Consider the following 57,671-nt stretch of genomic DNA (forward strand, 5'->3'; position numbering starts at 1 on the left):
GTATTTCATACAACGCAGGCGGGCGCAAAAATAGTCCCAGCCCTTCGGGTTGTGACTGAAAAAGCCCCTCTTATGTCCACGGATGGACGGTATGCCGGCGCGCCAGGGAGGCGCGCGCCGGTCTGCGCTCCTGGTGCCTTGATTGGTGCTTTTTCAGCTCACAACAGAGGCGGAGATGAAAGATAAACACGCCCTAAAGCTGTTCATAAAACAAGCTGTTATATTGCTGGGTAAAAGGATTGTGATGACCACTGATCAAATCATTATTTTCGCGGTACTGGCAGCAACGCTCGGCTTGTTTATCTGGGACAGGTTGCGTTATGACGTGGTTGCTGTATTGGCATTATTAGCCGTCGCTTTAACCGGTTTGATTCCGGCCGATGAGGTGTTTTCCGGTTTGGGACATCCTGCAGTAATTACCGTGGCGGCGGTATTGATTCTCGGACAAGCACTGGTGAATGCCGGAGTGGTTGACGCTATCGCCAGACAACTCACCCGTGTTGGCAATCATCCCACCCTGCAGATGGCTGCCCTGACTATTACTGTGGCAATCTGTTCTGGGTTTATGAACAACGTGGGTGCATTGGCGTTATTAATGCCTGTGGCAATCTGGATGTCCCGTCAAAGTGGTCATTCACCGTCGATGTTTTTGATGCCGTTGGCATTTGGGTCGTTACTGGGCGGGTGCCTGACGCTAATTGGTACGCCACCTAACATCATCATTGCCAGTTATCGTATTCAAACAGATTCCCCTGCGTTTGGCATGTTCGATTTTTTACCCGTGGGTATAGCGATAACCGTTGTCGGCGTTATTTTCCTGATACTCCTGGGACGCTTTCTTACCCCGCAGCGACAGGTCAATAATAATGAAGAAGAGTTATTTGAAATCAGCAGCTACCTCACAGAATTAACGGTGCCTGAAAAATGTGAATACAGTGGACGAAGTTTGATGGATCTGGTTACCTCTGTTGAAGATGAAGCTGACATAACTGTAGTGGCATTGCTCCGTCAAGATGAGCGGTTCAGCACACCCTCCATGTACCGAGTTCTGCGGCAGGATGATGTACTGTTGATTGAAGCAGATTCCGATAGTTTGAAAGCGTTGACCGATATCACGGGTTTGAAACTGTCTGGCGATAAAACGGATCCTCAAACTGAAGCAGAGAAAGAAACATCTGAATCAATAAAAACCAGGGACTTGGATGTTGTTGAAGCCATTCTGGCGCATGATTCACTATTGGTTGGAAATACCTTAAGCAGTTTATCGATCCGTCAACGTTACGGGATCAATATCCTCGCTGTCGCACGGCGAGGTCATCAGCTGAAACAACGTCTTCATCAGATTCGTTTTGTTGCAGGTGATATTTTATTGATGCAGGGCAGTGAGGAGGTACTCAAGTCGGTCATGGTGGAATTGGGGTGTCTGCCTTTGGCTTCGAGGGGGCTGCGGTTAGGGCAGCCAAGAAAAGTCGTTATCGCTTCACTGGTCTTTGCTGCTGTTATTGCGCTGATCATGTTTGATACCGTTTCCACGGCAACGGCTATGGTTGCTGGGGTGGTGGCAATGTTTTTTACGGGCTTGCTGCCCGTAACAAAAATTTATCAAAGTCTGGATTTACCGGTCATTGTTTTACTGGCGGCGATGCTGCCGGTAGGACAGGCTCTGGAAACCACCGGGGGCTCCGAATTGATTGCCAGCTTTTTGTTGAATCTTGCTCAATCGACACCGCCAGCAGCGACCATCATCATATTGATGGTCGCCACTATGTTACTGTCAAATATTATTAATAATGCTGCGGCGGCGATATTAGCCGCACCGATAGCTATCAGTGTGGCCAGTGGCATGGATGTGTCAGCAGACCCATTACTGATGGCGGTGGCGATAGGCGCTTCCTGTGCTTTTCTGACACCCATCGCACATCAATCCAATACTCTGGTGATGGAACCGGGGGGGGTATAGTTTTACCGATTACTGGCGACTGGGTTTACCGTTATCTATTTTGGTGATCCTGACCGCCGTACCAGTTATTTTGTGGGTATGGCCGCTGTAAACTTGTAATCAAGCCTGCTGACCCAATCTTAAAATATTACTCCACAGATTTTGTGCGAACAGGAATTAAAATGGCCCAGCAAATTATTCAACTGCAACTCAGCGGTATGCGTTGTGCCGCCTGTGCCAACAGCATTGAGAAAGCCTTGAAAAAAGCGGCTGCTGTGAAGTCTGTTCAGGTTAATTACGCTAATGAAAAAGCCACTATTCGTGGTGAAAATCTGGATGCCGACAGTTTGATAATAACGGTCGAAAAGGCTGGCTATGCCGCCCAGTTGATTGATATCGAACACCCGCAGACGGATTCAAACCAGCAGCTGCAACAAAAACAGTTTTATAAGTTTATCGCGGCGGCCATCTTGTCACTGCCTTTGCTGTACAGCATGGTCGGACATTTCAACTGGACCAGCGGTATACCGATTCCAACATTATTAATGAACGCCTGGGTGCAAATGGCATTAGCCACACCGGTGCAGTTTATTATTGGCTGGCAGTTCTATCGAGGCAGTTATTACGCTTTAAAAAATCGCAGTGCCAATATGGATGTACTGGTGGCGTTGGGTACCTCAGCCGCCTATTTTTACAGTTTATGGCTGACTTTCAACTATGGCGCGATGGCGGCGCATGATGGTTTGTATTTTGAAACCAGCGCAGTGTTGATTACGCTGATTCTATTGGGTAAATGGTTTGAAGCCCGGGCCAAAGGTCATACTTCAGAAGCCATCAAAAAACTGTTAAAACTCCAGCCCCAACAGGCATTAAAGGAATCAGCTGACGGTCAGACAAAATTGGTGTCAGTCAAAGAACTGCAACAGGGTGATATTGTGCAGATTAAACCCGGGCAGCAGATTCCGGTTGATGGTGTCATTGTTGAGGGGCAATCGGCAGTCGATGAATCCATGTTGACAGGCGAAAGCATGCCCGTAGAAAAAAGCGTCAATGATAAAGTTGTCGGCGCGACTTTTAATCAAAATGGTTTTTTACGGGTTCGCGCTACCCATCTGGGGGAAGAGGCTGCATTAGCACGGATTGTCAGGGTAGTGGAGCAGGCGCAAGGCTCCAAAGCACCCATCCAGCGTATGGCAGATAAAGTGTCAGGCATTTTTGTACCCGTGGTGGTCATGATTGCCCTTATCACTTTCCTGCTTTGGTGGTTATGGTTTACCCCCGGCGATATTGGCAGAGCATTGGAAACCATGGTGGCTGTTCTGGTCATTGCTTGTCCCTGTGCCCTGGGTTTAGCCACACCCACATCCATCATGGCGGGTTCAGGCCGTGCCGCTGAGGCCGGTATTCTCTTTAAACAAGCCGATACTCTGGAATTAACCCAATCTCTGACCACGATTGTATTTGATAAAACCGGCACGCTCACTGAGGGAAAACCCGCCTTAACGGATTTTGTGGTGGCCGAGGATTATGATCAATCGGTTATAGCCACTGTGGTGAGTTCAATAGAGGCCAAATCAGAGCATCCGCTGGCACAGGCCATTGTCGAGGGTTTAACAGCACTCAGCGCTAAATCAATAGTCATTAATGATTTCAAGTCGCTGAGTGGTCATGGCGTGATGGCCAGTGTTGAACTCAATAGCCAGCTTTCACAAATCAAGCTGGGTACCAAAAAACTGATGTCGGAAAATGGCATTGATATGGGGGGCTGGCAACATCAACAACAGCAGTTGGAGCAACAGGGGAAAACGGCCATGTTGATTGCTGTGGATCAGCAAGTGATTGGGTTGATCGCGGTTGCGGATACAGTAAGAGAGACGGCAGAAACAGCCGTTATTGCCTTGAAAAAACGTGGTCTGCAGGTTGTTATGTTAACCGGTGATAATCAACTTACCGCTGAGGCAATTGCCCGGGAGCTGGGCATAGATAACGTGATTGCAGAAGTTTTACCTGAACACAAAGCTGATAAAATCCGTGAATTACGTCAACAGGGTCAGGTTGTAGCAATGGTTGGTGATGGTATCAATGATGCACCTGCACTGGCTGAGGCGGATATCGGCATAGCCTTGGGAAGCGGCACCGATGTGGCTATTGAAACAGCAGATATTGCATTGATGCGAACTGATTTAAATGCTGTCTCTTCCGCTATACAGTTAAGTCATCTGACCGTGCGTAATATTCGTCAGAACCTGTTTTGGGCCTTTGCCTACAATTCTCTGGGCATTCCAATTGCGGCAGCGGGCTTACTGGCGCCCTGGCTGGCCGGTGCAGCAATGGCATTCAGCTCGGTTTCTGTTGTGTTAAATGCCCTAAGACTACAGCGGGTTAAACATATACAGTAAATGCTAATATCACATAAGATTTTGTACTGATAAAACAACGAACATATTTCAGCGAAAGGTTTCAACTTGCTGAATTATTACGGGCTTGTTTCACATTGCGTTAACTTTTAGGTATAGATCCTTTCGAAGCTGTTGTAATATCCCTGTTTAAAATATGGACAATATACCTGAGTAAAGGTTGGACCCATGACGACAGAAGAACTGGAAAGCAAACTCGAGCAATGGAAGCATAAGTATCTTGAGTTGCTTGCAAGTGATGAGAAACAAACAACCTATACCCAACTTTTGGAACGTAGTCTTGGACGACTGGCTTTGGTTGCAGAAGGCATTGATTCCGCATTGGACAAACAGCTGCATGCCCTTCGACGTGAGTTACGCAGCCAAAAAAACGTTGAGCAAATTAGCGATATTCTGGAAAAAATCCAGCAATGCATCAACCTAATGGATGAGAGTCCTCAGAGTTCCGATGCCTCCGAACTGTTACGACATCTTTTGTTATCCATAAGCTTTCCAGCGGATTCACAGCCCCGTGTTGATAATCTGCTGATTCAACTCAAAGATGCTTCCAGTCATCAGGCGCGTGAGCTTTTACCGGAATCTGTCAACCTGCTGGAATCAATTATTTCCAAGGCTTCTGTTACACCCGTGGTCGAAAAAAACCGTTCGGGACTGTTGCAAAAGCTTGGGTTTAGCAAAGTTAATACTGAAATATCACTGTTGTTATGCGGCATGATAGATAATTTGCAGATACCGGAGATGTTCAATGACCAGCTCCAGGAAATAAAAGCGCAACTGAAGACCGAGCCGGCAAAAAAGAAATTACCGACAATCATTGATTCGCTGACCAGCCTGATAAATGCGCTAGGGGCTCAGGCACAGCTGCAGCAGCTTGAATATCGCGCTTTTCTGGCGACGCTAAGTGATCGCATTAATGAACTTGATGATCTGTTACGACTGACGGTAAAGGATGATGAAGAGGCTTTTCAGCAACGCCAGAAAATAAGTCAAAAGGTTGATGCGGGATTGGATGATATTTATAAACAGATTGATGTCACCAGTGAACCGCGTGAGCTGAAATCCATTATTCGTCAGCGTTTAACCGCCTTATGCGGTGCGGTCGATGAATATCGTAATGCTGATCAGACGCGTTATTACCAATCACAACAGGAAATAAAAAAACTGACCGATCGGCTTCAGGAGTTGGAAGCTGAAACCAAATCGCTACAGGATGGCATACGCAAAGCTCATGAAATGGTTCGTAAGGACACGTTGACCGGCATCAGTAACCGTCAGGCACTGATGGATGCCCTGGAAACAGAATATATTCGCTGGCAGCGTTACAAACATCCATTAAGCCTGGTGGTCTGGGATATTGATAATTTCAAACAGATAAATGACAGTCTTGGTCACCTGGCTGGCGATAAGATCTTAATCCGCATTGCCGAAATTTTATCGACTTCCACCCGTGAAATTGATTTTGTGGCCCGTTACGGTGGCGAGGAGTTTGTTGGCATATTTCCGGCTACCGCGTTAGCTGACACGGAAGTGCTGGCCAATAAGATTCGCGAGGAAATCAACAACACACGATTTTTATATGATGGCAAGCCGGTGCCAATCACCGTGTCTGCCGGTGTCGCTACTTTTCATCAAGGAGATAACACTGAAAAAGTGTTTAACCGTGCTGATACCGCATTATTCAGAGCTAAAAAGCAAGGCAGGAATATGTGTATTGTTGAAGACGTTGAGGCGAGTCGCTGAGACACGCTTAACTTTCCCCAAAGTTTCTGGTCCCGGGCGTTGGAGTGTTTATGAAAATTATGAGCTTTTTCCTGTTATGCCTCTCAGGACCGTTGTTAGCCGCGAATGATTGCCCAAACGCCAATAACACCTATGAGATTGGACAATGTCTGACACAGCAACTGGAGCAACAGGAAGTTGAATTACAGCATTATCTTGCAGAAGCCAGAGCACGTTATGCTGAAGATGAGTTGATTGTTGACTCTATCGATAAGGCCCAGCAAAGTTGGCTGACTTACCGCAAGGATCAATGCAGTTCACTTTATGATATCTGGAGAGATGGGACCATCCGCAGCATTATGGGATTAAGCTGCTCTATTCGGATGACAAAATTACGTACTCATCAGATATGGCACAGTTATCTCACCTATATGGATAGCACGCCAGCTTTGTTACCCGAACCACAAACAGAGTAATTGATTACCTTTGAAATTGTTTCCATGAACAGCAGTATTCAGGAAAAGATCTATCTGGAGCATGAAGCAGCCAGATTGTTTATGCGGTTTTATGAAAAGCAGACTGGCATTCCAATGCGACATATCTGGCATAATCTGCCACGCAAGCCTGATGTCAGCTGTTACCTGAATGACAGCAAGCTGGATCTGGAAATCGCCCATATTTACGGCAGTGAAGCCGAGGCCAGACTCATTCTCGGCAGAGGAGCGGGTGACAAGATGCTGGCTGCCTTGCATCAGTTGACTCAATTACCGGTCAATCGCCGTTTGATCGCAGCGTTAAATGCTGTACTGGCCAGCAAGGCGGAGAAAAACTATCATAGCCAACGTGTATGGTTGGTGTTGCGTAATATGAATGCTTTGTGGCAGCAAAAGGATTTTGAAAAGCACCGGTATCAGATAGTCCTGCCCGAAGCACATCCGTTTGAGCAAATCTGGTTAATAGGGGATCCTAAGGGGCATAGCGGAGCCAGCCGGTTATTTCCTGAATAAAAAGGTTTTTTATTTCAGTCCGGTTTTTTATTTGATGTTGGTTTCTCCAAACCACTGCTCAGAGCATGGGTTTGTGGATCATAATTCTTCTGCAGTTCATCTTTTACCGTACCTTTCCATAAGGGCACCCCGACAAAATAACCCGCCCGGCCAATCACATGCGCTGCAACGGGTGCCGTCAGAATAATAAACGCAATAATCGCTATTACACGAGTAACCACGGTGGTATCAGCAAAATAGACCGCCACGCCAATCATTATCAGACTGGTTCCCAGTGCCCCGGATTTGGTGGTGGCGTGCATTCTTGTCGGAAGATCCGGCAGGCGAATGATACCGATGGCGGCCAGTAACATTAACGCTGCGCCTGAAATCAGAAAAAAAGCGACCAGTATGTCAGTCATCACGCGGTCCTCCACGTTCCAGAAAGCGGGCAAAGCCAATGGCGGCCAGAAAAGCAGTCAGCGCTAATACAATCGCTACATCCAGAAAACTGCTGACTCCGGTATCGATGGCATGAACGCCGACAATACCGGCTACGATGGAAGCAATGAGTTCTAATGCGACCACTCGATCCGGCAATGAAGGGCCTTTCGCCATTCTGATAAATGCCAATAGCAGAGCGCTGGATAGCATCAGATAGACAAGATTGATAATAAATGTGCTCAATGCAGGCTCCTCAGCGTAATATTTCCAGTAAACGCTGTTCGATTTCATGCAAGTCAGTTAATAGTTCCTTTTCATTCTGCAGAAACATCGCATGAATAAACAACACCCGGCGATCATCTGAAATATCCAGCGTTAATGTCCCAGGGGTTAACGAAATAAAGTTTGCCACCATCGTGATCTCAAAATCTGACTTGGCTTCCAATGGAAACGCGATAACTCCTGGTTGCATATGCCAGGGCGGGGTCAAAATATCAAAACCGACTTTGTAGTTGGCCTTAACCAGTTCCTTGATAAAAAAACCGGCAAACCTAAGCAGTAATGGTAAGCGTTGAGCATAACCACTCAGTGAGGGTAATTGATTTTGAGAGATGGCCAGAACAATATAGCCCAGTGCAAAACCGAATATAAAATTCAGCCCCCCAAAATTGCCGGTTAACGCCACCCAGCACAGGGCCAGCACGATATTCAGGAAAAAACCGATCATAAGTTTTCTCCCAGCACCGCTTCAATGTAGGCTGCTGGATTTAATAATTGATCAGCAGCATCACTGGCTAACTGATAAATGGGTTCACCATTCAGACCAATGTACAAAGTGCATAAGGTTAAGCCAACCACCGGTATCAGCATGACCAATAATTGCGAGTCTGTTCGATTACTGATTAAACGAGAATCATCTATACCCTCCGGTAATTTTTTCCAGAACACTTCGGCCCAGATTTTGATCATTGAATATAAAGTCAACAGTCCGACTAACAGGGCAGTACCGGTCGCTATCCAGGCGTCCACTTCAAGACCGGCCCGTATCACCAGAAACTTGGCAAAAAAACCTGATAATGGTGGTATACCGGCAAGCGACAGGGCAGGGATCAGAAATAAAATCGCCAGCCATGGACGTTGTTTATAAACTCCGCCCAGCTTTTTCAGGTCATAACTGCCCAACAGTCGATACACCACACCACTAATCAAAAACAGATTCGTTTTCACGATAATGTGATGCATGATGTAAAACACCCCACCGATAATGGCTAATGGTGTGAATAGCGCCAATCCCAGCAGCATGTAACCAATCTGGCTGACGATATGAAATGACAGAATCCGGCGAAACTCAAACTGTGCCGCCGCACCCAATACACCGGTCAGCATTGTCAGCACAGCGACCCATAACAAAATAGTGTGGGTATAGCCGGTATCGCCAATGAATATCAGCGTAAACACCCGGTATAAAGCATAAACGCCGACTTTGGTCAGTAATCCGGCAAACAATGCGGACACACCGACCAGGGGGGTATGGTAAGACGCTGGCAACCAGAAAAACAACGGAAAGGCAGCGGCTTTAATGCCAAACGAAATAAGAAACATCATCGCCAGCACATTGACCATGCCGGTATGTTCTACCTGACTCAGTTTGTCACCAATATCGGCCATGTTCAGTGTACCAACCATGCCATATAACAAGCCGATGGCGGATAGAAATATCGCTGATGAAAACAGGTTCAACGTGACGTATTTAATCGCGCCTTCCATCTGGGCGCGTTCGCCGCCCAAGGTCAACAGCGCAAATGAGGCCAGCAACATCACCTCAAACCAGACAAACAGATTGAATATATCGCCGGCCAGGAAAGAACCGGCAACCCCGGCAAGTAACAGATGCATTAACGGGAAATAGCCGAATTTCTGATGTTTATCAGGTGTGGCTGCCATGGAAAAAACTGCAATCGCCAGACCGATAATACCGGTTAACACGATCATGATCGCACTTAGCAAATCGGCCACAATGGTGATACCAAACGGTGCCGCCCAGCCGCCCATCTGCATCACTACAAAGCCAGTTTCACGAATACTGCTTAATAGCCAGATGCCTGATCCGAGTAAAGCGGTGGTGGCGAACAGGCTAATCCAGCGCTGATAAAACGTTGAACGCCAGAAGGCTAACGTTAAAGCGCCTGCCAATAACGGGATAATAATGGGTAAAACAACTTCCGGGCTCAAGTGTCAGTATCCTTCATTTGATCCAGATCATCATTACCCACCACTTCATAAGCCCGGTGGATTAAAACCACGGCAAAGGCCAATACCCCAAAGGCAATAACAATGGCGGTCAAGATCAATGCCTGAGGCAAAGGATCGGCAATGATTCCCAGTGGGGCAGCCGCACCTTCAGGTATTAATGGTGGAGCCCCGCGGGTCATCCCGGAAACGGCAAAAATCAGCAGGTTGGCCGCATTGCTGAGAATAATCAGGCCGATAACCAGTTTGACGATTGAGCGACGTAACATCATATAAATCGCTGCTGCAAACAGAATGCCGATCACATAAGCCATCAGTGATTCCATACGGATAGCTCCTGTCGAATAGTCAGTTTATCGTTCACTCTTCAGACTCCGTCAGTGACATCACGATAGTCAAAATCGTCCCCAATACCGCAAAATAAACGCCGATATCAAAAATCAATACCGTTGATAATTTGATGTCGGTTTCACCCAGTGAAAACTCCCACCATTGGGCCGTAAGAAATGCTTCACCATGGAACATGCCCGGAAACATGGCTGCCAGCCCCAACAAGAGTCCTAACGCCAGTAAGTCCCGTGGTTCGACCCGCATGATTTCACGCGTTGATGCCACGCCATGGGCAAATAAATACAACACAAAAGCACCCGAAGCGACCAGCCCGGCAATAAAACCACCGCCTGGTTCATCGTGACCGCGTAATAATAAAAACACTGAAAAAATTAACTGCAATGGCAACAGAAACAAAGCTGCCGTGTGCAGGATCAATGTATTGAAAGTCATTATTTTGGTTTTTTTATCGTTCATGACTTCTCCTCAGCACGCAGTTTGAGCATTGAGAAAACACCAAGAGCAGCAATCGCCAGCACAAAGATTTCGCCCAGCGTATCCAGTGCCCGAAAATCAACCAGAATGACATTGACGATATTGCGGCCTTTGGCCAGCGGGTAACTGGACTCGATAAAGAAGTCTGATATGGAGTCAAAAAACTGCACATCGATTGCTGCGAGTATCAGTAATGTCATTAACACGCCCATCAGCACCGCAACGCTGGCATCCCGAATCACTTCATAGCGGCTTGAGTACCGAGAGAACCCCGGCAGTTTAAATAACACCAGTATCAGTAAAATAACCGTGAGAGTTTCTACCAGAACTTGGGTAATGCCCAAATCCGGGGCACTGAAATGAATAAACACCAACGCTACAGTAAAACCCAGAACGCCCATGCTGGCGACTGCCCCTAAGCGTGAAGGGGTGTAAATGGCGTAGAGGGTGGCCATTAGCATCAGTAAAGCAATGGAAAGCTCGTAAAACGCCACACCTTCAACATTCAGATACACATTCAAACCATACTGACTCAGCAAGGTGTAGCCGACCAGAATCACCGTGGTCAGGATCATGACAATCATGTAGTTACCTAATTTGCCATTTTGCAGCAACCGGGTCTGCCAGCTGGCGATCCCGGTGATACCATTCATCATGCCGAAATAGCCAGCTTCCGGTCCGTAATGACTTAGTTGTGTGGTCAGATTACCGATGGCTGGCCGTATTTTTTGCCAGACCATAAATAGCAGGATACCGCCAGCCAGAGCAATCACCGATAACAGCAACGGTAGATTAAAGCCATGCCATAAGGCCAATGACAAACTGGCTGGAGCTACTGAAATCGCATTGACGGTCGCGCTTAGAATGGCGTTTTGGGGAACCCAGGGCAGCAAACCAAATATAAGCGACAATACCGCCAGAATCGAAGGTCCTATCAACATTGCCATAGGCGCTTCATGAGGTTTTTTCGATGTGGGGCGTAATTCCCCGTAAAAAGGTTTAATCGCCACGACTGCAGCAATCGCCATGACCAGCATCGCGGCGGCCAGGGCCAATATGAGGAGTAATACCTGATAATTATCATTGCCCAGTACCGCTTCAAACATGGCTTCTTTGGCGATAAAGCCAAATAAGGGTGGCATCCCGGCAAGCGATAAAGCGGCGAGGGCAGTTATCAGCGCAGTACGTGGCATGTTACTTCGCAAACCACCCATCAGGGTTAAATCCTTAGTGCCAATTTCGTGGTCAATTGCGCCTGCCAACATAAACAGCGCCGCCTTGTACAATGAATGAGCCAGTAGGAAACAGGCAAAAGCAATCAACGCATATCCGGTGCCGATTCCAAGCAGCATGGTCAATGTGCCGAGTGCCATTACGGTGGAATAGGCCAGTACTTTCTTGATATTGGTCGCGCTATAGGCCAGATAGGCTCCGACAAACATGGTGATGGCACCAAACAGACTAAGAGAGAATGTCCAAACAGCATGTTCGGTAAATGCCGGATTCAAACGTGCCATCAAATAAATCCCGGCTTTCACCATCGTGGCGGAATGCAGATAGGCCGATACCGGAGTTGGTGCCGCCATCGCATTGGGTAACCAGAAATGAAAAGGGAATTGAGCGGATTTGGTAAACGTACCCAACAGAATACAGATGATCATGCCAACGGCCAGCGGACTCTCCAGCAGACTGTCTGATGCGCTTAGCAACTCGGATATCTGATAGCTGCCACCTGCAGTGGCTAACATAATCAGTCCGGCCATCAGGGCCAGACCACCTCCTACCGTGACAAACAAACCTTGTAATGCTGAACGCCTGGCGGATTCGTCTTCATGATCAAAACCGATCAACAGATAGGAAGTGATGCTGGTTAATTCCCAGAACACAAACAGGCTGATCAGATTATCGGACAGCACCAGCCCGAGCATTGAAGCCATAAAGGCGAGCATGATGACAAAAAAACGAGCGATCGATTGATGCCCTTTCAGGTAACTGCCTGCGTAAATAAAAATGAAGATACCGATAAAACTAATCAGCAGTGTAAATAGCAAAGACAGTCCATCCAGCATAAAGCTCAGATTGATATCCATCCCCGGCAACCACTGCCATTGCTGATAGATGACTTCACCCTGGCCCAACGATGGGATAAAACTGGCAAAATACACCGTTAGCGATAATGGCAAGATCGCTAAAAGCCAGCCGGTTTTATTCCCTGCAATACGCTGCAGAAAAGGCGTAAAGAGGGCCAGAATAAAACCTGATAAAACGGCAAATAACATCGTATCCGATATCTCCTGAATTCAGCTCACAGCCCAGCTGACAATTCCATTGACTAAAATGTGAATTTGTCATTGTTGAGCTGTGATTTAAGTCATTTTCTAGCGGGAAAAGTTGCCTGTGAGAATAGTGGAGAGTATTTGACGGTGCAAGGAAAGACCGCAAAATCAGATAAAAATATGTAAGCAAAATAAGGTTTTTGGACGATTGCTTATCTTATTTATATACGGCGTCAGAAATTGTGAAAAAGCAATCTTGCTGCAAAATTTTAAAAAGTCAGCGAATTGCGCAAATGTAGACTCTGCGTCGGCCAATATCAAACCCCGATCGTGGGTTCTACTTCTGGTTCTGCTGGAACCATCGTAACCTGGCGTCGCAACTTGGGTACGTTTTGTATCTGCCAATGCTGTATTGCCCATTGCCATAAATCATCAAGCGGGACATGTGCCAATTCTGCCGGTGGTTGCAAACCCAGAAAGCGTAATACCCGGCATAAGACCACGCCACTGTCTCTCTGCTTTATCGGCTGTGCACGGGTTTGTTTACTGAGTTTTTCGCCTTGCAGATTGGTCGCTACGGGAATATGTGCATAAAGTGGTGTGGTAAATCCAAGTTGTTGCTGAAGATAAATTTGTCTGGGCGTTGAGTCCAGCAGATCAGCACCTCGAACAATATGCGTCACACCCTGCATGGCATCATCAACCACGACCGCCAACTGATAAGCATACAAACCATCTGCACGTTTAATCACATAATCACCCACATCACGAGCCAAGTTCTGCGATTGGTTCCCCTGAATCTGGTCATAAAAACACACGGGTTGTTCATTGACTTTGAGTCGCCAGGTACGTACTTGTTTTACAGCAGACAAGCCATCACGACAAAAGCCCGGATATACAGGTCCATCAATCCCCATTAGAGCACTGGCATTAATTTCTTTTCGGCTACAGGCGCAGGGATAGGCCTGTTTTGACAATTGCAACTTTGTCAGCATTTCACGGTAAACGGGATTGCGCTGACTTTGAAACAGCACATCAGTGTCCCACTCAAAACCAAAACTTTGCAGCGTTTCGAGAATATCCTTTGCCGCGCCAGCTATTTCCCGGGGTTTGTCCAGATCTTCCATACGCACCAACCATTTTCCATTGTGCGCACGTGCATCCAGAAAGCTTGCCGTAGCAGCTACCAGTGAGCCAAAATGCAAAGGCCCGGTCGGTGAGGGAGCAAAGCGTCCAGTGTATGTGGGTTCTGTTAAGTCTGAATTCATATTTAGTTGTGATAATTCTCCACGTAGAATGACATCAGAGTCTGTTCATCAATGAATTTCACAGCCCTTAATCTATGACTGAAAACTATCTTTTTGTATACGGTACCTTACGTAAAGACACTACTCGTCACGATTTGCTGCAAAGATTCTGTGAATTCATCGATATTGGAACGCTGCAAGGACAATTGTATCTGGTTGATTATTATCCCGGCGTAATAACAAGCGATGATTCGCGGCAACTGGTTTTTGGTGAAGTGTATCGGATTTACAATTACCAATTGCTGTTTGCTGCTCTGGATGATTATGAAGAATGTTCTTCCAGTTTTTCTCAGCCACACGAATATGTGCGGCAACAGTTAATGGTTTCGCTGTCGGATGGGCATAAACTGAAAGCCTGGGTATATCTCTATAATCGACCGGTCTCAGGATTGAAACTTATTGCCTCCGGTGACTTTCTCAATCCATGACTAAACAGGCACTATGTCGCTACCATTAAGTTATCAAACCAGCACAAAAGGTGCTTGAAAAAGAGGTTATATGTTTCGATCTGATGCTTTTCGCCAGCAAGCTCAAGCCTGGCAACAACAATTCAGACAGTTGCAGTCTGCCGGTTTGCTGCAACGGATCTTTGCATGGATTATGCTGGGGCTGATAATGATGCTGAGTCTGACACTGCTGGTTTTTGTGGTGTTGCTGAGCTGGATCCTGATTCCGCTGATGCTTTACCGGGCACGCAGACAAATGCGTAAAGCCCGGGAATCGGCTTCTCAACAACAACCGTTTTCACAACGCTCGTCTCAGCAATCACGTCATGAAACCCATATCATTGAAGGTGAAATTATCAGCCGTAAAGAGGAATGAAATAAGCCAGTCGAAAGGTGATACTTACTCAGCCTGTTACGATCAGCAATCACATCATGACCAAGGAGGCCGCGATTGTCCGAGTCTATTAGCCCAATCGGGTTTAGTGCTGTTGAGGATTGGACGGTAGAGGACTTTTACCGTTTTTTTCACCAGCTTAATATTCTGTATAACCGGCTCTATGTGTTGGAAAAGTTAAAATACAAAGGCCAGAATCCGAAGCTTAAAATGGCGTTATATGGTTCATTATCTGCTGTCAAAGCGCATCACAGACTTATTATTCAGTCCATTGAGATCCACTCTCCCGGCGATTTCAATCTGTTGGGACTGGATAAAGTTATCGAACAATTACGCGAACTCTGGAAAGATATTTCCTATCGAAATCGCTTGATAAAACAGAAGCTTACTGAACAGAATCGCCACGATAAACAGATGAATCAGCTCAGGGAAATCGCGGCGATGCAAAAGTTACTGCAAAACCAGGTCGCTACCATGCAGCAGCTGGGTTATAGCGAAGACGAAATTGCTGAAGGACTCAAAGCACTGGCTGATCCACTTGAACAATTAATCGAACTGGCAGACAGCCGTAAGATTTCTTTAAAAGAATGATGACGGAAAGATAAATAGTGGTCCATCAAATTTATATTGAAAACCAGTAGATACGGCAAAAAAAGCGGCGGAAATCATAAATAACCGCCGCGATTTCCCATGGCCTGTTGATCTGTCAGAGCCACCACTGCCGGAGGAGGCTATATTTTTGTCTCACAAGGCGCCTATGAAACATCAACAGGCCCTAATTACAAAAGTTATTTTAGGGTGTGATATTCAGATTGCCACCGAAGATACCAACCAATCCGATAATAATCAGATAAATAGCCACGATGTAGTTGAGCAGTCTCGGCACGACCAAAATCAGAATACCTGCGATCAATGAAATAAGTGGTGTCAGTGCAATAGTCATAATGTAAGCCTCTGTTGTCTAAAAAAATAGCATGTTTGTTATTTGCTTCAGCAGTATGCCTGAATACGAACCGGGCATATTAAGGGATAAAACCAAATCTAACTTTTTTCCTCAATCAGAATATCTTCCATCAGCTCAGGCTTTTCAACTATCTCTTCTGGCATAGCAGAAGAATGATGATTAACAATCAACCATTCACCATCATTTTGACGTTCATAAACAAAGCTATAACGGGCCTGAACCTTTTTTTCCTGTTCTTGTTTTGTCAATGTAAAAGTATAAATACCGGTATTTATAGCAACATTGCCGTTGATAGAAATATGCTGTTTGTCAATCCGGCCATTAGGTTGCAATACCAGGAAATAGTCAAAATAGTCACGAATTCCATCATGGTCGGTTCGAATGGTGTTTGATAACGTCGGTAAAAGCACAGCATCATTTGCGTAATAAGCTGTCACTGTGGCGGAATCTCCGGTCTGCAGGGCGTTGTTCCAGCGATCAAACAGATATTCAATTTCAGCTTCGCTGGCCTGAACATCTTTTACCTCTGGTTCCGGCGCACAGGCCATCAGCATCAAGCCCAAAAATATAAGAAAACCCGGTTTGAGTATGCGCGTGAGTGGGAATGCATTTTTTGTCATAGTTATATTCTCCAATGCCGTTTATAGACTCTCCCTTATCAAAACCGATAAATTTCGATTCAGATGGTGTTTGACCGTACCACTTTTCGTTATCTCCGTGAAGTTACTGCGTTTTATTAGGTTCCAGGGTCTGGAAAAATGAAAGCTAACAAGCTTTCATTAGTTTAATTATTCTTACATTTGGCTTTAAACTGTTGCCAAATTTATTCAGGATCGCACAATGCAAGCACATTACTTTCAGCACGTGCCATTTGAAGGCTTGGGCAGTATTGAAACCTGGTTCAATAAAAATGGTTATCAAATCAGTTCTACGGCGTTTTATCGGCAAGCCGTATTACCCGAAATCAGCGATGTGGATTATCTGGTGGTAATGGGCGGGCCAATGAGTGTGAATGATGAGGCTGGGTATCCCTGGCTAAAAGCTGAAAAGCAGTTTATACGGCAATTTATCGCAACGGGTAAACCTGTATTGGGGATTTGTCTGGGCGCACAGCTGATTGCCAGTGCAATGGGCGCCAGAGTGACTCCCAATAATGAAAAAGAAATTGGCTGGTGGCCGATTCAGGCTGTAGCAAATGTGAATTCATCTTTATTCACGTTTCCCGAAATGGCACTGGTTTTTCACTGGCATGGTGAAACATTTGATTTACCTGAAGGTGCTGAGCGAATCGCTGAGAGTTATGGCTGTCGCAATCAGGCGTTTCAGTTAGGAAAATCGGTGATTGGCTTGCAATTCCATCTTGAAACTACGGAGGCTTCTGCCCAGGCGATTGTTGAGAACTGTGCTGATGAGCTGGTACCTGCACCGTATGTGCAATCCGAGGGTGAAATACTATCTGCCGGTCCACCAAAATATCAGAGCATCAATCAGTTAATGGGCGCCGTACTGGAGTATTTACATACCGCAACAAAACATCCAGATAACGAAAGGCTTGCTGATTATGACTGAAAATCAACGGCTGGAACGATATCTCCACCAACATATCCCGTTATCAGCAGCCATGCAGGTATCGGTGCGGGAGATCACCCCGCAGACACTGACGTTATGTGCGCCGATTGCCCCGAATATTAATCATCAGGAAACCGTGTTTGGCGGTAGTGCTTCGACGCTGGCGATTCTTTCAGCCTGGTCGTTGTTGCAGACCCGTTTGGCAGAAGAGGGGCTGGCTTCCCGTTTGGTGATTCAACGCAATGAGATGGCTTATCTCAAGCCCATGACCGCAGATTTTTCCGCCACGGCCGCATTGAGGGATGAACATGATTGGCCAGGCTTTCTCAAAATGCTGCGACGCAAAGGAAAGGCCCGTATTCGTTTAACGGCTGTTTTATATTCCGGAGGCATCCTGGCAGGAAAGTTTTCGGGAGAATATGTTGCACTGCAGGATTTCCAATAGAATGACCCAATCAGTCAGACAATAGCTGGATGGATGACTGATACACTCGGCACAACAAAGCCAGCAACGAAGCACGGAGCCAGGATTCTATGTCGGTCAAACAGCCCTTTGTCTATCCGGAAATGCGATTGGTATTTATTTTATTGATTACCTGTTTTGCTGCCTGGGGCGTGGCTGCCAATATGACCGATCCATTGGTTAAGGTATTCAGTCAAATCTTTGCTATGAGCACCGTACAATCTGCGTTGGTACAGTTTGCCTATTACGGGGCGTATTTTTGTCTGGCAATACCAGCTGCATTTATCAATCGCCGATATTCCTATAAAACCGGTGTTTTATGCGGTTTAGGTTTGGCCGTAATAGGCGCTTTAGCGTTTTATCCCGCCAGTCTGGCAATGAATTATCATTATTTTCTTGCGGCGTTATTTATTCTCGCGTCAGGCTTATCGATTCTGGAAACGTCGGCTAATCCGTTTGTGATGGCGATGGGCCCGATGGAAAATGCCACACGCAGACTAAATCTGGCGCAGGCCTTTAATCCCGTGGGTACCAATCTTGGGGTGTTTCTTGCCGCCACCTTGATTCTGCCGAATTTGCATATTGCTGAAGCGGCTGATCGGGCATTAATGACGGTCGAAGAATTACAGCTGGTACAAGGCGCCGAGCTCAAAGCCGTGATGTTGCCCTATGTCAGTATGGCATTGGCATTATTGTTGATCTGGCTGATGATTTTATTTTCAAAAGTGCCGCAACCGCGAGAAGCCGTCGCTTCGAGCATCAGTGAGTTACATTTCACTCAGACGCTGAAACGATTGATGGCCAATCCTCATTACCGGTTTGGCGTGATCGCACAATTTTTTAACGTAGCGGCGCAAGTCTGTGCCTGGACTTTTACCATTCAATACGTGCAGCAGGCAATCGGTGGAACAGCGGCCGATGCCAGCGTTTATCTGCAATACAGTTTGCTGGTGTTTCTGGTGTCACGCTTTGCGATGACATGGTTGATGGGCTATGTTCGTCCCACCGTGCTGATGACAATACTGGCAATAACAGGATCGGCGTTATGCTTGTTTGCGATGCTGAACCCGACTATTTCCGGGGTTTGGGCTGTCGTGTCGATATCTGCCTGTTTATCGCTTATGTTCCCGACTATTTACGGAGTGGCATTAAAAGGTTTAGGCGAAGATACCAAATTCGGGGCCGCTGGACTGGTGATGGCGATTCTTGGCGGAGCGCTTTTGCCGTTAGTTCAAGGTGCATTCATTGATGTGTTTACTACGGCGATTTCTTATGTTGTCCCCGGTATCTGCTTTCTGGTGGTCGCTGCCTATGGTTATTTTGATGTACGTTCTAAGAGAGTGTGTTAGAAAACATTAAAAATTTTGAGACACACTTACGGCAATCAAACCAAACACGATCAATGCAATAAGGACACTGATGGTTTTAGTGGTTTTTCCGGGAGCTTTACTCAGTTTAATGGGCGAGTTTCTGGTTTTTAAGGATGCTTCACGAGTGACATTGATAGCCCGGGTTTTACCCTCTGGGGTGGTTTCTATTGCAAAATCCAGTGTTTCGCCGACTTTAGGACGTGGGCTACCACTCGGAAAAGCAGAAATATGTACAAATACTTCCTGTTGATTATGCTCACAGAGAATAAAGCCAAACCCCCTGTCATCTTTCCACTTGATTAACTTGCCATGCATTTTGATATCAGTTTCTGTAAATAATTTAAGCCAGGCACCATAACAGAGTTATTGGTCTGGAGGAATGCTGGACAATCACTGCCCACGCGGATTAATGATGACAGTCATGATTGCTGCCGAGCAGACAGAAACTGGCATCATCCGCTGACTCCAGCTGAATCGTTGCATGCTCAATAGCAAAGTGATCGTGTAAATCATGTTGTAGCTGGGATAAAAAAGCGTTATCCAGCGGACTGCCTTTTACCACCAGATGCACAGTTAACGCTGTTTCACTGGTACTTAACGGCCAGACATGTAAATCATGCAACGAGTCTACCTGATCACAATCCAGTAAATACTGCTGGATTTTTTGCAGATCCACATTTTCTGGCACGGCGTCCATCGCGTAATTTAACGATTCACGTAATAAACGCCAGGTACCAATCAGAATAATCATCACGATCAGCAAGCTGACCAGCGGATCAATCCATAACCAGTTTTTAAACAGAATAAAAATCCCGGCAATAACAACACCAAGCGATACTGCTGCATCAGCGGCCATATGCAGAAAAGCACCACGAATATTCAAGTCATGCTGCTGCCCTTTGAAAAATAACAGTGCGGTAATCGTGTTGATGACGACACCGATACTGGCCACTACGATTACCGTCATACCCTGAACCGGCTGCGGATTGAACATTCTGTTGATGGATTCCCAGGCAATGCCGCCCAACGCAATTAACAACATAATGGAACTGAGTAAGGCTGCCATAACGGTGGCTTTGCGAAAGCCATACGTGCGTTTTTCGGTGGCGGCTTTTTTGGCCAGAACGCTGGCACCCCAGGCGAGCAACAAGCTCACTACATCGCTTAAGTTATGTCCTGCATCGGCCAGTAAAGCCATTGAACCAGCCAAAATGCCATAGCTGGCTTCAATAATGACAAACACCACATTTAATAAAATACCAATCGCAAAAGCGCGATTATAGTTAGCGACCTGATGGTGATGTGGGTGACTGTGTTCCATGTTGCATCCGGGATCGATTAATAACAAAGCGGATGGCTACGTGAGCTTAATAATTCAATTCTGCCAGATTTTCCGCTTGGCAAGGATCACGGTTATTAACGTATATGTCTATAAAAAATGCTGTAACAAATCATGAACCACTCTGGCGTAACGCATTGATGATACGGTTCTGTTCTTCTTCCCCATAAAAGCTCGGATCATCAAACAAATCGCGTTGTTGTTGATCAAACATCATGTTCAACGCCTGGGCACTGGTTTGCACCATGGGTTCAAAATGGGCGCTCTTACCGCTGACCAGGTCGATGACATGGCGTCGACGGTAAGTCGTATAACCAGCAAGCATCAATAACACGATTCCAATATAAACCGGTAGACCATGAGCGCCAACTACGGTCATTAACCAACCAGCAATAATCGGCGCAAATGCACAGCCTGCACCATGCAAAACCAACATATCAGATGAGCCGGAGACAATTTCATCGGGATGCAGCTGATCAATTAACTGAGCAACTGCCAACGGATAAATGGAAAACGACAAACCGCCCCAGAGAAAAAAGATGCCGAACAGGAAGCGTTGTGAAGGAGCGATAGTCATTAATAGCGCCAGTATCGCTGCCATGATCACCACCCAGGTCATCACTTTAGGTCGGTCATGTTTATCGGAATAACGTCCAATAGGGATTTGTAAAACAGCGCCACCGATAATCGTCAAGCTCATAATCGTCGCAATGCCGCTGATGCCATAACCCAGTTGAGTGGCATAAATGGGTGTCATTGCCCAGAAAGCCCCCATGGCCAATCCTGACAAAAATGCGCCGGCAACTGCCAGAGGCGCAATTTTCAATAACGTTTTAAGACTGCTTTTAGGTCTTTCAGTGGCAATATTCGGTTGATTACGTCGCGTTAATGTTAATGGCAGAATCGCCCAGCTCACCAGAATGGATACCAGAGCGAATAATAAAAATCCTTCTGGCGAATCAAGATGCAGCATCTGTTGTGCAACGGCAAGTGCGCCCAGGTTGACCACCATATAAAACGCAAAGATTCGGCCACGTTCATGGCTGGCGGCCTGACTGTTAAGCCAGCTTTCAATCACCGTCATCAGTGTGATGTATGCCAGACCATAAAAAAAGCGAAAGCCCATCCAGGCCCATTGATCAATAACGATAATATGTAACAGAGTGGTGGTGGCACAGACTGAGGCGCAGAAAGCAAAGGTGCGAATATGTCCCATCCGGCGAATTAAACGACCGCTGACCCAGGTACCACAGATAAATCCGACGAAATAGGCCGACATGATCATGCCCATCACGGCACTGGTAAAGCCTTCACTGGTCCCGCGCAGAGTGAGCAGAGTACTGATCAACCCATTACCAAGTAGCAGCAGAGCGACGCTCCACAATATTGATTGAATGGGTTTTAGCAGTGTCAGAGATTGCATGTTGTGCTCCTTCTCTTTCTCTGAATGTCCGTTTTGTTTCTTAATGAATCAACACGCACCAAAATAAGGCTGTGATTGACTTGGATAAAGATAGCGTTCCGGAGTGCGATGCATGACTAAAACCGCATTCTATCGGCCTTCACAGGCTAAACCTGCTCTCCGGATTCTCCTGCTCTGAAGATTGTTTAAAGACACATGCAATTGTCGAACCGCATGAAAATGTTGAGAGATGCGCAGATTGACGATGGCCTGTTGATCTTTCATCGCCACAAACGCCGAAGCGGTTCTGAGAGATCAACAGGCCATCGTGCCGGGTATGGAAGGATATTTAACCAATCAGGCTGTGATACAGCGGAATACCGATGATGACATTAAAAGGGAAAGTCAGCCCCAGTGCTGCCAGCATGGCTAATCCAATATCCGCTTGTGGAATGGCCGAGCGAACAGCCACTGGCGCGGCAATATAGGAAGCACTGGCTGTCAAACTTGCCAGAATTAATACAGAGCCATTAGGCAGGCCAAGCAATTTACCGGTGAACAATCCTGCCAGGGCCAGAATGGTCGGAGCGACGATGGCAAAAATCACCACCGGAATTTTATCGCGGGATAATTTGCTCAACGCTTCTGCGGCGACAATTCCCATTTCCAGGAGGAACAGGGCCAGTACGCCCATAAATGCACCGGTGTATAGATCGGTCACCCCAGCCCCTTGCCTCGGACCGTACATCCAGCCGATTATCACGCCCCCAACCAGCAAAATCACGCCTCTATTGGTTAAAGACTCGTGCAATATGCTCAGCATGCCACCGGATGAGGCTTGTTTAACACCACTAAAATGCCTGTACAGCATTAAACCGATAACAATAGCGGGTAATTCCAGTAACACCAGGTAAAGGGTGACCTGACCACCGATAATCATTTGATTGCTCTCGGCATAAGCGAGTGCAACAGCAAAGGTACCGGCACTGACCGAACCATAATGTGCAGCAAAACTGGCACTGTCTGCCAGGTTCAAACGCACCACTTTCCACAGCAGGGGAAATAAAATCAGCGGTATCAAAAAACCTAACAAGGCAACTGATAGCAGTTCTGGTAGCAGGCCCCAGCCCATATTGCCATGTAAGGCCATACCACCCTTGAGACCAATGGTCAGCATTAAAAGCAGACTTAAAACATCGTAAGCCGCTTTGGGAATAGCCAGATCGGATTTAACCAGACCACCGACTAAACCTAACAAGAAAAACATGACAACTATGTCAGGCACAAGCACTCCTTGAAATTAGACCTTAGGCAAGAAGCCTATTGTAACGATCTAACCAGATATCTCCGAAAAAATATTCAATAGAGGAAATTTGATAGGGCTTGTTTTTAAAATTCAAACGCTGCAATGAGCGGCGCATGGTCTGATAACATTTTCCAGGAGGAGTGGGGAGGGCATTCGCAAAAAGTGGGCTCAAGGCCACGATAATAAATACGATCCATTTTAAAAATCGGCATCCATGACGGCCATGTACGGGCATGTCTTTTGTGCAGAGTCCGAAAGGCTTCTTTCAAATCAAGGCGTTGAGTGAAGTGTTTTTCCGCCTGACCATTCCAGTCATTAAAATCACCGGCAACAATCAGTGGCGCATTATGGGGAACATGCTCATCGATACGTTCACACAGCGTTTGCAGCTGGCGTTTACGTTCGGTTCCAGTCAGACCAAGATGCAGACAGACGATATGAAGTTCATTTTGGGTATCGGGAATATGAATGACGCCGTGTAACAAACTACGGCTGGCCCAGGAATACGGAGAAACATTGATATTTTCCCAGCTTTGCAGGGCATATTTACTGAGAATGGCATTGCCATGATGCCCCACGCTATACACCGCATTTTTGGCATAGGCAAAATGCGGCCACATATCTTCAGCAATAAAGTCACAGTGAGGACAATCCGGCCAATGCTGATGTTTCTGCTGATGACCTATGTGTTCACCCTGAATTTCCTGCAACAGCATAATATCGGCATCCGCTTTTCGCAGGGCTTCCCGCATTTCATGCAGGATGAACTGCCGATTGCCGGTATTAAAGCCTTTGTGCAGGTTATAAGTCAGGATTCTAAGTGATTGTTTGGACATTCCATCTCTGAAAAAAGCTTAAAGTAATACAGTAACATCTCTTTTGGGTAGAAAATATGACCTATATTAAGTCCATTGAATCGTAACCAAAAAAAACGCCGGTTCAACGATGAACCGACGTTATGTAATGTGGCTTATGTAATAGCGATCAGAGAATCAAGGTTGTACCTCGGGAAGTTCTTCCGGATCTTTTTTTGCCAGTTTCACTTCACATTCCGGGGATGCAACCATTTTTTCCGATGAACTCACTAATAAGGAATTTTCCAGGAAGTTGCGACCGACCAGAATCGGGAACGTCATACGACTGCGGTCAGCCAGCGTAAAGCGGCTTTCTTCATAATGATTACCTACACATAAGCCCATTTCTACAACATAACGGGTTTGTTTGCCGCTGGCCTGTTTGATAGTCACTTTATCCACGATTGGGCGTGTCAGGATATGTTCATTATCTTCGTGATCTATAAATGTGAAACGGATCCGTTCCTCCCCGTTTTCTTCGAAAACCCGGGTATTAACGGCATACATTGAGTTTGTTGCAGCTCCCGTATCAATCCGTGCTTTGGTCTGGATTTCGCCAGGAAATAATGTAACGATTTCCTCATGGCCCAGAACCGATTGTTCTTCAATATCGACTTTGTTTTCATTGGCATGGGCTGTGAAGCCGAAAGCCAATAACAAGCTCAAAGTGAGTTTACGCATGCTGTCTATCCTTTTCATTTTTTTCTGGAATTGGGTGGGCATCATGGCCGAAAACAGGCTAACACATTAACGTTAAATCGAAGCTTAAATGCGTTTAAATGCCTGAATTCTCAAATTTTTACGATTTTTGCTATGTCGTACTCTTGATATCCAATCCTGCTAACCCCATCTGTGAGCTATCGTTAAAACAGCCAGATGGAGGCAACACAGAAATGGGCGTTGATGCACATAAGGAAACAATGGGTTTCCAGACAGAAGTTAAACAACTTCTCAACCTGATGATTCATTCGCTTTACAGCAACAAAGAGATCTTTCTGCGTGAGCTGATTTCCAATGCGGCCGATGCTGCCGACAAGTTGCGTTTTGAAGCCTTGTCCGATGATGCTTTATATGAAGAAGATGGCGATCTGAATATTCGCGTCGCTTTTGATAAAGAAGCCCGTACCATCACCATCAGTGATAATGGTATTGGCATGACCCGTCAGGAAGTTATCGACAATATCGGTACCATTGCCCGTAGCGGTACCAAAGCATTTTTCGGACAGTTAACCGGTGATCAAGCCAAAGATTCACAGTTGATTGGCCAGTTTGGTGTGGGTTTTTATTCCGCATTTATTGTTGCTGATAAGGTGACACTGAAAACCCGCCGTGCCGGCACCACCAAAGAACATGGTGTGATGTGGGAGTCAGCCGGAGAAGGTGAGTTTAATATTGAAACCATTGAAAAGCCGACACGTGGAACGGAAGTGACGCTGCACCTGCGTGAAGGTGAAGACGAGTTTCTTAATGGCTGGCGTCTGCGTAACGTGATTCGTAAATATTCCGATCACATCAATCTGCCAATCGTTATGTTGAAAGAGCCTGTGCCTGATGAAGAAGGCAACATCGATGAAAGCATTATCGAAGATGAAACCGTCAATAAAGCCACGGCATTATGGACGTTGTCTAAAAACGACATTACTGAAGAGCAGTACAAAGAGTTCTACAAACAAATCGCCCACGACTTCCAGGATCCAATGAGCTGGAGCCATAATAAAGTCGAAGGTAATACCGAATACACTTCACTACTGTATATCCCATCCAAAGCACCTTTTGATCTGTGGGATCGTGACCGCATGCACGGCATCAAGCTGTATGTAAAACGTGTCTTCATCATGGAAGACAGCGAACAGCTGATGCCTCGCTATCTGCGTTTTATTCGCGGAGTGATTGATACCAACGATCTGCCATTAAACGTATCGCGTGAAATTCTGCAAAGCAGCAAAGTCATCGACACTATTCGTGCCGCTTCAGTGAAGAAAATTCTCTCTGAACTGAACAAAATGGCGAATAACGAACCGGAACAATATGCTGAATTCTGGAAAGAATTCGGTCAGGTGATCAAAGAAGGTCCGGGCGAAGACTTTGCCAACAAAGAAACGTTGGCGAAATTACTGCGTTTTGCCAGCACCGAATCCGGCAATGACGAGCAAACTGTTTCCCTGGAAGACTATGTCAGCCGGATGAAAGACAAGCAGGACAAAATCTATTACATCACTGCCGAAAGCTATGCGGCGGCGAAAAACAGCCCGCATCTGGAAGTGTTCCGTAAGAAAGGTATTGAAGTCCTGTTGCTGACGGATCGTGTCGATGAATGGCTGGTCAATTCTTTGACCGACTTTGATGGCAAACACCTGCAATCGGTTGCTAAAGGCGATCTGGATCTGGGTGAGCTGGAAGACGAGGAAGAGAAAAAAGCCCACGAAGAAGTTGAGAAAAACTTCGAAGATCTGGTTGAGCGGGTCAAGAAAACACTGGATGATAAAGTCAAAGATGTACGTATCACTCATCGTCTGACCGATTCACCCGCCTGTCTGGTAGCCGATCATTACGATATGAGCGGTAATCTGGAACGTATGCTGAAAGCGGCTGGCCAACAGGTCTCTGCCAGCAAACCGATTCTGGAACTCAATCCGGAACATCCAATGGTCGCCAAACTGAAAGATGAACAGAACGACGAACAATTCGGTGACTGGACTTCAATCCTGTTTGACCAGGCCTTATTGGCCGAAGGCGGACAACTGGAAGATCCGGCCAGCTTCGTGAAAAAACTGAACGCAATGCTATTGCAACGCGCTTAATCTGAAATCAGCCCATTACTCTGAGTTGTACGAGTAATGGGCTTTTTCATCATATCTTCCCCTGACTGCTTAAACTTAAAGCCTAATTTTCGGCTCTAAAAACATTTGTTCATGGTAGGTTGGGTTGAAGCATGTAACCCAACAATCCACCCCTGTTTTCATCACACTTGCCAAAACCCCACGATCGAATCACAATCTAATTCCTCGAAAAAAAACACTCTAACCATCGCGAAGGACAGCGCTGATGAATATCACTAAAAAACAGCTTGATTCAGCTGTTAAACAACAGCTTATCTCCCAGGATCAGGCAGAAAAGCTATTCGAATTATTTAAATCCCAACCATCGTCTGGTCCCAGTTTTGACTTTACCCATGTGCTTTATTATATGGGCGGCTTGATTGCCATTGGGGCGATGACCCTGTTTATGACCCTGGGCTGGGAAAGCTTTGGTGGCTGGGGGATATTCTTTATCAGTCTGGCGTATGCCGGTGTGGGACTCAAACTGGCTAATCGGTTTCAAACAAAAGGTTATGCCATTCCTGCCGGGATTTGTGCGACGTTTGTGGTGGCACTGACACCGCTGGCTCTTTATGGCTTACAGCAAGGGATGGGCTGGTGGCCGGATGCGAGTGTTTATCGTGATTACCATCGTTATATCCAGTGGCATTGGTTATATATGGAATTGGGTACACTGATAGTGGGCGCGGTGATTTTTTATCGCTACCGTTATCCGTTTTTATTAATGCCGATTGCCGTGACACTATGGTATCTGTCGATGGATATTGCCGCCATGATGGTTGGTGGCTATGCCAACTTTGAACTGCGTGCTTTGGTGTCGATGTACTTTGGTCTGGCGATGACACTGTTTGCGTTCTGGGTAGATATGCGGGGTTACAAATCAGGTGATTATGCTTTCTGGTTATATCTGTTTGGTGTGATAGCGTTCTGGGGCGGTATGACCTCACAATACTCTGATAGTGAGTTGGCTAAATTCATCTATTTCAGTATTAATCTGTTGATGATTGGTATTGGTGTAGTGATATCACGGCGGGTATTTGTGGTATTCGGTGCACTGGGCTCGGCCTTTTACCTTGGGCATCTTGCCAATGTGGTTTTCAAGGACAGTCTGCTGTTTCCTATTGCACTGACCGCTATCGGTCTTGGGCTGATTTATCTGGGTGTTTTGTGGCAGAAACATGAACAACAAATCAGTGAGAGCATTCAGGCCCATCTGCCAGTTACACTAAGAGAATTTCTAGCTGCTAAAAAACGCTGAATGCAGATGCTTAAAGCAGATTCCTGCTTTAAGCATTTATGGCTTGATCTTCTTCACCATAAGCCCCACTTGTTATCAGATACGTTAAAATGCCGGTTAATCCCCGGTATTTTTATTTGCCACATAACCACCCGCTAGATGCAGTATGAGGAATCATCATGCAAGACGACGCCATTCAGGCAGATCATTTACAACGTTTTATTTTTGATAATGCCGCTATTCGTGGGGAATGGGTGCAACTCAAGCAAACCTGGCAGATCGTTAAAGTTCAGCGCGAATACCCACCGGCAGTGGCTTCCTTGCTGGGGCAAATGCTCTCTGCTGCGGCATTACTGGCTGAGACCGTCAAAATGTCGGGTCGACTGGTGTTGCAATGCCGTTCTGATGGTCCGGTTTCGCTGCTTATGGTTGAATGTACCAGTGACCATACTTTACGAGGTCTGGCGAACTGGGAGGGGGAAATTGCTGATGACGCCACCATGCAGGAGTTGTTAGGTGAGGGGAATCTGGCGATTACCATTGAAAATGTAGAAGCCAAGCAACCCTACCAAGGTATTGTCAGTGTGCAGGGCGAAACGATTGCGGAAATGCTGGAAGTATATTTTGCTCAATCCGAGCAATTAAAAACCCGTATCTGGTTAGCCACAGATGAACACACTGCCGGCGGTTTGATGCTTCAGCAATTACCCGAGCAGGATCCCGAACAACATGATGAGAACTGGACCCGAATCAATTTTCTGGCCGAAACAGTCACGAATGAAGAACTGTTGAATCTGGATGCAGTCTCCTTGTTATATCGATTATTTCATGAAGAAATGGTGCGTTTATTGAGTACAACCATGCTGGAATTTGCCTGTACCTGTTCACGTCAACGGGTGGCTGATACTATCAAGCTGCTGGGGCGACAGGAAGCAGAAGATATCATTGCCGAACGTGGCTTTGTCGAACTGGCCTGTGAGTTCTGTAACACGCATTATCAGTTTGATCCGGTGGATGTGGCGGGGTTATTCAGTGACCCGCTGAATATCCAGAATGATTCAGATACTTTGCATTAACCTGGAATAAACATGGCGCATATTGTCATTATCGGTGCGAGTACCGGTGGTTTACCGGCTGCTTATGAATGCCGGGCAGCTTTAGACAAAACACACCATATCAGCGTGGTATCCAATACACCGATTTTTCACTTTGTACCCAGCAATCCCTGGGTAGCCGTGGGCTGGCGAAAGCGTGCTGATATCAGCTTTGAACTGGTATCCGTGTTATCCAGTAAAAACATCGATTTCTACGACTCTGGCGCCACCAAAATCAAACCCGCCACTAATCAGGTTTTGCTGGGTGATAACACCATTCTCAATTACGACTATCTGATTATTGCTACCGGTCCCAAACTGGCCTTTGATGAAATCGAAGGTTTTGGTCCGCAAGCCCATACCCATTCCATCTGCACGGTGAGCCATGCTGAAGACAGCTATCATGCCTGGCGTCATTTATTGAAAAATCCTGGTCCAATTGTCGTGGGTGCAGTGCAAGGGGCTTCCTGTTTTGGTCCCGCCTACGAATTTGCCTTCATCATGAACCGGGCATTACGCAAAGCCAAAGTACGGGATCGGGTACCGATGACATTTGTCACGCCGGAGCCTTATATCGGCCACATGGGCTTGGGGGGAGTTGGTGATTCCAAAGGACTGTTTGAATCCGAATTTCGTAAAAACGATATCAAGTGGATCACCAATGCCCGGGTTAAGTCCATCAGCAAAGGCAAAATGCTGGTCGAGCAGGTGGATGATAATGCTGAGACCATCAAAACCCATCAACTGGCGTTTGATTACAGTATGTTAATTCCAGCATTTAAGGGTGTCGACTGTGTTGCAAATCTGAGTGAGGATTTGGTCAACCCACGAGGCTTTCTGAAAGTCGATGAATTTCAGCGTAATCCTGCTTACCCGAATATCTATGGTGTCGGTGTCTGTGTGGCGATTCCACCAGTTGAAGCGACAGCTTTACCGGTGGGCGTACCCAAAACCGGCTATATGATTGAAAGTATGGCGAAAGCTGCCGTAGCCAATATTCAGGCTGCCTTAGAAGAGCGTCCAATTGAAACACGGGCCAGTTTGAATGCGGTGTGTCTGGCCGATATGGGGCATACCGGTGCCGCGTTTGTTGCCTTACCACAAATTCCACCACGCAATCTGGCCTGGATGAAAAAAGGCCGTTGGGTGCAAATAGCGAAAATCGCCTTTGAAAAATACTTTCTGTTCCGTATGAAACGCGGATTGCCTGAATCCTTCTACGAACGCTGTCTGCTACGTTGTTTCGGGATCAGCAAAATTAAATAATCTAATGAAAGCAACTTATATCAGAATGTGGTGGCTGAGCTTAATCATTCCTATCATACTGATATTAAGCGGTTGCTCCGGCCGGATCACGCCACCTAAATCCCCGGAAATTCCACGAGCCGTGTTTGTACTTGATCATGGGCAACACTCCAGTTTGATCATTGAAGATAAACAGGGTGATCTGGCACGTTATTCCTACGGCGACTGGCGCTATTATGCTGAGGGTAAAACCGGTATATTTTCGGGTGTCAGAGCCATCTTCGTGCCAACCAAGGCGGCGTTAGGTCGTAAACAACTCTCGGGACCGGCAACGCCTGAAAACATCCATGAGCAAGTCAAAATAGCGGTGTTAACTATTGTTTCACTTGAAGCAGAAGCCTCAGCAGTCGATGCTTTACAGCAGAAACTCGACACTGTTTATCAGCAAAACCAGGCATCACGGATCTATCGACAAGATTTTGACCTCGAATTTGTACATTACCCGATGACATACAGTGTTTTGAATAACTCCAATCAAGTCATAGGGCAGTGGCTTACTGAACTGGGCAGTGAAATCGAAGGCTGGCCGTTGTTATCAAATTGGCAGGTTAACCCCTGAACAGACAGCTTGTCTCACAGTCCACTTCAAACGTCATTTTTGGAATTGCAGACAACTTTACTGACATAATTGGCTGATACTATCTGCTCTGCAAAATTTATTGGGGTAGTCTGCATGTCAGAAAAAATCAAAGCTGTGGTGAATCATTCTCTGGCAATTGCTCAGGATATCGGGCTGATCATCGTTGCCATCGCCACGCTGGTGGCCGTGGGAATTGAAATCAATTTTATGTTTGAAAACGGTACCGTCTTACTGACCGATTTATTGTTGCTGTTTATCTATCTGGAAGTGCTGACCATGGTGGCGGTTTATTACAAGTCAGGTGAGTTACCCATCAAGTTTCCATTATATATCGCCATTGTGGCTTTAGCGCGTTACCTGATTCTGGATATGAAAAACATTGATACCTGGCGAATTCTGGGTGTTACCGTTGCGATTCTTCTGCTGGGGTTATCAATAATCGTCATTCATTATTGTCAAACCAATCTGTTTGAGAAAAGCCGTGAATCCGTTGATTAGGCCGAACCTTAGTTGAGCCCGTTTCGGCTGAACATCAACAACAATGGTTTAAGCCAATGCTGACGCCAGGTCAGTATGCTGGCAATGCCTTTTCCAGCCAGGCTAAGCAGCATTACCCAGACTAATACCGCCATAGTGGGATGGTCGGCGGCCAGACAAAGTAGTAAACCGGCAACCAGACTGCAATAACCCACAATACGTAAACGAAGTTGTTCGACTGAAGAGGGCAGACTGGTTTCGTTACCAACCACCTGACGCCAGTGATTGGGCAGGCTGAGAGAAAGACAAGCCATACCCAATAGAGTGATAAAAATGGCGGCTAACCAACAAATGACTTCAACCACGGCTGGTCTCCAGTTTTTGTGCTGAAAATTCAATGGCTTTATTCACAGCAACATTCTCACGTTTTTTCAGGAATCTTGCGGCATAAATCGCGACAGCACTGCTGACCAGCAAGCTTAAATCCACCCCGGCAACCGGCCAGTAATGAAATGCTGTTTCCAATAAATGATCGCCTGTCGTCACCCAATTAAGGATCACGGCAGCAACGGCAAGCACAGCAAATAAAATGCTTTGTTCACGCCAAGCGGGTGAAATGTGCAGATGGCGAATCGCAGAACTGCGCCAGAAGGCGTGCAGTAACATCACACTCCAGCTTCCCCAGAACACCACCTGTTCCCAGTAACCTTTACCGATCATTTCAGCGGGTAATAAGCGGTTTGCCACCAACATGCTGACGGTAGCCACCAACATGCCAGTCACAGTCGTGACAGCCAGTGCATCAACTATCTGACTGCCGGAGCTGCCCTGCAATGTATGCTGACGTTTACGTTTTTCGACAAAGAAGATAAAGCCGGTAGCAATACAGATGGCTCCGACCAATCCGCCAAATACATACAACCAACGCAGCAGCCAATGTTCAAAATGCTGTAAATGCAGTCCGGTCAGAAATTCGTTGATTTCAGAAACCGCAGAGCGGGGTGGTTCTTCACGAATTAACTCACCGGTACTGGCATTAAAGTGCATGCCTTCACCTACCAGAGCAACCCGATCACTACCGGCACGATAAATACTGACAAAGCTGTTGGCATCATCCACATGCGTGATTTTCAAAAAGCCGACTTCACCCGGCATCTCTTTCTCAGCCCAGCGTTGTTTGGCATGCGCCACCATGGCATCCACAGAAGCTATCTCAGAGGCCACCCCGGCACGGTCATGCGGTAAACCGGTTTCGCTGGCCTCAACCATTTCATGGTAATCATGTAAGGGCTCCAGCTGAGTATGTGTCACCGGAAAGTAGAAAAAGCTGGCAAAGATCACCAGACCGGTAAAGGTAAAAAAGAAATGAAACGGCAATGCCACCATGCCGGTGAGATTATGCAAATCCAGCACACTGCGCTGCGTTTGTTTGTCTGGACGGAAGGTAAAAAACTCACGGAAACGCTTACGATGAATAATCACCCCACTGACTAAAGCCGCCATCATAATAAAGGCGGCAATACCGACGATATAAATGCCAATGCGATTCCAGTTCCAGTTCAGGCTGTAATGCATCGGATAGAAAAACTTGCTGCCGATTTTCAGCTGGTCATCGGGGAACGCCTTACCAGTACGTGGATCAATGGTGATATTGCCATGAATATGATTATGACCTTCAGGGTCGAGTGGCTGCGGCACCAGAAAGCCAACACCCATAATCAGCACCGGATCACGATGCGTGGTGTAAGCCCAGAATTCATCGGCTGGTAATTCGGTACGAGGAGTCATCGGCCCCTGACTCAAATCATGCAGCAGCGGCATGTTGGTGTTGTAATCCTGCTCATTGGGTTCAACCGAACGAAGAATCGGCAGCAACATCTCATCAAAGGATGGCATCACCTGTGGTTCAAAACGGCTTTCCGGAATTGACCAGCGATCAATTTCACGATCAAAAACGGACAGGCTGCCAAAAAAGAACACCACCATCAGAATAAAACCCAGGGTCAGACCAAACCAGGTATGCAGCCAGGCCATTGATTGTCGAAAGCTACTGAACATGGTTTAAATTCCTTGTAAAAATGACTGTTGCACAACACTGGCCAGCACGGTCATTACCACACCACCCCCAAACAGAATCAGCCATAACCGAATTAACTTATCTGTTGCCATTCCCCATAAAAACAGACTGAGATAGACCAGTAAGCCCAGCATCAACATGCCCATTTCAACATCATGAAATTCCACACCCAACGGAATCAAAGCCGCAATAGTGATGGCAATCAGGCCCCAGGTGAACAGATAGCCGCCCACCAGACTGGCAAAAATCCGGCTGGCAACTGGCCAGGCGGGAGAGGAAAAATTCGGCATGAAAACGGACCTGTCTGAAAAACGAAATGCATCACTGAGAGATAACACTCTGTGAATTGCTAAAATCTAATGCTAAATGATAATAATTAACATTCACATTGTATAGCGGTATGCTTTTTAATTAAAGGGGAAAAATTCATCCACAGCGCTTCTCCCTGGTAATCGAATCGCCACTGTTTGATAAGTACAACCAGCTTTGTAGTTCAATAATTTCAGCCTTTGTAAAACAACACCTATTGACAGCAATGCTATAAATTTAATGGATGCTTTAAAGCCCAACGATTTTTTAAACTTCAGGAAACATGAACCGACATGAATAACAATAAGCGAAGCCATTTCTTTGTAAAACAATGGATGTTGGTGTTATGGCTTTTAGCCAGTAGTTCGGCATTTGCTCAAGCTCCCTTCGAACTTGCCAAAGTGAAGACCGAAGCAGGGCAATCACATTCTTATATCGCCGAAGAACATGATATTAAAGTGCCCGTCACCGTGATACATGGCACACAACCCGGGCCGGTGTTATTACTCACAGCCGGAGTGCACGGGGATGAGTTTCCAGCCATTTTGGCTTTGCAACGTCTGCGCGAAGAGGTCGATGCAAAACAATTAAAAGGCACGTTAATAATGGTGCATCTGGCTAACTTGCCGGGGTTTCATGCCCGCCGGGTTGCTTTGCATCCTGCCGATAATAAAAATCTTAATCGCGAATTTCCCGGTGATAAAAACGGTACCCCCACCGAACAACTGGCCGAGTTTTTTACCCGTGAATTTATCAGCCGCATCGATTTTCTGATTGATATGCATTCCGGCAGCTGGAATCAGCAGTTATGGCCACACGTCTATTCACCGTTTGTCGGTGATCAACAACTGGACGATCTGACCTTTGAATTCGCCAAAGCCATCGGTATGCAACATATCGTAATGTATGGCGAACGTCCACGCGATCCGGCCAATTCGATTTCCTATCCGAATACCGCCATGACACGCGGCAAACCCGGCCTCACCACTGAAATAGGTCATCTTGGTCAACGTGATGAAGCATCAGTTGAAGACACGCTAACGCTGTCGCGAAATGCGCTGTACTTTCTGGAAATGCTGCCCGGCAAACCAATGCCGCATTCAGATCCGATCATCTATGACAAACTCAAATCCGTTGCCAGCCCGGCCGATGGTTTATTCACCCCACGCGTTGAAATCGGCAGTGCCGTAGAAAAGGGCACCATCGTCGGAGATATCAGAGATTATTTTGGCAATATCGTCGCCGAGTTAACCGCACCCGTAAGCGGAACTGTATTGATGATTAACGACACCCCGCCGGTTAAGGCAGGCGAAACACCTGTAACCATTGGAATTGAGCAGGAAAACTAAGAAATTAGCCTGAATACTATTGTCACTCGACAGGCAAATTCATAACTGCTTGCTGTAGCGACGTTATCAGGAATAAAGTTCATCAACAGCGCCTGGGAGCAAAAATGACATGAAGCTCGAGTTTAAATGGTCTCGTTTGGAATCTTTAACTACCATCGAGCTTTACGAGATCATCAAAGCGCGTGAATCGGTTTTTGTTGTCGAGCAACATTGTCCCTATCAGGAAACCGATGATTTGGACCTTCACGCCTGGCATCTATCTGCCCTGGTAAATGGTGAACTGGCCGCTTACGCCAGAGTTATTGAGCCGGGAATTAAAAGCAACCAGCCGTCGATTGGCCGCGTGATGAGCGTTAAAAAATTCAGGGCGCAAGGAATCGGTAGAGCACTGATGGAAGAAGCTATCAAATTCATTGAACTCAAATTTCCAGACAATGACATCAAAATCTCAGCACAGGTTTACTTACAACAGTTCTATACATCACTTGGTTTTCATGCTTCTGGAGAACCGTATGATGAAGATTGTCTACCGCATATCGACATGATTAAGTCAGTAAATCACACAGCTAAATACTGAGCGATTGTGCAAAGAGATTATATCGAATCATCTTTAAATGCTGCCGACAGGTAACCCGTTTTGCACGATCCAAATGGTAGCTCAGCTTGGACTTACTTCATACATTTGATACAATTTTTCAGGCTATGTAATACATAGTTATACAAATGGTGATGATATGAAAACAGAAATGCTGAGTACCCGAATTGACCACGAGACCAAGTTAGCTTTTACGAACGTTTGCGAGGATATGGGACTTAGCCCATCTCAAGCCATAAAGCTTTTTGCCAAGGCGGTAATCAATTATGGCGGTATACCGTTTGAGCTGAGAATGAAACAGCCTAATGCAACAACAGCCGCAGCTATCGCCGAGTTAGAGACGGGCAAGGCAAATTCTGCCAGCGATATTGAAACACTGTTCAAGGAACTGAACATTGGTAAATTGGATAATGCTTAAACTTGAGTACTCGACCCAGTTTAAAAAAGACTTTAAGAAAATAGTGAAACGGCCAATTGCCGATGTAATTGAGGTCGGCCACGTCATTAAACAACTACAACTCGGCGAAACGCTCCCGGAAAAGTATGTTGATCACCCGCTGTCTGGCAATTGGCAAAATTATAGAGACTGCCACATAAAACCTGACTTGGTTTTAATTTATAAACTCGACAATACCTCGCTCAAGCTGGCCAGAATAGGCACTCATGCCGACTTGTTTCGATAGCAGGCTGGTGAACGGTATTAAACCTTACTCAACAATAAAATCTGTTAAATGCTTGCTGTAACGTTATAGCCGGGCGTAAAGTCTTTGCGTAGGCCTCACGGATCATGGACGCTAAGCCATGTATCAAAACATTATTTCCATAGTTGCCACCAGAGATATTTAGGAGCAGAGCAGAAAATCAAGGTGTCAGCCAGCTTGATTATGCAAAATCAAGGGAAATCAAGGGGAAATCAAGGTGTCAGCCAGCTTGATTATGAAATCAAATTTATTCAAACAGAATGAAGCAGTGAAAACATAGTGTTAATCTGACCTTAAATTTAAAAACTTTGGGAAGGAAAACGACACAATGAAAAAAACGATTTTATTACCTATTTTTTTAATCCTTTCGGCATGCAAAGTAGACACCGTTATTGATGTTTCAACCGATCAGCTCAGAAATGAAACCCCCGAAAATTTAACAGCCAGCTTGTATCTTGAAATACCATCCTGCAATGATTATGAAGATTCACGCAGAGAATCTGATTCATTAGTCAACGCTAAAGCAAAAACACCGCAATTGTTTAAAGGTGCAGAATACGTTGAATGTTTTACTCAAAAAATGGACACATGGGCTCATTTCAAAATACCCGTTGCAATTATAAAAGACTCTCGCTCGCCTGTTACTGATTTGAATCTTGTAAGCAATGAATTCACTTTAATGGGTATGGCTGCGAAAGAAGATTTTGTTAAAAGGTTGGAAGATGAAAATAGTCGTTCCTATGTTTCTAACGATTATTACATTGAAATAAATTTAAAAACTAATGATGAATTTGATATTAAAGTTATATCTGCATATTTACAGGAGCATCCATACACAATTGGCACAGGTACCTTCAAAAAAGATGCAACTATCAAAATATCCCTTTCTGATGTCTCCATTGATCAGCTACTAACCGATCATCAAGTAGTAATACTTGAGTATCAGTGATATCTAGGTCAAGAATAAAAATTCAAATCAATGAAAATCAAGGGGCCATCCAAGCTGATTACACGCTCCCCTTTGATACCTTGTTAATCTCGATTAATGCTGTCGCTAATTCCATATGGTACTTATTGTTTTCTGACAGCGTTTTATCGTCGTATTGAGCTAAGCTCTTAACAAGAGAAAAATACTTGCAGCACGCATTGTTAATTATTAATCCGCATAGCCGAAATGGGCAAGCTGAGGCATTGGAAGAGGCCGTGCAATTGCTTGAAGCGTCAGGCATTGAGGTATCCGTTTGTGAGTCTGAAAGCGAAGCCCATTTGATTTCGCTCATTGAAGCGTATGAACGAGAAGACGGAATCATTATTCTGGCCGGTGGTGATGGAACCATCAGCTCCGCTTTGGATGCTATCTATACCTGTCAACGCACATTGGCTATTTTCCCAATGGGAACGGCAAATGATCTTGCCCGATCCATTGGTGTCCCGGAGGATCTGTTATCCGCTGCACAGGTCATCGTTGATGGCAGGCGCGAACGCATCAGTTTAGGTAAAGTCAATAAACAGGCTTTTATTAATGTGGCTCACGTAGGCTTAGGGGTTGATGTGACACGTGAGCTCACCTCGGATAGCAAAAAGTTCTTTGGTGTATTCGCGTATCTTGGTGCTTTTTTTAAAGCAATTAAGCGTAACAAAAGCTTCAAAGTTCACATCAAAGCAGATGACTGGCAGTGCTCCACCAAGGCCATTCATCTGGCAATAGGCAATGGTCGGTTTTATGGTGGCGGGAATATCGTTGATCAACGATCAACGTTGCTGGATGGACAGCTGAATTTGTTTTTTATCAAGCCGCAACGATGGTGGCAGCTTTTGTTGCTCGGACCTCAATTACGTAACGGTGATTTGCATACGACGGACCGCATTGTCCGTAAAACCGCTGAAAAGTTCAGTATTCAGACCACTAAACCTAAAGCGTTGGAAGCCGATGGTGAAGCTAAAACGGCAACGCCCGCAGACTTTGACGTTATCCCTAAAGCCATCGAAGCCATTGTTGGCGATATGCCAACAGCCACCTCAGGAACAGTTTGATATGTTGATAATACGTACTGATGACCAGGCCGATGCTCTGGAGATTTTAAAATTAATCATCGAAACAGCCGACTTTTACCGGGCAATGGGTGAGTTATTAACGGAAGAAAATGTGAATCATCCGCTTTTTGACATTGCCAAACAACGGGAGTCGTATATAGAGTCGTTTCGAAAAGTCGTTAAACAGTTGCATGAACTTCCAGCGACACCCGATTCCGATAAAGAATGGGTTGATGAGCTTGGTGGCAGAATTACCAATTTGTTTTCTGCTGATTCCACCCAGGCGATTTTAGATAAATGTCTTAAAAAAGATGAAGTGCTGGCTGAGCTAATCAACAATACGGCATTAGGTGAACAGTCGACAGAATTCAAAAAGTTACTTGATTCTCTGTATAAGCATCTCGCTGAGACAAAACAACTCATATTAAATAATTAAGCAATATCAGCTGTCCGCCAAATAGATTGTGAATCAACTTTTTACCAAGACGCTTGTCCTCTTTCCTATGATTAAAGTGAAAACTGTCCATCTTTGACCAGCTTAATTGAAATCTAAGGAGCGCTTACCATGAACAAACGCTTCACTCGCAGACAGAGTCTCAAGTTGATCGGTGCCGGTCTGGCCGTTTCCATATTGCCTCCCATGCCGATTTTTGCTGCCGGCAATGAGCTGCTTCAAAAACGCTATTCGGGTGATAAAAAGCTGCCGGTCATTGGTATGGGCACCTGGCGTACTTTTAATGTCGGCAGTGATTCAAAGTTGCTCGATGCCCGGGCCGAAGTGGTAAGAACCTTTTTTGAGCTTGGCGGTGGCATGATTGATTCTTCGCCGATGTATGGTTCTGCACCGGATGTAATGGGCCATGCATTGCAGCAGCTTGGTATTCCTGACAGTTTGTTCTCAGCCGAAAAAGTCTGGAGCCCGGCCGGTGGTTCAGCTCACGAACAGGTTGCTGATTTGAAAGCACGCTGGCAGGTCGGTTATTTCGATCTGGTGCAAGTACATAATCTGACAGACTGGCGGGAACACCTGGCGGCGCTGCGTGAAATGAAAGCTGAAGGCAGAATTGGCCATATCGGCATTACCACATCGCATGGTCGTCGTCACACAGAGTTCGAACAGATCATGGCTTCTGAAGACATCGACTTTATTCAGCTTACCTACAATATAGCCCAGCGTGAGGCAGAAAAACGGCTGCTGCCTTTGGCAGAAGAAAAAGGCATTGCGGTGATCGCCAACCGACCCTTTAATGGCGGCAGTCTGATTCAGGGTTTGAAGCGCCGTGACGCGCCACTGCCCGAATGGGCAGAGGCGGAATGTGGCTCGACGACCTGGGCAGAGTTTCTGTTGAAGTTTATTGTCAGTCACCCGGCCATGACCTGCGCCATTCCCGCGACAAGCAAGGTAGAGCATCTTCGTGAAAATATGCGTGCCGGTCTTGACCCGATGCCTTCGGCCAGCACCAGACAAAAGATGGCGCGTTATATCGAGGCGCTATGAACAGCTGGACCAGCTACGATCTTCACGATTTTATTCCCTTTACTGCCGATATCTATTTTCGCTTGCTTGAACGCATGAGTGAAAGTTTCTGGCCACTGCATCTGCTGACACTGATGCTAGGGGTGACAGCTGTTTGGCTGGCATTCAAAAATTACTCCCGATTAGTTTGTCTTTTGATCGCGCCTGTGTGGGCGTTTGTAGGGTATGCATTTTTTATACAACATTATGCCGAGCTCAACTGGGCAGGTGGCTATATTGGCTATGTTTTTTTCGCCCAGACCATCCTGTTGTTATTGGTTGCACTCACCGGTCTGGGATTTGACAATGTTTCGCGCAAAAAGCCAGCGGCTGTTATTGGTATAGCGATTGCCTTGGCGGGATTGATTGGCTTGCCGTTTATGGCGCCACTCATGGGGGGATCCTGGCTACAGGCCGAAGTGTTTGGTATCCATGCTGATCCGACTGCCGTAACCACGCTGGGACTTGCATTGATTATGTTCAGGGGATGGGGGTTGTGGCTGATCGCCATCATGCCGGCATTCTGGTTATTAATTTCTGGTCTGACCTTATGGGTATTGGGTACGCCGGGAGCTATTGCACTGTTTGCCATAGTGGCAACAGGACTGATCGGGCTGATTTGGAAAAGTGCTGAAAGTCGGTTTGTTTAAACTGGCGGATTAATTAAATAGTTTGAAGCGAAAGTCTCAACAGGCTTTCGTTAAATGCCTGTGAGCAGAAAGAAAACGCAAACTTGAGTTGGGTCTGGTCTTGGTGAAAATATCAATCCTCGATGATTGTGGTAATGGATTAATATGACTTTCAAGCTGATGATTGACGGAGCAACAGCATGTATACGAACAACTATCTGCGTAACCGCGGCATTTTTATTTTGATCATCCTGGCTGTGGCATTGTTGTCTGCCTGGCTAATAAGACCACACCCTGAACTTGAAACCTTTTATGTTGATGGGACAGTGGTTGAAATAACTGAAGGCCAACTCACCACCATGCTGGTGGAAATTGAAAATGGTGACAAAACAAGGCTGTTGGTCAGCCAGAAAGTACCCGACCTGGATAGCCCCATTCGTCTGATTGGCAAACGCTATGCTGACGGTAACGTACGTTATCAAATCCCTGCAAATGAAGAACTTGAGTAATTCACGTCTCTGACGTGTTTAACATGTTCTCTGTAACAGTCTGCGATTTCATTTGTCTTTGAGCTATATCTTGCTTAAGGAGTTTTTATGATGAATTTTTTCACTAAATATGGATTTGTGATTCTGGCAGCCATTTTTTTCCTGTCTGGTGCGGCAAAATTAGCTGGTTTGGCGTTTGAGATTCAGGCCTTTGAGCGTTGGGGATATCCACTGTGGTTTATGTACCTTACTGGTTTTATTGAAGTTTCAGGGGCCGTGGTATTACTGATTAAACCCGTGCGGGCACTGGCAGCTGCTGGGCTGAGCCTGTTTATGATTGGACCGGTCGTGACGCATGTTTTGCATGCCGAGTGGGGCATGATGATGGTTGCTTTGGCAATCATGTTGTTGGCAGGCTGGATTGCCTGGCAATGGCGGGAAAGTGTCTCACTGTCATTTTTAATCAAGTGAAATATGCTGACTCTGACGCCAAATATTCAGCCGCCAATGTAGAATTATGGTTCTCCAATTCGTCTATACATTAAATACTTAAGCAGACGCCCTTGAAAATCGTGATTGTAACTCTGGTATAAGCCAATTTAAGTAACGTAAGGGAAGCATGGTGTAATAGAGTGAATATCCGGGCTAAATAAGCCCGATCAGTGGTTTTCATATTTGTTCGAATTTCTTAACCCACCAGGAATTCTATGATGAACAATACTATACGAACAGCCACACCGGCCGATGAACCTGTCATCATCAACACCATCATTCTGGCATTTGCAATGGACCCGATGGTGCGATGGACATGGCCCGACCCAAGTCTTTATCTTGCCAATATGCCCGAACTTATACATGCATTTGGAGGCGGGGCTTTTGTGCAGCGCAGTGCACATATTACGCATGACCAGCGAGGTGCAGCATTATGGCTACCGCCTGATACACATCCGGATGAAGAAAAATTAGGCTTACTGATTGAAAGCACCGTTGCCGGGCCTCAGCAGCAGGAAGTGTTCATGGTCTTAGAGCAAATGGGCGATTTCCGTCCAGATGTGCCTCACTGGTATTTACCCTTGATAGCTGTCGATCCGACACATCATGGAAAGGGGCATGGCTCATCTTTGATGAAACATGCGCTCGAGCAATGCGATAAGGATGGCTGTCAGGCTTACCTCGAGTCATCAAACCCGAGGAATATTTCGTTGTATCAGCGCCACGGATTTGAAGCTTTGGGTGAAATCCAGTGTGGTTCATCTCCTACGATGATTCCAATGTTGCGGTTACCGCATTGATAGTGCATATATTTGTCGAATAAAATTCCTCGCCCAATGACAAAGATCAACAGACCCTAGTAATCTGATATCAAATATCCGGGCTTATTTATTGCTGAGCCGTGGGGGAGTCTCGTTGTAATTGGAAATGGTGCGATAAACATGTTTAAGCAATTGCGTGACTGGCGTGAAGCCCGAAAGATTAAAAAGATGGGGTTTACTGCAGAGCAGTGGGAGTCTGCAGTTGCTGACTGGTCGGTTATGGAGCGTTATCATGGCGCGGAGCGTGAGGCGTTGCGAAAGCTGACCTTTCGTTTGCTTGCTCGTAAAACCGTGCTTTCGGGGGCCGAATTTCAATTTACGGATGCGATGTGTCTCAAACTTGCGACTATGGCCTGTGTGCCCATTCTGCATCTTGGGCTTCACTGGTATGACCACTGGCAAACGATTATTCTTTATGAGGGGGATTTTGTGCCGAATCGTCCTTATCGCACAGATGATGGGGTGGTTCATCCAAGAAGCCCCGGCCTGAGTGGCGAAGCCTGGGAGCAGGGACCAGTAATTTTATCGTGGCAGGCGATTAGCGAAAGTGGCGGCGATACCCGCCATGGTAAAGCCAGTAATGTGGTGATTCACGAGTTGGCACATAAGCTGGATATGCTGCGTGATGGGGCCAATGGTGCGCCGCCGATGCATCCCGATATGCGACCCGGTAAATGGCACGATATTTTTACAGCGGCGTGGGATAGATTGGAAAATGATCTTCAGCATCATCGCTCGTTACCGATTGATGACTATGCACTGACCAGTCCGGCAGAATTTTTTGCCGTGTGCAGTGAGGCTTTTTTTGAGGCACCCAAAACCATGAAACAGGAAATGCCCAAAGTCTATCGGTTGTTATGCCAGTTTTATCGTCAGCAGCCAGTACCATTGGATTAAGCTGCTCAGGCAAAGCCGCTCTCATCAATTGAACATTAGTCCCGCGGATATTGTCCTGCCTTGATCTGCCCACGTGATAAATTCACTTTAAGGCAGACAATAAACGCCAGAGCAAAAAACACGGCACACAGCAAAATCGCATTCTGCAAACCAACCAATGCCTGCATCAGGCCGACACCGACCAGACCAATAATGGCGGCCAGTTTGTGTGATAAGCCCCAGAAGCCAAAGAATTCAGCCGCTCTGGGCAGTGGCGTTAATTTGCCGACAATTGCACGGCTGGCCGATTGTGTGGCACCCAGACATAAACCGGCTGCTACAGCGACAACCAGAAAGATATCCTGCCGTTCGGCCTGATACCCCAGCGAATTAATACCGTCAGTAATATTAGGTGTTTGCCAGATCAGCAACACCGCGCCAATCCAGAACAGCAGGGTGAATTGATAGGTAAACTGACTGCCGCGCCGATCTTCGGCCCAGCCAAAAAATATGGCTCCCAGTGTGGCCGTCACTTGCACTGTGATAAAGGTGAGTACCCGCATTTTTTCATCCCACTGCACTACCTGTGCACCGTAGATAAAGGTAAAAGCGATAATGATATAAATGCCTGACATGGCAAACAAAGCCGACAGCAAAAAGATACTCAAGTCCTGATAACCACGCAGATGTTTGAGACTGCCTTCCAGCCGTTGCCAGCCCTGACGCCAGATACTGCTCTCTATCGTGTGACTTGATTTGCCACGTTCTTTCAGTAGCACAAAGGTCGGAATTGCTGCCAGCAGGAAAAAGCCCGCTGCAAAAGGTCCAACCCAGCGTACATTTTGAAAATTTTCCAGGCTGACTTCACCCAGAAACAACAAGGCCAGTCCGGTAGCGACCAAACCGCCTACATACCCCAGGGCCCAACCAAAACCCGAGATTTTGCCCAGATCTTCCGGCGGACCAAGATCCGGTAAAAAGCTGGCAATAAACGATTCACCAATGGAGTAGGCATAATTGGAAATTACTATCAGCAACATGCCGAGCAGAATGTAACCGGGGGCGACAAAATACAGCAGCGCCGTGGCGATGACGGTAACCAGATAGCTGATAAACAAAAACCGTTTGCGCCGGGCGGTCAGATCCATCACCGCGCCGAAAAACGGTGCCGTCAACACCACCAGTAAATAACCCGCTGCCAGTGACAGACTCCACAATAGATTGCCAAGCCGATAGGCATTTTCGGCATCACCGACAATCACCCGGGTAAATAAATCGCCAAACACCACGGTGATAATCAGCAATGTGTAGGCCTGATTGGCAAAATCGAACATTGCCCAGCCGAAAATTTCCTTTTTGTCAGCGCGTGGTTGGCTCATCGTCATTTCGTATGTTGGAAAAAAAGCCGACTATATCATCAATGAACCCGAAGGCGATTTACACAAGCTAAATAGAAATTGATTACACTGCTATAAAAAGCGAGGAGCAATAACGTTTGAAGCCAGTAATACAGGAAGAAACCACAGGATGTGGCATTGCGGTAGTAGCCAATATCTTGGGCAAGACGTATTTAGAAATGAAGGCTATAGCCAACGCAATGGGAATTTATGCTGAAGACCAATCACTTTGGTCTGATACGCAGTATGTCAGGCAGATGTTAAGCCGGAGCGGAGTTGAAACTTCTGCTGATGAAATTCCTTTCGAGGCTTGGGATAAATTGCCGGATTTAGCCTTATTGGCTATCAAATATCATCAGGAAAATGGCAAAAACTTCTGGCACTGGGTGGTTTTCAAACGTGAAAATGGTCAAGCCGTTGTACTGGATTCGGCAAGCTACCTACCATGGAATATCAGGAATGACTTTGATGCCATGCAGCCCAAGTGGTTTATTGAGGTAAAGAATACGAGTTTATAATCAATTATCTGGACAAAATCATGAAACAAACCGGAAAAATTAATTACCTTGAAATGCCTTCGCGAAATCTCGACGTGACAAAGCAATTCTTCAGTGACGCATTTGACTGGTCGTTTGTGGATTATGGCCCTGAGTATGTCGCCATTGAGGATGCCGGGCTGGATGGGGGATTTTTTAAATCTGACAAAGTAGCGACAACTGAGAACGGAAGTATATTGGTTGTGTTTTATAGTTCAGAGTTGGAAAACACGGTCGAGAAAGTCAAAAACGCTGGTGGTCAAATTATTCAGGATATCTTTTCATTCCCCGGAGGGCGTCGGTTTCATTTCACCGATCCCAATGGTAATGAATATGCGGTTTGGTCTGAATAGAGTTCTTGCAGCTATTCAGACAGGGACGTTCCCACGCGGAGCATGGGAACGAGTCATAAAAACACTTGTTTGGATCTAGCTGAGCACCTTAACAGGGCCGTGGTCATCACAATGATCGCCATGTGGATGGTGAAGATGACCATTGACCAGATAATCGGTGTGATCGCCGTGTGGTACAGCTTCATGTCCACAATCCGGGCCGTGAACGTGATCCGGATCGTGACCGGCACATTCATGATGCGGCGTGCAGTCATCCGGGTTTTTCGCTGTCACTTCAATTTTATGCTCATCAATATGCACTTCGTGCACGTGATGCAAGTGCCCATCATGTAAAAAATCGGTATGGCCATTATGTTCAATTTGGGTATGGCCGCAGTCAGGGCCGTGTTTGTGCGAGTGGTTTTGATGCACGTTACAACTCATGTCAATCTCCTTAAATCAGTTACTTTCGTTGGCATGTGCAAGGGCGTTTTCTATCATTTCAACAACATGCTGATCAGCTAGTCGGTAATAAAGATGTCGGGCATCCCGTCTCCGGGTCACCAGATTCGCATTCAGTAATGTTTGTAAACGGGCTGAGACGGTAGATAGCTTGTTTTCAGTGGTGACCAAATCGCCTACGCAGAGTTCACCTTGCCGTAAACGATACAAAAGAGTCAGTCGCGATGGATCACCTAATGCCTTGAACAATGCAGCAGTGCGTTCCAGTTGCTGAACACTGGGTTCGTTGCTGCTGCAATTGCGTTGCTGATGTTCTTCACTACATGACTGCACTTGATATTCCAATATTCTATGGACTGTCATAACTTTAGGTCGAATAATCTATCAATGCAAGATCTAACCTCCATTTTTCAACAGAGGATGGAGAGTTTTCCCTCATTGAGAAAGTTAGCTTTTTGGGGGGAATTAATTTTAATAGAGCTATGGCAGGAGAGAACAGATACGTTTACATGCAGGGCTTTAGAACGAGCTTTAGCCTGATTCGCATAGTGCTAAATGGCTGAGAGCATAAAAATAAACACAAAGGTGGGGGCAGTGATTGCCCCCTTGTTTTATGGGTGAAAATATTTGTTTAGCAGGTCACACTTTTAGCTTTATTGATCTGCTTCCAGCTTGTTAAAAATCAGAATTTCAACGTCAAACCCGCATAAACTGATCTGCCCATGCCAGGCACCGTCACACCCCATGGAACCGATGTGTTCATGGTGGCACCCTGACCTACATACGCACCGGAAAGTGGGTGACTGTAGAGACGGTCAAAGACGTTTTCCATACCAAAATCGACGCGCGCCTGTTTCCATTCATAACTGGTACGCAGATTCACCAGCCCATATCCGGCGGTTTCGATTTCGTTGCGTTCGTTGTTGACCTTGTCTTTGCCAGCGACCAGCACCCATTCGACATTATTACGCCAGCCGTTTTTGCTGTGCTCCAGCGATAAAGTCGAGTTCAGCGGCATGATGTTATAAAGATCATCGCCGGTATCACGGTTTTTACCTCTTACATAACTGAGGGTGGCAGTTCCGGTGATTTGTCCCCATTTTTCTGACTGATAAAGCGTTTTGAAACCTGATACATCCATACCATAGAGTTTGGCTGAGACATTCTGGTATTGCAGATAAACAAAATCATTATCGGTTGTGAGATTGGCTGCCGTACAAGCGCCACCGCCTGTGCTGCAGCGTTCTGCATCAATAAAATCATCGACATAGGAAATATAAGGTGTCAGTGACACATGCCAGTCATGTTGTTTCGCATCATGGAAATTGGCGGTGAAGCTCAAGGTATGGGCGATTTCAGGATCCAGATCAACATTGCCCACATAGCCATTGCCGTCTCCGACCAGATTGACCATACGCATCGCCATGCCGTTGGTTGACCAGGCAAAGCGCTCGTATAAGTTGGGCGAACGGGTTTTCTGGGCGTAGCCGAATTCATAATCGTGGGTAGCCGAAGGTTTGAATCGCGCCAGCAAGGTCGCATCAATATTATGATCGGTGATATCACGGTCACTGGCATTAAACGCATCCGCCGCCGCCTGATACATCATCATATTGGTGTTGTAGCCTTGTACCTCATCGGTATTCATCTTGACGGTTTCATGGCGTATGCCCGCGACGGTAGTCCACTGGCTGTTCCAGGCGGCTTCCCATTCAGCAAATACACCATAGCGATCCCGCTCACCATTATTGATATTCCAGAAGGTATTCGGAGCCATCATCATGCCACCGGATGCTTCCCAGAAATCATCCAGACGATACCGTTGTAATTCTGTTCCTACACGGAACAGATCGCGTTGATTGGCATTGATTTCGGCTTTAACCGATAGGCCGTGGTTATCACCTTCGGTTTCCATTGGCATACCATTGGCGATCATCATTCCTGAGCCATAGAGAAACTGTTTGTCATCACCAAACTGCATTTTGTGATGGGTTTTTTCACGGTAAAGCGAGGTTTCCAGTGAGCCCCAGTCAAACATGCCGTTATAGATCAGGTTGATTTGATTGCTGCGGTTTTCGGTCATATCCATACGTTGATTTGGCCAGCCTTGATAGGGGATATCCTGATGGGCAAATTTAAGCTGCAGTTGGTGGTTATCCAATTTATAAGCGAAATCAATCGCATGATTCCGGCTTTCATAAGCAGAGGATCCGACTTCATCAGCATCCAAAGAACGGCCGTCGGTGGCAGCATTTCCCGCCGGTTTGAAATTGCCACCAGCATTATAGTTATTCGCTTTAGCGGTTGAGCCGGTATACGTGATACTAAAGTCTTCTGATGCCAGCGTGGTGGAGAGATGACCACCGCGGGCATCGCCATTACTCCGATAGTAACTGCCAATTTCACCTTTGGTGATAGTCTGGTCATCTGCTGCAAATTCCGGTTGTTTTGACTTGGCGATAATGGTGCCACCGATACTGTCACCCCCCAGGCTGACCGGGGCAATACCGGAATAAACCTGAATCTCTGAAACACGCGAGGGAGCAAGATAGGAGAGGGGCGGATTCATATGATTGGCACAGGCTGAAATCAAATCCATGCCATCAACCTTGATACGCAGGCGATCATCAGCAAAGCCACGCATAAACGGCAGTCCAGCGACGCCACCACCTGAATACATCGACATGCCCGCCACATCATTGAGAAATGCGGCGGTATCACTTTTATAAGCACGTTGAGCACTGATGTCATTTTCGCTCAATGTTGTGCTGTCCACCGTTGGAACAGAAGCAGCTGTGACCGTCACTCTCTCCAGCATCTCATCATCGTGTTCATGGGCGGCATACAAAGGAGCGCTTGCCAGTCCGGTCAAAATCATCATGGCTAAGGGAGAAAGACGTTTTTTCATGGTGCTGTTATTCCGGTTTAAAAAGTTAAACCAAGAATAAGCAATATGTCAGCATAAAAAGTGTGGGATTTAGGGCTGGCGTGGGTGAAATCCCATACTTTTGGCTCAATTAAATTATCAAGGCAAACCCGCGCACCCAATCGGAGTGCTGGAACAAATAATCAGATCCAATCCTATGATGGCAACAAATGAAATTGCTGCTTCATAAAATCAAGGGCAGCTGAAGGTGCTGAACATGACAGATCCGCTAGGTGCCCCACTAAACAAACAATCTCCTCCATCGGCTGTATTCCCTGAAGAAGCTGCATTAAAAGAGGTAGTAGCACTGCCAGCAATAACTGTGCGGAGGCTGCTGGTGGATGTTGAAATATTATTATTGCGAATAGTGATGTTCGTCGCTGCCATTGCGCGGATGCCAATGGCCCCAGCAGTGTTCGATATGGCGGTAATTTCGTTTCCTTTTATTACGATATTGCTTGATCCCATCGCATCGATACCTACGCCGCCACCCGTTCCACCAAAGCTCGTGATCGTGCTGTTTTCAATTACAATGCCGTTTTTATTTTGTGCCAAGATGGCGAAACGACCCGAACCACCAGTTTCAGAAATGCTGATTGTCATACCGCGCAGTGTCGTATTATCCTCCATGCTCAACGCATAGACTGCACCTTGGTTTTTTGTTGAAATAGTGGCACCAGAAAGGGTTAACACAGCGGTGCGACCGGAAGATGATTGTACTGTCATATTGCCAGCACCAATAAGCGTTTGGCCTTCGGGTATGGTGATCATATCATCGGTATGGAATGTTCCTGACAGAATAACTGTATTTGCATCAGCCTTTGCCAGAGCTGTATTAAGCTCCCCCGTTGTCGCCGTTGTGTTGCTATTTAATACCGTGAGAGACTGCCCATCAGTTGTTTGCTGAATAATTTCAGCACGACCGTAAGTGCCAGCCTGACTCACAATATCAATATCTCTTATAACCGGATCAATCATCCGGCGCTCCATTGGTTTCAGTCGTGCTTTTGATTTGCCAGAGAACTGTAGCGGGATATGAATTCTTGCACTGATGAAGCCTTGTGAGCCACGTGGGTTATCATTTTGCCACTCTGCGCCCAACGAAACTCGTGCGCCTTTCCATAGCGTGGGTATGTCGTCGAATGTCATCTCCGTGCGTAAGCGAGGACCAGAAATATCGGGCATTCCTTTACCTGTAAACCGGTAACCGCCGACAAAGAAACGCAGCTGTTTTGCTGCATCAACGGCAAAAAATGGTGCTCGCCAGCCAACTTCAGCGTCATAACCCGACATACTGCGTTCTTCACCACCGCGAAAAATCACTGATGTGCCCGATAATTCGGCTGTATTGAATGAGTCGACTTCGTGAACGCGTGTTCCGTGTGGAATATAACCATTGGCTCGCAAATCCCAGTCCATGGACAAGGCTTCGAGACTCAGTGTGGTTTGGCTGAAATAATTATCAAATTTGGTTTTACGACGATCCAGATAAGCAATGCCACCTATATTCCAGCCAGAAGAAGTCATGTGACGCAAACCCAGTCCAAAATTACCCTCACTGCTGCTGCGGTCGTCCATACGGCCACGTATATTGGTAAAAAGTAGTGTGTCATTATTCTGAAAAAGTGGAACGAATAGATCTACTTCGCCTAAATTGCGTTTGGTTCCGGCTTTGCCTTCCAGATCAAGGTGTGAACCCCATTTGGCTGGCGTGACATTTTGTGCAAATGAAGTATTCGAAAAGAACAACGCGACTGTGAATAACCCGACCAAATATTTAAAGCAGCTGGATATTTTCGATAAGGTCATTTCAATCACTGAACCCGCTGACATCTTCATTGCCAAACTCCGAATGTTAAAAAGTGAGGTGTTTAACCACCGTTCCACGATGGGAATGATGACGTAAGGCTGAGTCCTGAAACAGCATCATTGCCAAGGACAGTTCTTAATTAATTGTAAAAAAATCAAAACACTATATTACATTGATGGAGAGGCGACTATCCGATTTCCGCAAACGGATAAATTCACTCAGTAATCTATATGGCGAAAGGGGATAGGGAGCATTGATCAAACTGACATTCCCACGCGGAGCGTGGGAACGAGGTTTGAGGGGGAGGAGGGATTACCACACCATTCTGAAAGTTGCTGAAAGATCATGGCGTTGGTCAGAACTGGCCCATTCGCCTTGGTACCCCAGTTGTATTGAAGTTAGCTCAGTCATCTGCATATCGAGACCCAGAGCTAACCTGGCTCGATTACGGTCAAGCTCCGGGCCATCGACCTGGAAGTTAGCTAGCGAGGCTGCAGCAAAACCCGCACGCATTTGCGCTTCGTTATCCATGAGTTCATGAACCCAAGCCAGTTCAGCGGTGGGTTGAATGTGATAGCCTTTTTGCGTTTTCCATTGATGCGTAATACGCGCACCGAGAGCGGAGCGTAAAGAGTCCTGCTGGTCACGGCGTACATTTAGATTGGCTGCGTCGGCCTCTTTTTCAACAAAATCATCCCGATTGACAAGGGCATATTCCAGTCCGGCGAGTGGCGTGATGCTGGTATTCGCACTAACTTCAATTAGTCGGCCAATTTCAACGGCGAGATTACTGGTCCAGGCATGGTAATCCGCTCTGGCAGTAGTATTCGATAAACCAACAGTCACGCGACGATTGCTCTCAAAATCATGATAGCCAACCCCAGCGATAGCACTCATGTAATAGTTGTCGGTAAATAATCTTTTGCCATACAAAGCAGCCTGATAACTGTCTACATCCAAACTGCCTTGTGACACGCTGGCATCAGTCCGGTTATAGCCAAAAGCCAACCCCACCGTGAGTGCATCATCGGCATAAATATCCCGGCCGGCGGCTGTACCAGCTGATTTGTAATGTGCACCGCTGGCATTGGAAGTACCATCAATATCGGCATAACTGCCTGTACCACGCAGCCACCAGCCACGATTATCAGCTGGTTTATTGCTTAGTAAAGCTGTTCCTGCATCGGTCATCGTGCCGGTGTCATTGTAGGCCAACTGAATCTGCCCGTTATTGGCTAGGGTAGGAGAGCCACTTTGCAGCCGATCAAGTAGCAAACTCTGGAACTGATTAAGGGATTGCAAAGCGATTAGATTGCTGTGGGTGTGCTGCACACCACTGAGTGAGTCATAGGCTTGCTGGGCACCTTGAGCCGACAGAATATTAAGGTTATTAAACAGATTATCCAAGTTAGGGCTGCCTATGCCTGCGACAGTATCGAGTGTTGTGCTCACAGCAGTCTGGTTAGGCGTATTCGCAACAGAAGCATAGTCAGATGAATTACGACGCAAGTTTAGGAAAACATTATTGGCATCATAAGTCAGTGTCGGCGTGAGAAAGGCGAGATTGGAGCTGACACTATTGAATGTAGTACCGCCTAACCCGCCTGCTGCACTGAGGATAGTGTAATCAGTGCTAAGCGAATAGTTGCCCGCCTCAGGTAAAACCAACACCGTGCCGTTAGTGAGGGTGGCCATGCTGGTGGCATTAATCAAGTCGGAATTGCCTGCGGCATCCACTTCCACCTCATATACACCGCCACCAGAGAAATCAACACTACCGGAGACGTTCATTGTGCCGATCGAGTTGCCAGGAGTGAGGGAGCCGCCATTGATTGTAATACTGCCAAGTGTGCCACTACCGCCCAGTGACCCTCCTGCATTGACCGTTATACCGGAGTTGGCAATGGAGCCATTCACGACAAGCAGTCCATCATTAACGATAGTGGCACCGTAATAAGGGTTGTTGCCAGTCATGGTAAGCGTTCCCGTTCCTGTTTTAGTTAAATAACTAAAGTCAATAATTGTGCCGCTAAAAACAGTGGACGTATTATCGCCACCAACGGTCAGTGTAAAGCCACCCGACCCGGTATCCACATCAACAGTACCATTACCTGCTAACGAGCCAATTGTCAGATCAGATAACGATTCAAGCATGGCACCAGTACCAACGGTCACCGCACTGTTGTTTCCCAATGTTCCGCCGTTATACACTACTAACTTTCCGCTACTAATATTAGTGCTGCCGGTGTAAGTGTTATTACCACTTATATATGTTGAGCCGCTGCCAACAAAATTGACATCGGTGGTTCCCGTTATTCGGATAGTATCGCCGCCCGAAGTACTGTCATCGGTAAAAAAATAATTACTCTCATTATGGTTGAAATTAAGTGTTGCTGTACCTGAGCCTCCATTAACCGACGCCGCATTGAGAATGCCTGCCGCACCACCATTACCGATATTCAATGTGCCGCTGCCGCTGCCATATCGTCCTAATAAAACAGTCCCCGAGCCACTGTTGACATTGACCACCCCATCATTAATGATATTTAGTGTGCCGCTGCCTGACTCGCCTAGATATAATGTTTGGAGGGTATTATTCCAACTGGATCCAGCGCCATCCACGGTTACTGTTCCCTCACCGCCTGCAGACCCGCCGATAGAACCGAAGGCGTTGCTGACCGTACCGCCATTAAGGATATTAAGCGTGCCGCTTCCCGAGTTGCCTACGATTACACTGGACTGAATATTGGTAAAGTTAGAGCCCGCGCCATCTACGGTCACTGTGCCATTACTGCCAACATTCTCCCCTATAGTAACGCCCAATGAGGAGTCAGCATTGAGCACTTCACCGCCATTGGTAATCGTAAGAGTACCTTCGCCTGAAGAGCCAACGTTTAAACGAGCAATGGGGCCAGAAAGCTGCCAGCTTGAGCCAATTCCGTCGACAGTCACTGCGCCACTGCTGCCAGCACCACCTCCGATCACATTACCGGCCGAGCTTTCCAATTGACCGCCGCCCAAAATATCGAGTGAGCCATTGCTTAGATTAATCTCGAACGCTGTGGCACCAGGCACCAGAACCTGCGCAGTGCCGCCATTATCGATAAAGACAAAACTATCATCATCTGGAACCATTGAACCGAATCCACTCGACCAGTTGCTGGCGTTTTCCCAGTCGCCAGTGCCAGCGACCCAATTTAAATCAGCAGATACAGCTGGCATCATCACTATGAACGTTGTCAAAAAGGTAATGGTTGCTTTATGAACAGATGATGACTTTGGCAATGAAATTAACGTAGTTGAAGCGGTTTTACGTATAAACCGAAAATGGCGGTTCATGGATTATTCCTATTGAGCGAACAAATCCAGTAACTTACGCAGTTGAATGCATTGCGGCTATCCGATTTTCGCAAACCGAAAATTTCACAGAAATTAACTTAATGCACGACGCAGGGTCGCCGAGGGGAGCTCACCAAAAAGCTGAACATAATCACTGGAAAAACGTCCCAGATGCCAGAAATGCCAGTGAAAAGCGACTTCGGTGACCGTCACATCACTGTCTTTGGGTCTAAGTAGTTGGGCACGTACCCGATTGAGTCTCAGCCGATAAAGGTAGGCATTAGGACTAATATCCAATACCTTTTTAAAGCAGTACTGCAAATTACGTTGACTGATTTTCAAGTCGGTACAGATATCAACGATACTTGGACAAATGTGACTCTCAAGACCTGAATTGACATAGTCTATAGCCTGATTCACCAACTCACAGGCTCGCCGCCGGGCAATCACATCTGGTGATGCCGCTTCGTGTATCTCGGACGAATCAATGGTTAACAACACCTTTTCCAAAATTAACGAAGTGATGTTTTTTCCGTCCAAGAGCACATTATCAGTCAGATTAACTGCGGGATTGGCAAAAAGGTAATCGGTAAAATCCTCTAATGGCTTACGGTCGATTGCATCTAAAAGCAGCAGGCTAGCCGGTGCATTTTCCCAGCGTTGGGGGTTAATGATTCTGGCCGATTCCAGCAGGACTGATTCTTCAAACCGAAAATAGAGGGTTTCCACATCGGCGCCGACCAGAATATCTAATTCGGCCTGACTAGGCAGGAAAAACAAGGCATTTTTAAACGCGTTGTATTCAGAAAAACGCAAAGACTCGTTGGAAGATCGAACATAAGAAATAGTGCAGTGTTTTGCATTCATAGTGCCGCGTTTATGAACAGTGCAATTTTGCTGCTCAGCAACGACACTCACTCCTTGATTGCCCAGTTCCTGATATCGTCCCTGATAATCACCAGAAGAAATCTGAGCCATCTCAAAAGAGGGTAACCAGTCCTGTGCTGCCAGCTGTTCTGAGACATCGCCTAGGGGCATATCCCGATAGAAAGCATGTTGTTTTGACAGCATTATTTTTGGTTTCTCAAGGTGATGCCTCGACTTGCAGAACAGAATTCGTTTAACGATTTTTAAATGAATATACCGTACTTTTATCAAGTTTATGAATATTGGAACTGTTTTTTAGGTGAAAAGCTGCGTTCCCACGCGGAGCATGGGAACGAGTTTTGGATTAAAGCGAGCTTTGATTATGAGCGTTTTAGAAAAGCAGTTTGATGCCGACTGAAGCAATCCAGTCTTCTTCGCTTTCATGGGCATTTCTGGCGATGGAGGCGGTACGACCAAATTTACGTTCGTATTTCAGATCCAGATAAGGCACAACTTTACGGGTGATTTCATAAAACAGTTTGATGCCCAATTCCCCTTGGCTTAAGCCTCTGCCTAAATCCTGCCGTTCAACGTTCTGAGCAGTGAAGTCCAGTTGATAGTAGGGTTCAAAGCCAAAACGCTGGGTGAACAGCAGATGGTTCTTTTGTTTTAGCCGGGCAGTGACATCACCATAATCGCTGATAAACAGATGCGCCTGAGTTTCAAACAGATAGGGCGCCAGCCCATTAAAACCCAGCGTTAAATAACGGGTGGATTCAGGTTGAGTATCAACACGCAGACCCAGTTGAGCATCCCAGAAATCGTGCACATTCCGGCTATATAACGCCCAGACTTCACTCCCTTCCAGCTTGCCTTTGTGGCCTTCCCGTTCACCTTTCAGCCAGAGTTTGTGGGTATCACCACCGATCCAGCCATCCCATTCAATATGGGTTTTATCACCTTTACTGCCACCGCCATGTTGGGCTTCAAACCATAAGGCATGGAATAACTGAGATTCATGGCCGTGATCGCCATGCTGATGTTCTTCGGCATGGCTGGTAGAGATAAGCAGACTTAATACTAGCGTGAAAACCAGTTTGGATTTAGTGATGATCATGATGACCTCCCATGTCGTGATGTGCTGGTTGAGAGGCGGGCAAATCGTCATCATCAAATTCGGCGACGACCACCGTAGACATCATGCCGGCAGACATGTGATAAAGAAGATGACAATGAAACGCCCATTCGCCCGGTTCATCAGCCGTCAGTAGCACGGAATATTCGGTGCCTGGTGTCACATTTACGGTGTGTTTGTTGGGTAACTTTTCACCCGGTTGACCATTTTCCAGCTGCACAAACATGCCATGCAGATGCATCGGATGCGCCATCATGGTTTCATTTTTAAAAATCAGCCTGACCCGTTCTCCATAATTGAGTTTAATCGGCTCAAAGCCCGGATCACCGAATTTATGGCCATTTAAAGTCCAGATAAATCGTTCCATAGTGCCACCCAGTGTCACCACAATTTCCCGTTCGGCAGGACGCAGATCGGTTTGTGTGCCAAGCGCTCTTAAATCACTGTATTGCAGTGCTTTATGACCTTCAGGTGTGCTGGCGTCGGCCCAGCCACTTTGTATTTCGGCTGGTTCATCGTGCTGCATCGCATGATGATCATGTCCATGCATATCGTTCCCGCTATGATCTATTGAATCTGTAGATTGACTCATCTGATGATCGCCGTGATCCATATCATGTCCCATATCGGCCATGGTTAATAAGGAACGTGGTCGATGTGCAGGAATCAGTCCTTTCATGCCTTCTCGAGGAGCCAGAGTGCCCAAAGCGAAACCAGTTCGATCAATTGATTCAGCAGCGATGGTATGGGCCTGATCCGCCTGCGGCGTGACAATCACATCGTAGGTTTCAGCAACGGCAAAACGAAATTCATCAACCGTAACCGGCTCGATATATTGCCCATCAGCCTGAATAACGGTCATTTGCAGACCGGGTATCCGCACGTCATACATCGACATGGCCGAGGCGTTGATAAAGCGTAATCGCACGCGTTCCCCCGGCTTAAAGATTCCGGTCCAGTTTTGATCATTGGTTTGACCATTCACCAGAAACGCATCGTACCGAACATCAGCCAGATCGGTTGGTGACATTCGCATCTGTCCCCAGGCGCTTGCATCTTGCCAGGCGGAAGCTAAGCCGTGCTCGCGTACTTCACTGAAAAAATCCCCAACAGTACGTTGTGAATAATTGTAAAAATGCGGGCTTTTTTTCAGATTGCCGAGAATTTGCTGGCCGGTTTCATTACTGAAATCAGAAAG

Annotated in this window: 60 protein-coding genes (1 of these 60 only partly in view); 32 read left to right on the forward strand and 28 right to left on the reverse strand. The window is 46.4% G+C overall.

Annotated features, from left to right (window positions below):
• Window positions 1-244 precede the first annotated feature (244 nt).
• The 5 genes from B2337_RS04210 to B2337_RS04230 all read left to right on the forward strand — a co-directional run bounded on the left by B2337_RS04210 (window position 245) and on the right by B2337_RS04230 (window position 7,082).
• Entirely contained in the window at window positions 245-1,960 is a 1,716-nt protein-coding gene (locus tag B2337_RS04210; protein ID WP_349677066.1) for an SLC13 family permease, read from the forward strand.
• Between the two features lie 161 nt (window positions 1,961-2,121).
• On the forward strand, window positions 2,122-4,338 hold the full coding sequence (locus B2337_RS04215) for a heavy metal translocating P-type ATPase (protein ID WP_292414068.1): 2,217 nt from the start codon (window positions 2,122-2,124) through the stop codon (window positions 4,336-4,338).
• 186 nt (window positions 4,339-4,524) lie between these two features.
• Window positions 4,525-6,096: a GGDEF domain-containing protein gene (locus B2337_RS04220; RefSeq protein WP_292414069.1), complete on the forward strand. Its 1,572-nt coding sequence runs from the start codon at window positions 4,525-4,527 to the stop codon at window positions 6,094-6,096.
• 50 nt (window positions 6,097-6,146) lie between these two features.
• Entirely contained in the window at window positions 6,147-6,551 is a 405-nt protein-coding gene (locus tag B2337_RS04225; protein ID WP_292362427.1) for a lysozyme inhibitor LprI family protein, read from the forward strand.
• A 24-nt stretch (window positions 6,552-6,575) separates the two neighbouring features.
• Entirely contained in the window at window positions 6,576-7,082 is a 507-nt protein-coding gene (locus B2337_RS04230) for a hypothetical protein (protein WP_292414070.1), read from the forward strand.
• Between the two features lie 14 nt (window positions 7,083-7,096).
• On the opposite strand, the gene mnhG is transcribed toward B2337_RS04230, so the two are convergent.
• The 8 genes from mnhG to gluQRS form a co-directional block, all read right to left on the reverse strand.
• Complete coding sequence (gene mnhG, locus B2337_RS04235; RefSeq protein ID WP_292362429.1) at window positions 7,097-7,483, reverse strand: monovalent cation/H(+) antiporter subunit G; 387 nt, start codon at window positions 7,481-7,483, stop codon at window positions 7,097-7,099.
• Window positions 7,476-7,748: a monovalent cation/H+ antiporter complex subunit F gene (locus B2337_RS04240; RefSeq protein ID WP_292362430.1), complete on the reverse strand. Its 273-nt coding sequence runs from the start codon at window positions 7,746-7,748 to the stop codon at window positions 7,476-7,478. Before B2337_RS04240 ends, mnhG begins: the two co-directional genes overlap by 8 nt.
• Before the next feature lie 10 nt (window positions 7,749-7,758).
• Window positions 7,759-8,232, reverse strand: a complete 474-nt coding sequence (locus tag B2337_RS04245) for a Na+/H+ antiporter subunit E (RefSeq protein ID WP_292362431.1) — start codon at window positions 8,230-8,232, stop codon at window positions 7,759-7,761.
• Window positions 8,229-9,737, reverse strand: coding sequence for a Na+/H+ antiporter subunit D (locus tag B2337_RS04250; RefSeq protein WP_292414071.1), 1,509 nt, complete (start codon window positions 9,735-9,737; stop codon window positions 8,229-8,231). Before B2337_RS04250 ends, B2337_RS04245 begins: the two co-directional genes overlap by 4 nt.
• On the reverse strand, window positions 9,734-10,081 hold the full coding sequence (locus B2337_RS04255) for a Na+/H+ antiporter subunit C (protein WP_069295530.1): 348 nt from the start codon (window positions 10,079-10,081) through the stop codon (window positions 9,734-9,736). Before B2337_RS04255 ends, B2337_RS04250 begins: the two co-directional genes overlap by 4 nt.
• 34 nt (window positions 10,082-10,115) lie before the next feature.
• Window positions 10,116-10,562: a Na+/H+ antiporter subunit B gene (locus tag B2337_RS04260; protein ID WP_292362433.1), complete on the reverse strand. Its 447-nt coding sequence runs from the start codon at window positions 10,560-10,562 to the stop codon at window positions 10,116-10,118.
• Window positions 10,559-12,859 carry a putative monovalent cation/H+ antiporter subunit A gene (locus B2337_RS04265; RefSeq protein ID WP_292414072.1) on the reverse strand — a complete coding sequence of 767 codons (2,301 nt, stop codon included), beginning with the start codon at window positions 12,857-12,859 and terminating at the stop codon, window positions 10,559-10,561. The genes B2337_RS04260 and B2337_RS04265 overlap by 4 nt, the downstream gene beginning before the upstream one ends.
• A 314-nt stretch (window positions 12,860-13,173) precedes the next feature.
• Complete coding sequence (gluQRS, locus tag B2337_RS04270) at window positions 13,174-14,124, reverse strand: tRNA glutamyl-Q(34) synthetase GluQRS (RefSeq protein ID WP_292414073.1); 951 nt, start codon at window positions 14,122-14,124, stop codon at window positions 13,174-13,176.
• 74 nt (window positions 14,125-14,198) lie between these two features.
• On the opposite strand from gluQRS, the gene B2337_RS04275 reads away from it, so the two are divergent.
• The 3 genes from B2337_RS04275 (at window position 14,199) to B2337_RS04285 (ending at window position 15,594) form a co-directional block, all read left to right on the forward strand.
• Window positions 14,199-14,591 (forward strand): gamma-glutamylcyclotransferase family protein, encoded by a 393-nt coding sequence (locus B2337_RS04275; protein WP_292414074.1) that lies wholly within the window; start codon window positions 14,199-14,201, stop codon window positions 14,589-14,591.
• Window positions 14,592-14,661: 70 nt separating this feature from the next.
• The gene (locus tag B2337_RS04280; protein WP_292362439.1) at window positions 14,662-14,985 is read left to right on the forward strand and encodes a hypothetical protein; all 324 of its coding nucleotides are present in this window, start codon (window positions 14,662-14,664) and stop codon (window positions 14,983-14,985) included.
• 75 nt (window positions 14,986-15,060) lie between these two features.
• A complete protein-coding gene (locus B2337_RS04285) occupies window positions 15,061-15,594 on the forward strand; it encodes a hypothetical protein (RefSeq protein ID WP_292414075.1) in 534 nt (177 codons plus the stop codon).
• A gap of 202 nt (window positions 15,595-15,796) precedes the next feature.
• Here B2337_RS04285 and B2337_RS04290 read toward each other — a convergent pair whose 3' ends face one another.
• Both B2337_RS04290 and B2337_RS04295 read right to left on the reverse strand, forming a co-directional pair.
• Window positions 15,797-15,946, reverse strand: coding sequence for a DUF3096 domain-containing protein (locus B2337_RS04290; RefSeq protein WP_014707945.1), 150 nt, complete (start codon window positions 15,944-15,946; stop codon window positions 15,797-15,799).
• Window positions 15,947-16,044: 98 nt separating this feature from the next.
• A complete protein-coding gene (locus B2337_RS04295; RefSeq protein ID WP_292414076.1) occupies window positions 16,045-16,587 on the reverse strand; it encodes an SgcJ/EcaC family oxidoreductase in 543 nt (180 codons plus the stop codon).
• Window positions 16,588-16,807: 220 nt separating this feature from the next.
• On the opposite strand from B2337_RS04295, the gene B2337_RS04300 reads away from it, so the two are divergent.
• The 3 genes from B2337_RS04300 to fucP all read left to right on the forward strand — a co-directional run bounded on the left by B2337_RS04300 (window position 16,808) and on the right by fucP (window position 19,348).
• Window positions 16,808-17,536, forward strand: a complete 729-nt coding sequence (locus B2337_RS04300) for a type 1 glutamine amidotransferase (RefSeq protein ID WP_292414078.1) — start codon at window positions 16,808-16,810, stop codon at window positions 17,534-17,536.
• A complete protein-coding gene (locus B2337_RS04305) occupies window positions 17,529-17,981 on the forward strand; it encodes a thioesterase domain-containing protein (protein WP_292414079.1) in 453 nt (150 codons plus the stop codon). The genes B2337_RS04300 and B2337_RS04305 overlap by 8 nt, the downstream gene beginning before the upstream one ends.
• An 89-nt stretch (window positions 17,982-18,070) precedes the next feature.
• A complete protein-coding gene (fucP, locus tag B2337_RS04310; protein WP_292362444.1) occupies window positions 18,071-19,348 on the forward strand; it encodes an L-fucose:H+ symporter permease in 1,278 nt (425 codons plus the stop codon).
• Window positions 19,349-19,354: 6 nt separating this feature from the next.
• Here fucP and B2337_RS04315 read toward each other — a convergent pair whose 3' ends face one another.
• The 6 genes from B2337_RS04315 to B2337_RS04340 all read right to left on the reverse strand — a co-directional run bounded on the left by B2337_RS04315 (window position 19,355) and on the right by B2337_RS04340 (window position 24,951).
• Window positions 19,355-19,684: a cold shock domain-containing protein gene (locus B2337_RS04315; protein WP_292362445.1), complete on the reverse strand. Its 330-nt coding sequence runs from the start codon at window positions 19,682-19,684 to the stop codon at window positions 19,355-19,357.
• Between the two features lie 91 nt (window positions 19,685-19,775).
• Window positions 19,776-20,690 carry a cation diffusion facilitator family transporter gene (locus B2337_RS04320; RefSeq protein WP_292362446.1) on the reverse strand — a complete coding sequence of 305 codons (915 nt, stop codon included), beginning with the start codon at window positions 20,688-20,690 and terminating at the stop codon, window positions 19,776-19,778.
• A gap of 130 nt (window positions 20,691-20,820) precedes the next feature.
• Window positions 20,821-22,131, reverse strand: coding sequence for an MFS transporter (locus B2337_RS04325; RefSeq protein WP_292362447.1), 1,311 nt, complete (start codon window positions 22,129-22,131; stop codon window positions 20,821-20,823).
• A gap of 328 nt (window positions 22,132-22,459) precedes the next feature.
• Entirely contained in the window at window positions 22,460-23,395 is a 936-nt protein-coding gene (locus tag B2337_RS04330) for a sodium-dependent bicarbonate transport family permease (protein ID WP_292362448.1), read from the reverse strand.
• Window positions 23,396-23,499: 104 nt separating this feature from the next.
• On the reverse strand, window positions 23,500-24,252 hold the full coding sequence (locus B2337_RS04335) for an endonuclease/exonuclease/phosphatase family protein (protein ID WP_292362449.1): 753 nt from the start codon (window positions 24,250-24,252) through the stop codon (window positions 23,500-23,502).
• Between the two features lie 156 nt (window positions 24,253-24,408).
• Entirely contained in the window at window positions 24,409-24,951 is a 543-nt protein-coding gene (locus B2337_RS04340) for an ATP-dependent zinc protease (RefSeq protein ID WP_292414081.1), read from the reverse strand.
• Window positions 24,952-25,163: 212 nt separating this feature from the next.
• On the opposite strand from B2337_RS04340, the gene htpG reads away from it, so the two are divergent.
• The 6 genes from htpG (at window position 25,164) to B2337_RS04370 (ending at window position 31,803) form a co-directional block, all read left to right on the forward strand.
• Complete coding sequence (gene htpG, locus B2337_RS04345) at window positions 25,164-27,071, forward strand: molecular chaperone HtpG (RefSeq protein WP_292362451.1); 1,908 nt, start codon at window positions 25,164-25,166, stop codon at window positions 27,069-27,071.
• Window positions 27,072-27,315: 244 nt separating this feature from the next.
• Window positions 27,316-28,347, forward strand: coding sequence for a DUF2157 domain-containing protein (locus B2337_RS04350; RefSeq protein WP_292742489.1), 1,032 nt, complete (start codon window positions 27,316-27,318; stop codon window positions 28,345-28,347).
• Window positions 28,348-28,505: 158 nt separating this feature from the next.
• Window positions 28,506-29,402 carry an Hsp33 family molecular chaperone HslO gene (gene hslO / locus B2337_RS04355; protein WP_292362453.1) on the forward strand — a complete coding sequence of 299 codons (897 nt, stop codon included), beginning with the start codon at window positions 28,506-28,508 and terminating at the stop codon, window positions 29,400-29,402.
• 12 nt (window positions 29,403-29,414) lie between these two features.
• On the forward strand, window positions 29,415-30,686 hold the full coding sequence (locus tag B2337_RS04360) for an NAD(P)/FAD-dependent oxidoreductase (protein ID WP_292362455.1): 1,272 nt from the start codon (window positions 29,415-29,417) through the stop codon (window positions 30,684-30,686).
• A gap of 4 nt (window positions 30,687-30,690) precedes the next feature.
• Window positions 30,691-31,284: a hypothetical protein gene (locus tag B2337_RS04365; protein WP_292362456.1), complete on the forward strand. Its 594-nt coding sequence runs from the start codon at window positions 30,691-30,693 to the stop codon at window positions 31,282-31,284.
• Between the two features lie 114 nt (window positions 31,285-31,398).
• Window positions 31,399-31,803: a phosphate-starvation-inducible PsiE family protein gene (locus B2337_RS04370; protein WP_292362457.1), complete on the forward strand. Its 405-nt coding sequence runs from the start codon at window positions 31,399-31,401 to the stop codon at window positions 31,801-31,803.
• A gap of 8 nt (window positions 31,804-31,811) precedes the next feature.
• Here B2337_RS04370 and B2337_RS04375 read toward each other — a convergent pair whose 3' ends face one another.
• Genes B2337_RS04375 through B2337_RS04385 form a run of 3 tightly spaced genes read right to left on the reverse strand, consistent with a single transcriptional unit; the run spans window position 31,812 to window position 34,149 of the window.
• Window positions 31,812-32,147, reverse strand: coding sequence for a DUF3325 domain-containing protein (locus tag B2337_RS04375; RefSeq protein ID WP_292362458.1), 336 nt, complete (start codon window positions 32,145-32,147; stop codon window positions 31,812-31,814).
• Window positions 32,140-33,840, reverse strand: coding sequence for a PepSY-associated TM helix domain-containing protein (locus tag B2337_RS04380; protein ID WP_292414083.1), 1,701 nt, complete (start codon window positions 33,838-33,840; stop codon window positions 32,140-32,142). Before B2337_RS04380 ends, B2337_RS04375 begins: the two co-directional genes overlap by 8 nt.
• 3 nt (window positions 33,841-33,843) lie before the next feature.
• Window positions 33,844-34,149 carry an iron uptake protein gene (locus B2337_RS04385; protein WP_292362460.1) on the reverse strand — a complete coding sequence of 102 codons (306 nt, stop codon included), beginning with the start codon at window positions 34,147-34,149 and terminating at the stop codon, window positions 33,844-33,846.
• Window positions 34,150-34,461: 312 nt separating this feature from the next.
• On the opposite strand from B2337_RS04385, the gene B2337_RS04390 reads away from it, so the two are divergent.
• The 13 genes from B2337_RS04390 to B2337_RS04450 all read left to right on the forward strand — a co-directional run bounded on the left by B2337_RS04390 (window position 34,462) and on the right by B2337_RS04450 (window position 43,690).
• Entirely contained in the window at window positions 34,462-35,517 is a 1,056-nt protein-coding gene (locus B2337_RS04390; RefSeq protein WP_292362462.1) for a succinylglutamate desuccinylase/aspartoacylase family protein, read from the forward strand.
• A gap of 109 nt (window positions 35,518-35,626) precedes the next feature.
• A complete protein-coding gene (locus B2337_RS04395) occupies window positions 35,627-36,094 on the forward strand; it encodes a GNAT family N-acetyltransferase (RefSeq protein WP_292414084.1) in 468 nt (155 codons plus the stop codon).
• A gap of 157 nt (window positions 36,095-36,251) precedes the next feature.
• Complete coding sequence (locus B2337_RS04400; RefSeq protein WP_292362464.1) at window positions 36,252-36,530, forward strand: type II toxin-antitoxin system RelB/DinJ family antitoxin; 279 nt, start codon at window positions 36,252-36,254, stop codon at window positions 36,528-36,530.
• A complete protein-coding gene (locus B2337_RS04405) occupies window positions 36,523-36,795 on the forward strand; it encodes a type II toxin-antitoxin system YafQ family toxin (RefSeq protein WP_292362465.1) in 273 nt (90 codons plus the stop codon). Before B2337_RS04400 ends, B2337_RS04405 begins: the two co-directional genes overlap by 8 nt.
• A gap of 346 nt (window positions 36,796-37,141) precedes the next feature.
• On the forward strand, window positions 37,142-37,762 hold the full coding sequence (locus B2337_RS04410) for a DUF7424 family protein (protein WP_292414085.1): 621 nt from the start codon (window positions 37,142-37,144) through the stop codon (window positions 37,760-37,762).
• A 185-nt stretch (window positions 37,763-37,947) separates the two neighbouring features.
• Complete coding sequence (locus tag B2337_RS04415; protein WP_292414086.1) at window positions 37,948-38,847, forward strand: lipid kinase; 900 nt, start codon at window positions 37,948-37,950, stop codon at window positions 38,845-38,847.
• 1 nt (window position 38,848) lies between these two features.
• Window positions 38,849-39,283 (forward strand): hypothetical protein, encoded by a 435-nt coding sequence (locus B2337_RS04420; RefSeq protein WP_292414087.1) that lies wholly within the window; start codon window positions 38,849-38,851, stop codon window positions 39,281-39,283.
• Window positions 39,284-39,412: 129 nt separating this feature from the next.
• Entirely contained in the window at window positions 39,413-40,345 is a 933-nt protein-coding gene (locus B2337_RS04425; RefSeq protein WP_292414088.1) for an aldo/keto reductase, read from the forward strand.
• Entirely contained in the window at window positions 40,342-41,013 is a 672-nt protein-coding gene (locus B2337_RS04430; RefSeq protein WP_292414090.1) for an MFS transporter permease, read from the forward strand. Before B2337_RS04425 ends, B2337_RS04430 begins: the two co-directional genes overlap by 4 nt.
• Before the next feature lie 179 nt (window positions 41,014-41,192).
• Window positions 41,193-41,501 (forward strand): hypothetical protein, encoded by a 309-nt coding sequence (locus B2337_RS04435; protein ID WP_292414091.1) that lies wholly within the window; start codon window positions 41,193-41,195, stop codon window positions 41,499-41,501.
• A gap of 87 nt (window positions 41,502-41,588) precedes the next feature.
• Entirely contained in the window at window positions 41,589-41,951 is a 363-nt protein-coding gene (locus B2337_RS04440) for a DoxX family protein (protein WP_292414092.1), read from the forward strand.
• 236 nt (window positions 41,952-42,187) lie between these two features.
• Window positions 42,188-42,772, forward strand: coding sequence for a GNAT family N-acetyltransferase (locus B2337_RS04445; RefSeq protein ID WP_292363960.1), 585 nt, complete (start codon window positions 42,188-42,190; stop codon window positions 42,770-42,772).
• Window positions 42,773-42,913: 141 nt separating this feature from the next.
• The gene (locus B2337_RS04450; protein ID WP_292362474.1) at window positions 42,914-43,690 is read left to right on the forward strand and encodes a zinc-dependent peptidase; all 777 of its coding nucleotides are present in this window, start codon (window positions 42,914-42,916) and stop codon (window positions 43,688-43,690) included.
• Window positions 43,691-43,725: 35 nt separating this feature from the next.
• Here the strand turns inward: B2337_RS04450 and B2337_RS04455 are convergent, their stop codons facing one another.
• Entirely contained in the window at window positions 43,726-45,048 is a 1,323-nt protein-coding gene (locus tag B2337_RS04455; RefSeq protein ID WP_292414094.1) for an MFS transporter, read from the reverse strand.
• A 116-nt stretch (window positions 45,049-45,164) separates the two neighbouring features.
• On the opposite strand from B2337_RS04455, the gene B2337_RS04460 reads away from it, so the two are divergent.
• Both B2337_RS04460 and B2337_RS04465 read left to right on the forward strand, forming a co-directional pair.
• The gene (locus B2337_RS04460; protein WP_292414095.1) at window positions 45,165-45,584 is read left to right on the forward strand and encodes a hypothetical protein; all 420 of its coding nucleotides are present in this window, start codon (window positions 45,165-45,167) and stop codon (window positions 45,582-45,584) included.
• 20 nt (window positions 45,585-45,604) lie between these two features.
• The gene (locus B2337_RS04465; protein ID WP_292362477.1) at window positions 45,605-45,955 is read left to right on the forward strand and encodes a VOC family protein; all 351 of its coding nucleotides are present in this window, start codon (window positions 45,605-45,607) and stop codon (window positions 45,953-45,955) included.
• A 75-nt stretch (window positions 45,956-46,030) separates the two neighbouring features.
• On the opposite strand, the gene B2337_RS04470 is transcribed toward B2337_RS04465, so the two are convergent.
• From B2337_RS04470 to B2337_RS04505, 8 genes are all read right to left on the reverse strand, one after another.
• Window positions 46,031-46,378: a hypothetical protein gene (locus B2337_RS04470; protein ID WP_292414096.1), complete on the reverse strand. Its 348-nt coding sequence runs from the start codon at window positions 46,376-46,378 to the stop codon at window positions 46,031-46,033.
• Between the two features lie 15 nt (window positions 46,379-46,393).
• Window positions 46,394-46,729, reverse strand: coding sequence for an ArsR/SmtB family transcription factor (locus B2337_RS04475; RefSeq protein ID WP_292362479.1), 336 nt, complete (start codon window positions 46,727-46,729; stop codon window positions 46,394-46,396).
• Between the two features lie 349 nt (window positions 46,730-47,078).
• Window positions 47,079-49,304 (reverse strand): TonB-dependent receptor plug domain-containing protein, encoded by a 2,226-nt coding sequence (locus tag B2337_RS04480; RefSeq protein WP_292414097.1) that lies wholly within the window; start codon window positions 49,302-49,304, stop codon window positions 47,079-47,081.
• Between the two features lie 210 nt (window positions 49,305-49,514).
• Window positions 49,515-51,161 (reverse strand): inverse autotransporter beta domain-containing protein, encoded by a 1,647-nt coding sequence (locus B2337_RS04485; RefSeq protein ID WP_292414098.1) that lies wholly within the window; start codon window positions 51,159-51,161, stop codon window positions 49,515-49,517.
• A 283-nt stretch (window positions 51,162-51,444) separates the two neighbouring features.
• Window positions 51,445-54,471 carry an autotransporter outer membrane beta-barrel domain-containing protein gene (locus tag B2337_RS04490; RefSeq protein ID WP_292414099.1) on the reverse strand — a complete coding sequence of 1,009 codons (3,027 nt, stop codon included), beginning with the start codon at window positions 54,469-54,471 and terminating at the stop codon, window positions 51,445-51,447.
• A gap of 93 nt (window positions 54,472-54,564) precedes the next feature.
• Window positions 54,565-55,542, reverse strand: a complete 978-nt coding sequence (locus tag B2337_RS04495; RefSeq protein ID WP_292414100.1) for a helix-turn-helix domain-containing protein — start codon at window positions 55,540-55,542, stop codon at window positions 54,565-54,567.
• A 187-nt stretch (window positions 55,543-55,729) separates the two neighbouring features.
• Window positions 55,730-56,455, reverse strand: coding sequence for a copper resistance protein B (locus tag B2337_RS04500; RefSeq protein WP_292414102.1), 726 nt, complete (start codon window positions 56,453-56,455; stop codon window positions 55,730-55,732).
• Window positions 56,442-57,671, reverse strand: partial view of a copper resistance system multicopper oxidase gene (locus tag B2337_RS04505; RefSeq protein WP_292414103.1) — the 3' portion only. It continues 471 nt past the right edge of the window; 1,230 of the gene's 1,701 nt are visible here — the last part of the coding sequence; the start codon falls outside the window, past its right edge; its stop codon occupies window positions 56,442-56,444. The genes B2337_RS04500 and B2337_RS04505 overlap by 14 nt, the downstream gene beginning before the upstream one ends.

Source organism: Methylophaga sp. UBA3192 (genome assembly GCA_002363955.1).
Taxonomy (GTDB): Bacteria; Pseudomonadota; Gammaproteobacteria; order Nitrosococcales; family Methylophagaceae; genus Methylophaga.

Excerpts from the sequence above, each read along its gene's own strand:
- B2337_RS04280 (WP_292362439.1), top strand. The coding sequence starts at position 14,662 with ATGTTTCGATCTGATGCTTTTCGCCAGCAAGCTCAAGCCTGGCAACAA.
- B2337_RS04265 (WP_292414072.1), bottom strand. The coding sequence starts at position 12,859 with ATGTTATTTGCCGTTTTATCAGGTTTTATTCTGGCCCTCTTTACGCCT.
- B2337_RS04500 (WP_292414102.1), bottom strand. The coding sequence starts at position 56,455 with ATGATCATCACTAAATCCAAACTGGTTTTCACGCTAGTATTAAGTCTG.
- B2337_RS04370 (WP_292362457.1), top strand. The coding sequence starts at position 31,399 with ATGTCAGAAAAAATCAAAGCTGTGGTGAATCATTCTCTGGCAATTGCT.
- B2337_RS04420 (WP_292414087.1), top strand. The coding sequence starts at position 38,849 with ATGTTGATAATACGTACTGATGACCAGGCCGATGCTCTGGAGATTTTA.
- B2337_RS04455 (WP_292414094.1), bottom strand. The coding sequence starts at position 45,048 with ATGAGCCAACCACGCGCTGACAAAAAGGAAATTTTCGGCTGGGCAATG.
- mnhG (WP_292362429.1), bottom strand. The coding sequence starts at position 7,483 with ATGACTGACATACTGGTCGCTTTTTTTCTGATTTCAGGCGCAGCGTTA.
- B2337_RS04380 (WP_292414083.1), bottom strand. The coding sequence starts at position 33,840 with ATGTTCAGTAGCTTTCGACAATCAATGGCCTGGCTGCATACCTGGTTT.
- B2337_RS04335 (WP_292362449.1), bottom strand. The coding sequence starts at position 24,252 with ATGTCCAAACAATCACTTAGAATCCTGACTTATAACCTGCACAAAGGC.
- hslO (WP_292362453.1), top strand. The coding sequence starts at position 28,506 with ATGCAAGACGACGCCATTCAGGCAGATCATTTACAACGTTTTATTTTT.
- fucP (WP_292362444.1), top strand. The coding sequence starts at position 18,071 with ATGTCGGTCAAACAGCCCTTTGTCTATCCGGAAATGCGATTGGTATTT.
- B2337_RS04325 (WP_292362447.1), bottom strand. The coding sequence starts at position 22,131 with ATGCAATCTCTGACACTGCTAAAACCCATTCAATCAATATTGTGGAGC.
- htpG (WP_292362451.1), top strand. The coding sequence starts at position 25,164 with ATGGGCGTTGATGCACATAAGGAAACAATGGGTTTCCAGACAGAAGTT.
- B2337_RS04290 (WP_014707945.1), bottom strand. The coding sequence starts at position 15,946 with ATGACTATTGCACTGACACCACTTATTTCATTGATCGCAGGTATTCTG.
- B2337_RS04260 (WP_292362433.1), bottom strand. The coding sequence starts at position 10,562 with ATGAACGATAAAAAAACCAAAATAATGACTTTCAATACATTGATCCTG.
- B2337_RS04275 (WP_292414074.1), top strand. The coding sequence starts at position 14,199 with ATGACTGAAAACTATCTTTTTGTATACGGTACCTTACGTAAAGACACT.
- B2337_RS04225 (WP_292362427.1), top strand. The coding sequence starts at position 6,147 with ATGAAAATTATGAGCTTTTTCCTGTTATGCCTCTCAGGACCGTTGTTA.
- B2337_RS04395 (WP_292414084.1), top strand. The coding sequence starts at position 35,627 with ATGAAGCTCGAGTTTAAATGGTCTCGTTTGGAATCTTTAACTACCATC.
- B2337_RS04245 (WP_292362431.1), bottom strand. The coding sequence starts at position 8,232 with ATGATCGGTTTTTTCCTGAATATCGTGCTGGCCCTGTGCTGGGTGGCG.
- B2337_RS04360 (WP_292362455.1), top strand. The coding sequence starts at position 29,415 with ATGGCGCATATTGTCATTATCGGTGCGAGTACCGGTGGTTTACCGGCT.
- B2337_RS04495 (WP_292414100.1), bottom strand. The coding sequence starts at position 55,542 with ATGCTGTCAAAACAACATGCTTTCTATCGGGATATGCCCCTAGGCGAT.
- B2337_RS04295 (WP_292414076.1), bottom strand. The coding sequence starts at position 16,587 with ATGACAAAAAATGCATTCCCACTCACGCGCATACTCAAACCGGGTTTT.
- B2337_RS04305 (WP_292414079.1), top strand. The coding sequence starts at position 17,529 with ATGACTGAAAATCAACGGCTGGAACGATATCTCCACCAACATATCCCG.
- B2337_RS04480 (WP_292414097.1), bottom strand. The coding sequence starts at position 49,304 with ATGAAAAAACGTCTTTCTCCCTTAGCCATGATGATTTTGACCGGACTG.
- B2337_RS04405 (WP_292362465.1), top strand. The coding sequence starts at position 36,523 with ATGCTTAAACTTGAGTACTCGACCCAGTTTAAAAAAGACTTTAAGAAA.
- B2337_RS04465 (WP_292362477.1), top strand. The coding sequence starts at position 45,605 with ATGAAACAAACCGGAAAAATTAATTACCTTGAAATGCCTTCGCGAAAT.
- B2337_RS04350 (WP_292742489.1), top strand. The coding sequence starts at position 27,316 with ATGAATATCACTAAAAAACAGCTTGATTCAGCTGTTAAACAACAGCTT.
- B2337_RS04445 (WP_292363960.1), top strand. The coding sequence starts at position 42,188 with ATGATGAACAATACTATACGAACAGCCACACCGGCCGATGAACCTGTC.
- B2337_RS04315 (WP_292362445.1), bottom strand. The coding sequence starts at position 19,684 with ATGCATGGCAAGTTAATCAAGTGGAAAGATGACAGGGGGTTTGGCTTT.
- B2337_RS04490 (WP_292414099.1), bottom strand. The coding sequence starts at position 54,471 with ATGAACCGCCATTTTCGGTTTATACGTAAAACCGCTTCAACTACGTTA.
- B2337_RS04430 (WP_292414090.1), top strand. The coding sequence starts at position 40,342 with ATGAACAGCTGGACCAGCTACGATCTTCACGATTTTATTCCCTTTACT.
- B2337_RS04215 (WP_292414068.1), top strand. The coding sequence starts at position 2,122 with ATGGCCCAGCAAATTATTCAACTGCAACTCAGCGGTATGCGTTGTGCC.
- B2337_RS04320 (WP_292362446.1), bottom strand. The coding sequence starts at position 20,690 with ATGGAACACAGTCACCCACATCACCATCAGGTCGCTAACTATAATCGC.
- B2337_RS04365 (WP_292362456.1), top strand. The coding sequence starts at position 30,691 with ATGAAAGCAACTTATATCAGAATGTGGTGGCTGAGCTTAATCATTCCT.
- B2337_RS04210 (WP_349677066.1), top strand. The coding sequence starts at position 245 with ATGACCACTGATCAAATCATTATTTTCGCGGTACTGGCAGCAACGCTC.
- B2337_RS04440 (WP_292414092.1), top strand. The coding sequence starts at position 41,589 with ATGATGAATTTTTTCACTAAATATGGATTTGTGATTCTGGCAGCCATT.
- B2337_RS04390 (WP_292362462.1), top strand. The coding sequence starts at position 34,462 with ATGAATAACAATAAGCGAAGCCATTTCTTTGTAAAACAATGGATGTTG.
- B2337_RS04230 (WP_292414070.1), top strand. The coding sequence starts at position 6,576 with ATGAACAGCAGTATTCAGGAAAAGATCTATCTGGAGCATGAAGCAGCC.
- B2337_RS04485 (WP_292414098.1), bottom strand. The coding sequence starts at position 51,161 with ATGAAGATGTCAGCGGGTTCAGTGATTGAAATGACCTTATCGAAAATA.
- B2337_RS04300 (WP_292414078.1), top strand. The coding sequence starts at position 16,808 with ATGCAAGCACATTACTTTCAGCACGTGCCATTTGAAGGCTTGGGCAGT.
- B2337_RS04410 (WP_292414085.1), top strand. The coding sequence starts at position 37,142 with ATGAAAAAAACGATTTTATTACCTATTTTTTTAATCCTTTCGGCATGC.
- B2337_RS04450 (WP_292362474.1), top strand. The coding sequence starts at position 42,914 with ATGTTTAAGCAATTGCGTGACTGGCGTGAAGCCCGAAAGATTAAAAAG.
- B2337_RS04435 (WP_292414091.1), top strand. The coding sequence starts at position 41,193 with ATGTATACGAACAACTATCTGCGTAACCGCGGCATTTTTATTTTGATC.
- B2337_RS04470 (WP_292414096.1), bottom strand. The coding sequence starts at position 46,378 with ATGAGTTGTAACGTGCATCAAAACCACTCGCACAAACACGGCCCTGAC.
- B2337_RS04425 (WP_292414088.1), top strand. The coding sequence starts at position 39,413 with ATGAACAAACGCTTCACTCGCAGACAGAGTCTCAAGTTGATCGGTGCC.
- B2337_RS04255 (WP_069295530.1), bottom strand. The coding sequence starts at position 10,081 with ATGGAATCACTGATGGCTTATGTGATCGGCATTCTGTTTGCAGCAGCG.
- B2337_RS04340 (WP_292414081.1), bottom strand. The coding sequence starts at position 24,951 with ATGCGTAAACTCACTTTGAGCTTGTTATTGGCTTTCGGCTTCACAGCC.
- B2337_RS04400 (WP_292362464.1), top strand. The coding sequence starts at position 36,252 with ATGAAAACAGAAATGCTGAGTACCCGAATTGACCACGAGACCAAGTTA.
- B2337_RS04385 (WP_292362460.1), bottom strand. The coding sequence starts at position 34,149 with ATGCCGAATTTTTCCTCTCCCGCCTGGCCAGTTGCCAGCCGGATTTTT.
- B2337_RS04220 (WP_292414069.1), top strand. The coding sequence starts at position 4,525 with ATGACGACAGAAGAACTGGAAAGCAAACTCGAGCAATGGAAGCATAAG.
- gluQRS (WP_292414073.1), bottom strand. The coding sequence starts at position 14,124 with ATGAATTCAGACTTAACAGAACCCACATACACTGGACGCTTTGCTCCC.